Source organism: Elusimicrobiaceae bacterium (assembly GCA_017520185.1).
Taxonomy (GTDB): Bacteria; Elusimicrobiota; Elusimicrobia; order Elusimicrobiales; family Elusimicrobiaceae; genus Avelusimicrobium.
Map to the genome: position 1 here is coordinate 57,494 of JAFXGO010000029.1, position 57,671 is coordinate 115,164.

Here is a 57,671-nt window from a genome sequence, read left to right on the forward strand (position 1 = left end):
ACGTCTTGGCTTTCATCGTTTCTAAATCCGCCACGCTCACCATTTCCTGCATTAGCGGCTTTTCCGTTTTCTTATTTCTAATTATTTCCCTGTTTTTGGCCAAAATAAAGGTTCACTCATGAAAACCCCCAATGTAATTCAAACCGATATTTTGATCTTAGGCGGAGGTTTAACCGGCCTGAGTACGGCTTTTCATTTAGAGAAAGCGGGATTTACAGATTATCTGCTTGTAGAGAAAAATGATTTTTTCGGCGGTCTGGCAGCCGGCACACAACAACAGGGCTTCACCTTTGACTATTCAGGGCATCTTTTACATTTAAGAGACCCTTATACTCTTAAGTGGATGCGCTCTTTGCTAAAAGGTAATTTAAATAAAATAAAAAGACAGGCTTTTATTGATTTTGACGGGAAAAGGGTGCCTTTTCCTTTCCAAGCCAATTTATGGGCTTTGCCTGATTCTGTGCGGCAAGAATGCTTGCAAGGGGCATTACAAGCCCTACAAAACAAAAACAACAAACCAAAGACTTTTGAAGATTGGTGTTTACGTGCGTTCGGTCGGGGTATTTACTGCCATTTTATGCGGCCTTATAACCGTAAACTTTGGCAAACCGATCCCAAAGAAATGACGTGGGATTGGTGTGGCTCTTTTGTACCGGAGCCGGATATAGATCAAATCCAACGCGGAGCGCAAAAAAAACAAAAGCAATCTTTCGGGTATAACAGTTATTTTTATTACCCTAAACATGGCGGATGCGCGGCGGTACCGGATGCATTGGCAGAAAAAATACCCAACACATGGTTAAAAGCGAAAGTAAAAAAAATAGATTTCAAACGCCAAGAGGCCCACATTAACGGACAAATCATTTCTTTTAAGCGGTTAGTCAGCACGATACCTTTAAAAGAACTCATTAAAATAAGCACCGCGCCAGCCACCCTAAAAGCAGAAGCACGCAAACTCAAACACACCACCGTAAATGTGCTGAATTTTGCCGTTAACCGCGCCGTAGAGCCTTTTCATTGGTTGTATTTTCCACAAGAAAACGTGCCTTTTTACCGCGTAGGAATGCAGAGCAGTTTTTCTGTACACAATGCCCCTGCCGGCACCAGTTCTTTTTATGTAGAAACAGCTGAAAAAATACGCAATTACGAAGAAATGGAAAAAGCCATTTTTCAGGCCCTTATCCAAAAAGGTATAATAAATAGACAGGATAAAATCCTTCTTTCTTTCTGGCAGACTTTGCCCGTAGCATACAGTATATATGACAAAAACAGGGCTTCTGCCGTCAATAAAATTTTACATTGGCTATCCAAGCACCATTGTTTCTGCGGCGGACGGTATGGACTGTGGGAATATTCTTTTATGGAGCGTAGCCTTTTGCAAGGGCGGGAAATAGCCCAAAAACTGTTATAATAAAATGATGAAAATACTCGTTTTTGGGGGTAGTTTTGACCCCGTACATAAAGGACATATTGCCGTACTTAAAAAAGCACTACGAGTGGTCAAACCAGATGTGGCCCACGTCGTGCCGGCATATCATTCCCCTTTTAAAGACAAATCCCCCACTCCCTTTAAACTGCGCATGCAAATGGCTAAAGCAGCCTTTGGCCCATTGGCCGATAACATAGTCTTTGATGATTATGAACTTAAATGTGGCGGCAAAACCTATTCTTATCAGTTGGTAGAATATCTGCTGAAACGCTATAAAAACGCCGAAATATATTTATTGGTCGGTACTGATTGCTTAAACGATTTGCATAAATGGAAAAATGCACCCTATATTTTTCAAAATGCTACCGTTGTAGGCGGCAGACGGCGTGGTTTTAGCGAACACAAAGCCGATTTTAAACATATTTTTCTACCGGGAAGTTTCCCTAAAATGTCTTCTACGCGCGCCAGAGCCCATATTTTGGCCAGCGGCACTATACCGGAAGACAAGATCCCTCCTGCTGTCGGAAAAGTGATTTTAAAACATGATTTATACGGTTTGGCCGTACACCGCTGGTTAAAAGCCCACTTAAAGCCTAACCGCTATTTACATTCCGTCAACGTGGCAGAACTGTGTGCCATCTTAAGCGACATCTATGATGTACCTATAGAAAAAGCCATACAAGCAGGTATTTTGCACGATGCCGGGAAAGGATTTTCCGGTGAAGAACTGATTAAAATTTGCAAAACTCATAAATTAAAAGTGCCCTTTTTTGAGGATATTTGCCGCTTTGAGCCGCTTTTGTTGCACTCGTACGTATCGGCTTGGATTGCAAAAAAAGAATTTGGCGTCAAAGATAAAGAAGTTTTAGACGCCATCAAAGAACATACGTTGGGAAGATTGGAAATGACGACGCTAAGCAAAATGTTATTCGTGGCTGATATTTCCTCCAAAGACCGCAAATATAAAGATGCTTTTGTCATTCGTACTTTGGCGGCGCAAGATTTAGAGAAAGCCCTTCTGTATGCCGCTAACCGCAAACTATGGTTTACCATTGACAGTCAAAAATGGCTCTGTCCGCTTGGGATTGAATTATGGAATCACCTCGTAAAATGCGCCAACTAACCGGCAAAGTTTTACTTTTTGCCTTGCTGGCCCTGACGGGGTGGGCTTTTTATGTGCAGTTATCCTCCGCCACTGTTTCTGCTTTGGCAAACAAACAGGACACCACTTTACATATGGCTATTTTGACTCAACCGGGCATGACGCTTTCTTTCAATCCATCTTCTCGCAAAATAGTTTTAAATACCGTCAAACGTAAAAAATTACCTAAAGACATAAAAGACAATGCCAAAGATTTGCTGGAACAAGCCGGTATTAAAGCGGGGCCTTTGCGTTATTACATGCCGAAAACAGTTAAACGAGACGATTATTGGGAGCAATTTAAATATATCCTCTCCGCTTGGCATTATAACCCGATGTTAATAGGCCAATTTATAGGGAACTATTTAACAGCATTACACGATAAAAGAACCAATCTCACCCCTGCCGAATTTTTACTTTTTTCAATGGCGGCCACGCGTTTGGAAATTACCGATTTTACGGTCCGAGATGTAGCCGACAACAAGAAGAAAAAGAAAAAATCCGTCGCCAAAACACAAGCCCCCAAAGACTATATTCCGGAACCGGTGGAAGATTTGGCCCCATTGGCGGTCAAAGATAGGCCGTTGTTGGTAGAGGTGTTAAATGCATCCGGTGTCAAAGGGGCTGCGTTGGAACTCACCCAATACTTACGAGAAAAAAATCAAAAAGGACTTTTATTTGTAGATGTGTTAAATTATGAAAATTTTCCCGGTGGTGAACTAAAAGACAAAAGTTATATTGTAGATTACACAGGAAGATTGAGCCAGGTAAAGCAGCTCAGTACGGCTATCGGTTTAAATAATGAAATCATTGCTGAGAAGCAAGGTAATGCTATTTGCGATGTACGTATCATCATCGGAAAGGATTTCAGACAGCCAATTTAGCCAACAATCTATTTTAACCAATCTGCAAAAACCTCCGATTTTAAAAATCGGAGGTTTTTTATCACTAAAGATTATACCGATTACTACCATTAATCAAATTGGTAAAAGTTCCCCCATACTCAGACATAGTCTGTTTGCCAATTCATCATTTTTATCAGCCCAACATTGCCTGGTAGTAGCAGGCGGTTTAGCATAGTAAGACGCATTAGGTTTATTCATAGAGCAATAAACGGTGGGAACCAAATTTCCATCTCCGTCCGTCTGCGTATCATTTACAAAGCACGTAAAATCTTCACTCCAACACCAGCGCCCTCCTTCCAGAATAGAGCAACCGGTCGGCTCCAGTGCCAATTCATTTAAATCTACACTATATTTACCGTTTTCCAAAAAGTAAATTTCTTGTGCTTTGCGAATAGTTTCGGCAGAAATAACGGCTTGGGTAAAACGAGATTTAGCAACCGCCAAATTATATTGTGGCAGTGCCACAGCAGATAATATACCGATGATCAACACCACTACCAACAGTTCTATCAGTGTAAAGCCTTTATTATCTCGGATTTGTTTCATTTTCATTACCCATTTTGTTAAGTTTTCGCACAGATAAAGTTTAATAAAAAAAAAACTAAATCAAGGTTTTTCTTTTTCCATTGAAAAAATACATTTTATAATCAAACAAAACGATTAAAATCAAAATAATATCCAGAATAGACTTTATCAAAAATGAGGGTTAGTCTCTCCGACGAAAAAAGATAAAAATCTAATTAATTTTCCGGCTTGTTAGGGGCCAAAAACATCTTTTATAATAAGAGTATAGAAAGTAGGATATAGATTTACCAAAAGTCCCCGACGTATTACAGATTTTCGTTCCTGCAAGGGAACTGCCATGGGGGATAAATGGGGAAAACAGGGGAAATATGAGTTTCCGTGATGAGGAGAAACTGGTATTTTTCCCTGTTTTTTTATATCTAAAAATTCCAACAAAAAACCCCATCACAAAAGATGGGGTTTTGGTTTAAAACATTTTATTTCTTTTTAGCTGCTTTTTTGGCTGGTTTTTTGACGGCCGTTTTTTTAACGGCAGCTTTTTTTACAGTCACTTTTTTAGCAGCCGGTTTTTTGGCTACGGCTTTTTTAGCACAGGCCTTTTTAGCACAGGCCTTTTTGGCCACCGGTTTTTTAATAGCGGCTTTTTTTACAGTCACTTTTTTGGCCGGTTTTTTGGCTACAGCTTTTTTAGCGCAGGCTTTTTTGGCACAAACTTTTTTAGCGCAGGCTTTTTTCACAGCCGGTTTTTTAACGGCAGCTTTTTTTACGGTCACTTTTTTGGCAGCCGGTTTTTTAGCTACGGCTTTTTTTACGGTTTTTTTAACGGCCATTTTCTTCTCCTAAGATAATTAGTTTTAACCTCATAAAAATAATACCACAAAAACTTTTTAAAATGCAACTTTTTTCCGTCTGAAAAAATCTTTTTTAAAAATTCAAGTCCCCTTATTTTTTCATCGTTGTTATTTGTTTTTAAAATTATTTCGACGAGAAAAAAATTTTTTACACAAAAAAAATACTCACTATTTTTATTTTTCAATCAAACAAAAAAACGCGAAAATATTTTCGCGTTTTTTAAAGTTAGCTTAACCTAATTTTATCTTTTAAGCATCTTTTCTGCAGTAGCCACCTTAGATATTTGAGCTGCTTTTAAACCACTTTTTTTTGTTAGCAGAGAAATGATTTCCATAAAATCTTCCATTTTCCCCTCCTTCAGTTCCAACTCAATCTCTCGGCAGGGCAATGTGTCTGCTGCGGCATAAATACAGTAGCGGTCCAACGCGGCTTGGCATTGAGAAGATTTATAAGCAAATTCATAAATTTGGCGATCGTTTTTTATTTCAAATTTTACCCATAAATCCGTCAATTTTATGCCCTCCCATTCTTTTTTCTTTTTCAGTTCACTTAGGGCTTGATTCACATCTTGTACTGGTGGCAAAGGAAGCGTCAATTCCTTACGGCAAGCCAAGCCATCTGTCAAACAAGTACGCGTTTTAAGCGTTGCCTCCCAAGAGTTGTCCATCTGACGAATACGCAAGGCCACTTTTTCAGCAGACAAAGTGCCGGTTGAATTTTCTAGATAAGCATCAGAAATTTTCACTTCTTTAAGTGCAGGCACAACCCCTAACACAGATGTTAAAGCCGATAAAAAGCTTTCAAAATCTTGCTCCGTTTCTACGGTCCATTTAAATTCTCGTTCTATAGATCTCATGTAATTAGTGTAGCAAAATCAGGCGGGGCCTTTCTTTAAAAAAGTATAATATATTTTATGAAGAAACTCAGACAACCAACCTCTTTAAAATGTTTTGCCTGCGGACGGGAAAATCCGTTTGGGCTAAAAATGGAATGGTTTAATAATTACGACGAAAACCGCATTGAAGCCGATTTTACGTTGAGCGATAATTATTGCTCTTATCCAGGCGTCGTACATGGTGGCATCGTGGCCACTATTTTAGACGAAACAGCAGGTCGTGCGGTACTTTTATCCAACGACTTTAACCGCTTAATGGTGACCCTCAAATTAGAAGTAGTGTATAAAAAAGTGACTCCCACTAACACCCCCCTCAAGGCCATTGGACGCGTCATTAAAAACGGAACGGGGCGCGCGCAAGTAGAAGGAGAAATCTTGCTTCCCGATGGCAGTGTGAGTGCAAAATGCAGCGCACTTTTATACAAAATGCCGCAAGAAGTAATGGACAACTGGGGCAGCGAAGCCGAAGAATGGGCCCGCACCACTCCCAAAGTGGAAGAGGAAATTGCATCTGAAAAAGAATAAATCTTTGCACGCAATACATTTATTTGCTATAATAAATGTAGACGGATCGGTAGCTTAGTTGGTAGAGCGCCTGCTTTACACGCAGGAGGTCAGGGGTTCGAGTCCCTTCCGGTCCACCATTTGATAAGGCACTTCTTACGAAGTGCCTTTTTTGTTGCCTGCTTAATGGGTTCCCCGTCGGTGTTTAACCGATTTTCTTATCTATCCCCGTCTTGGAGAACTTTTTGGTAGGAAAGAAAAAGGCCCCTAACTGGCCTTTTTCTCTAACCGCCGAATTTGCAGGATCTAAATTCGACTCAAACTCCCCCCTTTTCTGTCGTTTAATTTCTGGCATCAAACCAAGCATTAAAAACAAAAAATCACTATTTCTTTTACCTCATATCGTCTATCAGTTTTAATAAATCATCCACTGTTTTACAATCATGCAAAGACCCTGAAAGGAATTTATCTAACAGTATTTTTTCTTTTTCCTCTGCAGAGAGATACGGATTATTTTGGATATTTTGAAAAACAGGATCTATACCATTTTTAAAACCTATACCTAACCCTAATACTACTCCTTGCCAAAAAGTTAATTTTTCAAGCATTTCCCCTCCTATTTTACCAACTCATCACTAATCAGTTCTGCTTGTTCCAGCACGCGGTCAATAGCGCCTTGTTGTTGGTCGGGCGGATAGTTATATTTGCGTAAAATCCGTTTCACCTGTAGCATAATACCGGCCTTCACACTTTCCCGTTTACTCCAATCCACCTTCACGGAAGAACGCAAATAATTGGTTAATTCTTGCGCAATTTGCTTCAGTACCGCATCGCCCAACTCCCGCACGGAGGACTCATTCTCTTCTAAAGCATTATAAAAAGCCAGTTCCTTCTCGCTCAGTCCCAAACTTTCCCCTTGGCGTGTGGCCGCATTTGTCTCTTTGGCCAAATCAATTAAAGCCTCTATAACTTGGTAGGTTTCCAGAGCGCCGTTATTATACTTATTTACAATTTCCTTTAATTTTTCGGAATATTTTTTCATTTGAGCCAAATTGAGTCTGAACTTACTACGGATTTCCCCCTCTATGAGCCGTTTCAATAACTCCGCCGCCAAATCCTTTTGTTTCATAGTACGGATTTTCGCCAAAAACTTTTCATCGACAAGGGATAAATTCGGCTTTTCCATGCCGATTTGCTCAAAAATATCCACAGGGTGATCCGTAGACACCGCCTGAGCCACCAAAGTTCCTATTAAACTGGCTAAATCCTTCTTGTTGGATTTATTTTCTCCTTCCGGCTTTTTATTCATGGCCGTTCTTATCAAGCAGAAAAAAGCCAATTCTTCCGTCAAGGCTGCCGCCTTGGGCAAACTTTGGCACAATCCATAGGCCTTTTGAGCAGCTAACACATTATCGGAAAAATCACTTTGAGCAGTTTCGCGATTTACGGCATGAGACAAAATAAAGTTCCACGCTTCGGGCAATAATTCATATGCCTTCGTTCTAAACTCGTTATAATCAAATCCGCTCAGGAACCCTCGGCACACGTCCATATAAGCCAGCAATTGCTCGTATGCCCGCTCAATATCTGCAGCCACCTCACCCCGCCCACCACCGCGGGTATAATCGCGTACGGCTTCTTCCAAACTACGCGCCATGCCAATATAGTCCACCACCAAGCCCGCTGGCTTATCCTTAAACACACGATTCACACGGCTGATGGCTTGTATCAAGTTATGCGCGCGGATTGGTTTATCTATATACATAGTATGCAGACTAGGCACATCAAACCCTGTCAGCCACATATCACACACGATTACCAATTTTAACGGGTCTTGCGGGTCTTTCATGCGGTTTTCTATGGCTTTTTCCACCTGTTCATTGTATAGATGCGGTTGAAAATTTTGCGGATCAGCAGCAGACCCCGTCATAATCACTTTGATAGCCCCCTTGGTTGGGTCGGCATTGTGCCAATTTGGGCGCACTTTTACGATTTCTTCATATAAGCGCACGGCAATATCGCGGCTCATACATACAATCATTGCTTTTCCGTCCAAAGATTCCAAGCGCTTTTCGAAGTGTTCCACTAAATCTAAAGCCAATACTCTCAATCTTTCGGGAAGCCCCGCTAATTTTTCCACCGTCAACCAACGCATCTGTGCCTTTTCCGCATCGGACAGATCTTCCGCCAATCGGTTCACTTCTTCATCAAAATGTTTTAGTAATACTTCGCGCGTGTTTAGCTGAATATGCCGCGCCTCATAGTATATCGGCACGGTGGCGCCGTCGCGGATAGCGTCTTGCATATCATACACATCTACATAGGGTCCAAAGACGGCTTGTGTATCTCGGTCCCCTTCGGATACAGGCGTCCCCGTAAAACCTACAAAGCACGCATTGGGCAGGCCATCACGCAAATATTTAGCATAGCCGTATTTTAATTTGCCGGAGCGGAAATTCGCCCCGAATCCGTACTGCGTTCGGTGGGCTTCGTCCGAAATTACCACAATGTTTTTTCTATCGGACAAAACAGGAAAAACATCTTCCCCATTTTCGGGCAGGAACTTTTGCATGGTGGTAAAAATCACACCACCGCTCGGGCGGTTTTTAAGGAGTTCCTGCATTTCTTCGCGGCTTTTGGCGGGCACAGGGGATAACTGCGGCGCACAACGTGCAAAAGTGCCCGAAAGTTGAGTGTCTAAATCGTTGCGGTCGGTTATCAGCACAATAGTTGGATTGTTCATTTCGGGCGAGCGCATAATTTTATGCGCCACACATACCATAGATAAACTCTTACCTGAGCCCGTCGTATGCCAGATAACTCCACCCTTATTACTGCCGCTTTGGACGGCTCGCAAAATGCTTTCCGCCGTTTTTCGTCCGGCGAAAAATTGATGATACCCCGCTATCTTTTTAATGGTCTGTGCTTCTTCTTTTTCAAACACAACGAAGAATTGCAAATAATCTAAGAGTTGCTCTTTATCAAAAAACCCTTTAATCAAAATTTCCGCTTCATGCTCGGTGGGGTTATCCCGCTTTTCCCCATGCAAGGTGCGCCACGGCATATAGCGCTCCTCTCGGGCGGACACGGAACCGATACGCGCCACGATTCCGTCAGAAATAATACATGCCAAATTATAGTCAAATAAGTCGGGAATATCCGTTTTGTAGGTTTGGATTTGGTTATAGGCGGCGGTAGTGTCCGTTTTTTCGTTGGCGGGGTTTTTGAGTTCCAATAGAGCTATGGGAAGCCCATTCAAAAATACCACGATATCGGGCCGACGGGTGTTCATGTTGCCTTGGATAGAAAATTGGTTGATAGCCAAAAACTCGTTATTTTCGGGATTAGTAAAATCTACTATTTTTACGTCGGTGGCGGTATCTTCCCCCGTGGCGGTTTTGTGGCAAACTTTTATTCCGTCTGTCAGATAATGGTAAATGGTTTCATTGCGGGCGATAAGGGTGGCTTCGGACGGATTAACCAAAAGTTGGTAGGCCTCGTCCAACACCGCTTGCGCTACACCCGGGTTTAAGCGAACAAGAGCATTTTTAATATTTTGCGGCAAGACAACTTGGCGCACGTCCTCCCGCAAAGGGCTTACACCTTCCGGCAGAATATCCGGCCCATAAGCGGTTTGATAGCCGATTTGCCTAAAATACTCCATACAATAATTTTCAAGGTCTTGTTCGTTGATTAGGTTCTTCATTTTTCATTATTTCCAACACAGCTTTGATTAAATCATGTGGAACTTCCTGCCAACTAGCTCTTTTAATGCTTCTCTGCAGGGTTAGCCAATTTTCTAATTTATATTCATTTACTGCTTTTTCTATATAATGTTTAATTTCCTTATTTGAAATGGCATGATAAGAAATTTTTACAATTCTGATACATTGTTTTTTATAAGAAAATGCAGAGACATTATGCAAATGCCAATTATACGTTATCTCGGCAACAAGTCTGCTTAATATTTCCAAGCCCAAGTATTTATCGGCTAGGTTTATATCTTCATCAGAAAATCCTACTTTTTTTAATCCTTTAACAATAACAGGTTCAAGAATTTTCGCTGTTAATAACAATTCATATTCATCTAATGTGAGTTGTACGGCCATATTTTTCCTTTACACTCTGATTTTTCCGGAGATGAGGGGTGGTAAAAGCGTGTCGCGTAACTCCGTCAATGTTTGTATTTGTTTTAAATTGCTTCTAATTTTTACAAAATATATCTCAATAATTCCTTGAAATTGTCTGACAAAATCTTCTGTTGCCATGCAGACAGGGATGCTGTTCATATTCTTTTGATTCAATTTGGCTTGTACCGCTCCTGTGACGTAGGGTTGTATTTGTACATCACTTAAAAACAGATACAAAAATTCTGTACCAACTGGAGCTTTTCCTTGTAACACATGTGCATGATTATTTACCCATATTTTTCCAAAAACATATTGCAGAAAGGGCGTCCCTTCGGGTTTGACAACAGAACCGTCCTCTCCTAACAACAAATATATTCCATCGAAGAGAAAATCATCGACATGATCCATTATCGATGTTGCACCATAGTAAGGATAATTTCCTTGCCGTTCAGCACGTTCTCTATTGGATAATGGAATACGTTTAGAATCATAACATGTTGAAATATCTCCCAATGTTTTTACTTGCCAGCCGAGAGGGATGAGGCCGAGAGAGGAGTTTTCAAAATCGGACGGGAATAAATCGTAAAGTTCGTCGGTTAAGTGATACTCACGTATGATATCGGCTTTGGGGAGGCCTTTTTGTTTGGCGTGGACGACGTCAAAATCCACAAACCAACTCTTAAAGATGGCCTTTGCCATATCTTCTAGCGTTTTATTTTGCTTTTGCAGCAGTTCAATCTTATCATCCAACGCCCCCAATATCCCCGCAATCCTCTTCTGTTCCTCCACCGGCGGCAATAAAATATCATAATTCAACACATTAGAAGATTGGATGCGTTGATGACTATTAGAAGTCCCCGTAGCACATCCAATCATTGCATCTGTAAAGAAGGGGCTTGTTAAAATATAAAATAGAAAAGCTTGTTCAATCTTGTTTGCATAAATGGGCAAAAATTCCGTAGAACAGATCGTATTTTCTTTTAAACTAGAACCTAATTTCCATACCCTTTTAAATTTTATATTTAATTTGTTGTATAAAATGGCATTCGGTTCCACCAATAATTTATTGCTTTTGATGTCTTCTCCTTTAACGTATTCAGGTGTTTTCTCCATATCAAAAGCGGGTAAACTATATAAAGTGTACCTCATTCCAACTTCAGGAGAAATGGAACGCTTTTTAATAGTACAAATATCCTCTAATTTACACTTTTTCCAATCACTTTTTTGCATTTTTCTTTTTTAACTTTTGATATACTTTCTTTGATAGTTCTTCATCTTCTTTAAATTCTTTAAATAACGGCCAATTCTCCCACTCATCTAATCTCAATTTAGCTTTTGAGATTAATTGACAGAACTTTCTCTTATCGTTTTTTAAGACAGCAAAAGCCAGTTGAAATATTGGTTGCAGATGCGAGGTCTTGATTTTATTTAATTCTTTTTCGTATTCTTTTTGCATTCCAGAATATTTCAACGCCAACAAATAATTAACTTGAGATTCTGTTTCTAATTCCCCATCAATAAAATCTATTTTTTTACAACTATTAAAATATTTTAATACTAAAGAATATTTTTCTTTTTTTAGCAATTCAAAAACATCTTCTTCCAAAATCCAATGAAGAGCTTTTACGTTTTTCATATTTACAGATAAATAAGTTAATAAGATCAACCCAAAAACATAAATTTCATTATACACTTCATCAAAGTATGAATCTGTTATTTTTAATTCTGTTCCTATGGGAATATTTTTGCCACTTTCTCGAATATATTTTTGATTTACTTTTCCTTCGTTGTGAATCAAAATATTTCTTCTCTTATCGGCTTCATTAATTAAGTCCAAATCAGACGACAGGTCTTGATCTTTTATTCCTAGTATTTTAAGGACTAGTTTTACCTGTTCTTGCCAATTTTTATAAATAAGGCCATCGACATATCCTTCCACTACCAATTTTTTAAGTTCTTCGATATCTGATGAAACATTTAGGTCGGTAATAGAAACTTTAACTTCTTTATCTTGTAAGGCTTCCCAATGTTGGTAATAATATACTTTTAAAACATCTTTCATCAGGAATTCCAAATAACTAATCAAAATCAAGAAACTACTTTTTTTCAAGAGCGATAGACTTGGTGATATTTTACGCAACGCAGCAAAATGTTCTTCTATGATTTGGATTTCTTCACTTGTTAATTTAGATTTTGCCAATATTTGTCTGCCTGCAACTTCTTTCCCTTTCTGATCAAATAGTTTATCTACAATTGGAGCCTGCTTTTTTATATCGTCAATCATTGGATTGAGAATTTGCATAAATTGTAAAATAGCCTTCATATTTCGGCTAAATCCAGTTACTATGTAAGGGACTTCTTTGATACATGAATTCTTTCCTTTTACTTTTTTCTCTGATTTTTGAGTCATATTTTTTATCTCCACCCTAATTTAGCCAAATTCTCTTTAATCTGGGTGTCTAACTCTGCACTTTGAGTCATTTGGTCTTGTAAATCTTTGGTCAGCCGTGCCATTTTGGCGGCAAAGGCCTCGTCATCTTCGGCAGTATCGGCTACGCCTACATAGCGGCCAGGGGTGAGTACATAGTCATTGGCTTTAATTTCGGCTAGTGTGGCGGACTTGCAAAAGCCCTTTACGTCCGCGTATTTCTTGCCTTTGGGGGCAAATTCATCACCGCGCCAGGAGTGATAAGTATCCGCAATTTGGGCAATATCCGCATCTGTAAATTCGCGCCGTGTTCTATCGGCCATGAAACCTAAGTTGCGCGCGTCAATAAACAGCACTTCGCCTTTGCGCTTTTTCTGCTTGCGCAAGAACCACAAACACACCGGAATTTGCGTATTAAAGAATAACTGCCCCGGCAAGGCCACCATACATTCCACCAAATCGTTTTCCAGCAGGCGCGCACGGATTTCTCCCTCGCCGCCTGTATTGGAACTCATAGAGCCGTTGGCAAGCACCGTCCCCATGACCCCTGTGGGCGCCAAGTGCGCGAGCATATGCTGAATCCACGCATAGTTGGCATTACCCGCAGGCGGAATACCATACTGCCAACGGGCATCTTTTTCCAACTTTTCACCGCCCCAATCGGAAATGTTGAACGGCGGGTTTGCCAAAATGTAATCGGCGCGTAAATTGGGGTGTTGGTCATTATGGAAGGTGTCGGCCGGCTCTTTGCCCAGGTCAAACTCTATCCCACGAATAGCCAAGTTCATCGCCGCCAAACGCCACGTGGTGGGGTTGCTTTCCTGTCCGTAAATAGACAGGTTGCCTGTACCTTGGTGGAGCTTTACAAAGCGGCCGCTCTGCACAAACATTCCCCCCGAACCACAACAGGGGTCATAAACTTTGGTATTTTCGCGCGGAGCCATAATGGCCACCATAGTTTTAACGACGGAGACCGCCGTGTAGAATTGGCCGCCGCGTTTGCCTTCGGCATCGGCAAACATACCTAAAAAATATTCGTACACTTCGCCCAACGTATCGGGCGCGGTTTGGCCGTCTTCAAAGCCAATGGTGGAAATAGTATTGATTAAATCTGCCAAGCGGCCTTGCGGCAAGGAAAGGCGCGCGTAGTTTTTATTCAAAATGTTTTTGAGTTTTGGGTTTTCTTTTTCAATGGATAACATGGCATCGTCAATGAGTTTGCCGATGTTGGGCTGTGGGGCATTGTTACGCAGAAACTCCCAGCGCGCTTCCTGCGGCACCCAAAAGGCATTGTGCTGGGCGGCATAGGCACGCATATCTTCTTCCATATATTGCGGGTTTTGGCGGTAGTATTCGTCTTCCTGCATGGTGGTGCGCAAGGTGGAGAAAGAATCGGAAATGTATTTTAAGAAAATAAGCCCGAGAACGACGTGTTTATATTCGGCAGCGTCCATGTTGGAGCGGAGTTGGTCGGCGGTTTTCCAAAGTTTTTGTTTTGTGGCGTTATCCATGATAAATTCCTATATAAAAAGGGGTATATTCCTACTATACAAAATAGGAAGTAGTGCTTCAATATTTGTTACACTTTGATTAGATATGGCGCCATTAGGGCCTTTGCGTATGTGCAAGTCATACCCATATCAACGGAACTTATGGGGTAGGCTTTGCCTTTCAATAGATATTATCTAGCCTGATAAGTTCCTTTTTCTTTATATCAGGCATATTTCTTCCCTGTTAATAGTTTTAGAGAATTTGCGCGATATTCCCAATATATCTGCGACGAGGGATTTTACGGTGCATATACTGCAAAATCCAAAAACTAACGAATTTTTATCTATAATTCCCTGCTAATTGCCTGATAAACAGGGAGTTTCTATGTACGCGTACGGGAGAGGTAATTTCATCACGCACCACAGCCCCACCATTTGATAAGGCACTTCTTACGAAGTGCCTTTTTTGTTGTGTGCTGAACGGGTCCCTCGTCAGGGTTTGAGCGGTTTTCTTATCTATCCCCATCTTGGAGATTTTTTTGGTAGAAAAGAAAAAGGCCACTAACTGGCCTTTTTCTCTAATGTGGAAAATGTGAGGATCGGAATTATTTGATCTTGTACCGCCAATAATACCCTCCAGCTAGAGCTCTCTGTCCTTTACAAACCATACAAATATTAGCATGATTAATCTTTAACTTTCTTGAGGCTTCAGAAAGAGAAATAAAAGTAGCTATTACTTTTTTTGTTTTTGGATCTAACATTTCTATAGCCTTTCGCTTAACAGCAGTAACTTTCTCAACGCCACATTTAGGGCATCCCGTTCCTCTTACTCTATGGTCGATAGTTGCTTCCCATTCCTGACTACATTTTTTACATTTCCACCAAACCTTTGCGGTTGAGCCTAAAGTAAACATATTGGGCATAAGGGTCTTATTCTTTGTTGGATGCCATTCTTCAACCAAATCCTGTCTTAAGTCATTTAAAGAGTCCTTCTTGAGAGATACCAAATACTTGCGGATTTCATATTTATCTCTTTCCGTGTTGACATCAATTTTGGCACAAAAAGTATGACTTTGTAATAAACTGCTATGTTTTAGATGATTAAGTAATATGAGAATAAGTTTATCTAATGCTTTTTTACTTTTATCTAGGTTGGGAACATGTAACAATAAATCATAAGAACATTTTTTTACTATATTCTCTTCTTTTTCTCCTTCTCTCAAGCGAACTAATTTAATACCGTGTTCTTGACAAATATGATATTTTCTTAATTCTCTCCTATTTTTCTCAGATTTATGATAATAAACCCCATCATATTCTATTCCAAGTTTTAATTGAGGAATATAAATATCTAATTCCATTCCATTCGTAAAAATATCTTTATATCTATTGATCGCATCTGGATAAATTTTTTTAAGATAAAAGAAAACTGCCTGTTCTGCAAAAGATGTTTGCCGTCCTTCATTGCAAACAGGACACCCTGTTCCATTACTTCTATGATTAATCGTTGCTTGATATTCATGACCTTTCGGGCAAATCCACCAAACCTTTTTAGACATACCATGGGAAACATTAGAAGGCTTTAAATTCCCATTTTTTTGGAAGTTCCATTCTTTTGCAAGGGCAGGATGAGTTGTAGCTAAATCATTTTTTCCAAATATTACTACTTGATTAGAACACAAAGGACATCCTCTTTTTAATAAATTACGGTTAGATATTTTAGCACGCCACTCATAACCACACTTATGACATATCCACCAAGCATACTTATTGCTAGACGGAGTAAAATCTTTAGGAGTAAAATTTCCATTTTTATGGGGATGCCATTCTTTAATCAATAAAGAATCTTTTATACATCCTTTTTTTTGAAGAAAAGTTTGTTGGCGAGCATTTTTTATTTTTTCTATTGCACAAATAGGGCAGCCCGTTCCTCCAAGTGTCCTATTGCGCACTTGTGTTTGCCAACTATGTCCACAAACAGAGCAGATCCACCAAACTTTCCTCGTAGAAGTTGCTACAACATCCACAGGAAGTAAAGATATATTCAGTTCTTTATTCCATTCTTCTGCTATATTTGGGAAATTAGACTGTAAATCATTAAACCCAACTAATACCTGATGATTTGAGCAAATAGAACAACCTAGACCTACAGACCTATTATATATCGTAGCCTGATATTTATGACCTTTAGGGCATTTCCACCACACTTTTTTATTGCTTCCTTGAGACAGGTCAGCAGGATTTAAAGTGTTTTTCTTATAATCCCATTCTTTCATTAATTTTGGATTATCGATTAGTTTCATAGGTAAAAATATTTTATCACATTCTTTCTATCTCCACTCCCTTTCCTGCCGTTCGAAATCAGTTTCCCCCTCGGCGAGATTCATGAGTTCCCGCAAGGTCATATTGCGCGGATTATTATATTCCAAAATATCGGCCACTATCTTGGGAGATAAATAACACAAATTCAAATACCTAGAAAACGTATGCTTTCGTATTGCTATTTTAATTTTGAAGTTTATTAAAAAGCTCTTTAATTTCCGCGATTCTTTCCTTGGCCATGTCTTGATCTTTAAAAGAATCCGTCACGCATTTTTCCAAATGGGTGGATAAAATATTTTTTTCCACAGACACAATAGCAGAACGCACCGCTTTTAATTGAATTAAAATTTCGGGGCAATATCTCTGCTCTTCTATCATTTTTTTAATACCTTCCAACTGACCGATAATTCTATTTAATCTAGGAAGTTCAGCTTTGTGACAAGGGTGTTGAGTGGGCATAAGATCCTCTTTTTTGTAAAATAGGTCCCCGAGCGTCATACTCGGGGACTTTTAGTTATATTATTTGCTATTTGTCGGCTTCGGACATTTGCAAGTAGTACCATCGCACTGGCAGTTATCGCCGCAGGTACAAGGGTCACAGGTGCATTTCGGATTTGAACATTTTGCCATATTTTCCTCCTTTATACCCCCTATGGGTATTTATTATATTATATACCCCTTGGGGGTATTTGTCAAGACCTTTTTAGCATCAACACACTTGACAAATATAACTATTTTATAGTATAATATAAAAATATAAAAGAAGTGCCTTCCTGTCGCAAAATTACATTTTTAATCACTATTTCTTTTTATGCCTGTGTCCCCTACCGCAGGCAATACTCTGCCGTACTCATTCTGCCGTATATTCTCATCTAAAAGGAGCTATTATGTTCAAACGCATCAGCACAAAACTTCCGCACCGCCAACACGGGCAAAATCGCCAAAAAAACTTCATCTATTACCCCTCAAAAGATGTTGAAATCAAAACCATGGAGTTGCCGCTTGATAAGCAGGAATCAGAAGAACTACACCCCCTACGCAGGCGATATTTAGAAAACCGTCTGCAACAAATTGCCCATCACGAAAGAAAACAAGCTATCCAAGACAAATTCACCACGCGCATGTATGGCAAACAAGATTATACCGAAGAAAAAAAGAATATTATGCAAGAGCTCTTACAAGCCAAGCAATCTCGCTCGAGCAATCATCAATATTTTGATGAAAGATTGGAAGATTTCACTGACGAGCAACAAGCCCAAGAAAAATATCCTCACACCCCTAAGGCAGTGGGGAAAGCAATCGCCCGTTATGAAAGGGAAAACCCCGAGGAATATCAAACATATATGGAAGAAATGGAAGAAAGAGAAAAAGCAAACAAAAAAACTTGGCAAACCGCCACTTTGGAAGAATGGAAGCGAAAAGATGCTGAATACCAACAAACTCAACCCTCTCATTGCAATACTGCATTGGGGAGTTTATTAAAAGAAAAGGGAATTGATTTACCCGCAAATAAATCTATGAATGATATAATAAACTTTATGGAAACTTCTGATGATTGGCAAAAGATTCCCCGTACGCAAAAAGGACTTTTGGATCATCAAACAGCCAACGATTTGGCTAAAAAAGGAGAAACAGTGGTCTTCGGATACAACAATCCCGAAGGACACGGGCATGGTGGAATGTTAACAGGAAATCCCACCATGTTTGAAAGTAAAAATTTCAAAGACAAGGAAGGTCATAAGATTGCTGTACCTGAGGTACAAGGAAGCATAGGCAAAGAAGAAATAACTACCAAACATTTGGGATATCATATTACATCAAACAAAGAACCTCACACGAACTATTATATTTACAAAGGAAACTATAGTAAAGATTCCCAAGAAACACAAAAAAATGAATAAAATTATTTGGACATTTATTTTTGTTTTCCTCTCCTGCATGCTTTTTGCGCAGGAGAGGGTAAATAGAGTTTCTGTAGGCAGTCAAACGGCAGTCTATTCACAAGGCCTGCCACAAACTGACGGCAGTTTGCTGATTGCCGAAGATTTCACTTATGCATCTGAGGGCATCTATTTTTATCCTGTGCCTAACGGAGATTTATATGTAGAAAACGGGGGTATTCTGCTTCGTTTTTCCCCCAAACAACCGGGGCTTGCTCTTATACAAGGCGTATGGAACGGATCTAACGAACAGTATATAGAAAAAGAATTAAAAGAATACGAATACCCTCATTTAGAGCATTACAATTTAACTTTGTACTGCAATACGGAAAAAACTCAATTTATCACCTTAAACAACAGTCACAAACCGGCTCCTTGTGAAGGGTGTGATTATGTGTCTCCTTATGCCGTAACATGGCATGACACGGTAAAAAAAGAAACAAAAATACTTCCGTTACCGGAAGATTTATCTCCTTATGCCTTTGGGCTGCCAAGGTATGCCTTGTGCAAAGATGATGTGTTTTATTACGAGCATACTGTTCGCAATGCAGATAAAAAAAGCAGTCAGTATTGGTGTAATGTCATCCGCGCCCATCATATTTCTACCGGGAAAGACGAGATTTTTGTTCCTTATCTTCCGGGACATTGTCAGGACGATTTACACGGTCCGATATCTATACCAGGTACAAATTATCTTCTCTATCAACGTTCCAACTCTGCACAAAAACAAACTCGTATTGAAATGAAAAAAGGATTAAAATGAAAAATATACTCATAGCCCTATTTGTTTTAAGTATCTTTCCATCCACTATATTCGCGGATCCTTTGCCTTTGAATCCATACGACAAAGATAATACAAAAATAAAGGCGCCTGTCTATTCACGTCTTCGTCCTTTTTACTATCCTCAAAAAGATAAAGACGGAGCTTATATATTAGCCGAAGCTACTACTTATAACGAAGGAACTGATTATTACATAATTGACGGATATTTGTATATGGAATTTATAAGTTTCTTTTTATATATTCCTTCAACAAAAACATTACCTAAACCGGAAATCATAGATTTTTGGGTGGATGGTGAAAAATATCTAGATTTTCGTAAACAAACATTAGATAAATTTCGCGTTCATCCGAATGATGGAGAAAACTATTCTATCTCTTGCGGAAAAGATAAATCTGTTAAATTTACTAAAAAAATTATCCCCTCAACATTAGGCGAGGAATCATCCTCATATTATCAAGTAACTTGGATTGATCATGATGTCGAATATCCGTTTACTTTAGAAGAATGTCCTGTTGATATTGATCATATGACCGAAAAATATTTTTCTTACTGCGATAACAATATACTTTATTACGACAGAAGTGAATTTTACAAGCAGGATGGAAAACCAAAATGGAAAGCTGGTATTTTCTTTTGCGATTTGAAAAACCGTACCCGTGGGATATATGCTTCTACCATAAACCACACATATCCTCATAATCCTATGGGAATTCCGGGGACGGATTGGATCATTTATGCTAAACAATTTGATGATGACGAGCATAAAGACCAAATCACTAATCAACTGGTCGTTAGAAAAAAGCTAACTCAAGAACAAGCTGACATAGCCGTCAAAGAATACCAAGAGTGGAAAAAAAGTTTACAACAAGAACAAACAAAAAAATGAAAAAAACATTCCTAGCTCTATTGTTTGTATTTTCTTTTGCAGCGACGTCTATTGCCAATGACACAGCCGGTACAATACTTCCCACCGGCGGGGTCGTGTTTGAAAAACAGGACGGGATAAAAATGAAAGTAGAAGCCCTTTATATCCGTCCGTACCAAATAGAAGTGAACTATCTTTTTGAAAATACAACGGATAAAGATATTAACACACAAATGTTTTTCCCTTTACCGCAAATGCCCGCCGTCAAAGAATATTTAGGTGATGAGGCACACGATTATAAATTTAAATTATGGGTTAACGGAAAGACGAAACCATATCAGACACATTGGACTGTCACCCAAAACGATAAAGATATTACAAACGACGTGTTTATCCTATTTTACCGTCCCGAAGAAGTTATTACGGATCAACAATTAGCCAAACGCATCCAAACCTTACAGGAAGAAACCCGTCAAAAATTACAGGATAAAAAAATTATTGAGTGGGGTTGGACATTGGATAGAGATAAAGGCGAAATACAAAATTGGAAAATACCGGACGATACAAATTGGAAAAAACAAATTTCCTATTCGTGGCAGCAAACTTTTCCGGCACACAAAACAGTATCTGTTCGGCATACCTATACTCCTACTGCCATTTATAATAATGTGGGCTTTCCCTTTTCCGAATGTATTAACAGGGAGAGTGAGCTGTATAAATCATTTGCCTATATACCGGAAAATGAAAATACATACTCCCTAGAGCATCTGCAGGCTCGTAATTACTTAGAATATATTCTTACAACCGCTAATAATTGGCAAGGGCCGATTGAAAGTTTCAATTTAATCGTGCAAAGTCCGTTCAAATCGGTCGGCTGTTTTGACGGAGAGGCATTTTACGGTGAGGAATATTATGCCGTTAATCGGCAAGACTATACCCCAGAGTGGGATTTATCTGCAGAATTTCTGGTAAATGGAGTATTACCCTTTAACCGTACACAAAAAAATATTCCTGTACTTTACCGCATAGACGGCCCTGCCAATTTGCGCGATAACCCCAATGGGAAAGTAATCGGCCAATTAGCAAACGACACCTATGTATGGGTTTGGCCTGAGGAGAAAAAAGGCAAATGGTACCCCGTCATGCAAAACCAAATAAAGGGCTACACGCACAAACAAAATTTGATAAAAGTGTTTTAATGGTATGTTTTTAACTATTGATAAGGCACTTCTTACAAAATGCCTTTTTATTGCTTAATTAACACGCTTTTTTATATATAATAATGCTATGAACAACTCACTTAAAAACCCATATTTTCAAGCAGTAGAAAACTTACTGCAAAAAATAGAACAAACCCAGAGCGACACTCTGGAAAAAGCCGCCCAAGCCATTGCCCTTTCTTTGGAAAAAAATGGTATTTTGCATACCTTTGGTTGCGGCCATAGTGGCAGTGTGACGGTAGATGCTTTTCACCGTAGTGGCTGTTTTGCAGCGGTGGATGCCATTTTGGATCCGGGCCTTATGTTTCAAAGCGGTGCTCATACAGGAACGGCTTTTGAGAGACTAGAAGGCTATAGCAAAGCGGTTTTGGCCAAGCATACGTTCCAACCGCAAGACATATTGCTCACCGTATCCAATTCAGGCAAAAATCCTGCCGGTATTGATGCGGTATTGTATGCCAAAGAACGCGGTGTCACCACCATTGTCATTACCGCAGCAGGCTCTCACCAAAAAAGTGCTTCCCGTCATTCCAGCGGAAAAATGCTGAAAGACGTAGGTGATATTGTGATAGACAATTGTTGCTCTGCCAATGAAACCTCCTTAGAAGTGGCCGGAGTAGATGTGGCACCTATTTCTACAGTGGCAGGGGTCAGCATTTTTCAGGCAATCCTTTTCCGCGCGGCTCAAATCATGGCGGAAAAAGGGTTGGAAATCCCCGTCTATCGCAGTAGTAATGCCGGCGGAGACGAGCATAACACCCGTTTGGCTGCTAAGTATGAAGGACGCATTAAATATTTAGATTAAAAATGTTTCCGAAAATCAAAACCCCCGAAGAACTCGGGGGTTTTTTAACCCCAAAAAATACCCCGCCTTTGGGGCGGGGTAAAATCCTAAGAATCAGCAATTAAGAACCAGTGGTACCACCACCGCTGGTCGGTTAATCAGTACATGCAGCTTCTGTACCATCGTTGCAGCAAGCACCAGTATTAGAAACGGTATCCGTACCGCAATAGTCGGCACATAAGGCTTTGTCTTCTTCTGTTGTTCCTGTGCAGGTGGTATGCGTACTTTGATACTTGCGAGTCAACACATAAGAGTATTGGCTGTTGCCCACGCGGGTAGCGGTGGCAGAACCACTACCATATGCATTAGTGGTTGAACCTAATGTAATTTCAAAACCGTTATTACAAGTGGTCGTAGCGCTCGCGCCCTCTCCAGAAGTGGTGCCACCTTTCGTACAGAAAGTAGCAGAAGCAGCATTGGTGGGGGATACGTCTAAGCCGGAGAACAATGCAGAATAAGAATTGTTCTTCATCCAGCGGCGTTGTTGAGCTTGAGCAACAGAACCCAAAATGGTATCAGCTTCTGCAATGCGAGCCCGTTCAACGGACTTGAAGTAGGCCGGCATGGCCATAGCGGCTAAAATACCGATGATAAGCACTACCACCAATAATTCAACCAAGGTAAAACCTTTGTTATTTTTCATCATTTTAATCTCCTCGGGCACATGAACCCTGTGTACGGGCCGTTTTTGGGAAACTGTAGGAGGTTTTTTAAACCCATCTGCGGCCCGTACCCAAATCGTATCAAAAAAAAAAAAATAGTCAAGAGTTTTTTATTTCTCGACGATAAACCCTTTTTAATTTTTTCAATAAACAAATCTATTTCTTTTCCGACAATCAATAAACTTATAAAATCTATACACAAAAAAATCCCCCACCTTTTGGTGCGGGATTTTGGATAAGATAAACTTTTACGGCAGGTCTTTTTGTATTTCTTGCAAGAGCATTTCTAAGGCTTTGGCAGATGCTTTGGCGATATTACGCTCACGTGTGGCAGAAAAATGAAACTCTTGCGCATAGGCCCTATTCGGCCCTGCCACCCCAATCCATACCGTACCTACGGGCTTCTGCGGTGTTCCGCCTGACGGCCCCGCCACCCCTGTGGTAGAGACAGCATAATCTGCACCCGTTGCGCGCCGCACACCGCAGGCCATTTGTATGGCCACCGGCTCACTCACCGCCCCATATTTTTGTAAATCCTGTGCAGACACGCCCAACACATTTATTTTTACCTCGTTGGCATAGGATACAACCCCACCCCAAAAATACGCCGAAGACCCTGCCACCTCCGTAATCAAGTGGGCCACATTTCCCCCTGTACAACTTTCCGCAGTGGCTACTTTTACTTGGCGTTTTTTTAGTTCTTCTGCAAAAACATGTTGTATCTCAGATTCAGCGGCCATACTAACTTTTTTGCCCTTTAAAGCCTGTTGTAAACGTGCCCAAAAATGCTCCAGATCTCTCTGAGATGTTCCTTTCGCCGTCAGGCGCAAACGCACAAAACCCGGTGAAGGTAAATATGCCAATGTCAGCCCTTTGGGCAAAGAGTCTTCATACGTTTTCAAATCCAAAGCCAAACAGGATTCCACCACATCATACACCGTAAGCATTTTATACTTTAACAGATCTGTTTTCAGTCTTTTTTCCAAACGGGGCAAAACTTCCGCCGTCATCAAATACTCGGCTTCAAAAGGAACTCCCGGCAAAGATATCAAAACTTTCCCCCCTGCCTCAAACCACATACCGCTGGCCGTACCCTTTAAATTACGCAAAACAGTACAATCTTTCGGCAAATAGGCTTGGTTCTTATTATATTGGTTCATCGTACCCTGAGGGTAATGCGAAACAAATTGTTTTACCCATTCATAAGCCTGCTCATGAAAAATCAGTTCCATACCAAAATATTCGGCTAAAGTTTTTTTGGTAATATCATCTTTGGTCGGGCCTAATCCGCCCGTAATAATAACCACATCACTTTCTTGTAAAGCCGAGTCCAGACAGCGGGTAATCTCTGCAGCATTATCTGAAATAGAGTACATCCTCACCGTCTCCATGCCGATATGAGCCAAAGCATTGGCTATATAACGGGAATTTGTATCCAAAATTTGCCCCAACAAAATTTCATCACCGATGGTAATAATGGTTGATTTCATCATTTATACACCCAAATTTACAGTAATTTCCTTCTCTTTTTCATAAATTATATAATAAAAACATGACGAAAAAAGAAAAAGCAACTGCTTTATTTAAAGAAGGGTATAACTGCTCTCAAGCGGTACTCTTAGCCTTTGCAGAAGACTTGGGCTTAGATCCAAACACCGCACAGAAAATAGCCACCCCGTTTGGCGGCGGCATGGGCCGCATGCGTGAGGTATGCGGTGCTTTTAGCGGATTATTAATGGTACTAGGGGTTAAATATGCCTCTAATGACCCCAAAGACCAAAAAGCCAAAGCCGAACATTATGCTTTGGTACAAAAAATGGCAGAAGAATTTAAAAAGCAAAACGGCTCCATCATCTGCCGCGAACTGCTGGGATTAAGCGGTCCTCAAGAGCCCACTCCTCAACCGCGCACCCCACAGTATTACCAAAAGCGCCCCTGCGCCGATATGGTAGGCAGTGCGGCAGAAATATTGGAAAATTTATTTAACTCCTCTGAAAAATAACCCAAAAATCCATTAGTCGCGCCGCGCCGTTTTTGATAAAAAAAGATATGAAACAAAAGTTTAAACGCGGCGCGTGGATTTATGTGCATGATAAAATGCAAACCGATTACCGTTATAGACTCAGTGCAGAATCGGGGCAAGGGTTCGCGCCGAATTTTACACCACAACTTACACCACAAGAAATGCTTCAACGCGGCGTTTTTGAGGGGCACTATTTAAACGATTGTCAAAACGAATTTCCGACGGAATGGTTTAAAGAGGCTAAAATCTCTTTTAAACAAGCAGATATTTCTTGCAACCAGTTTGGGGTGAAATCCCGTTTAGGGCTGAGCATTTGGCGTCAAAAGGGGTGGATTTTAGGACCTGATGTACGGGGTTGGTTTCAATGGTACTGCCGTTATTATTTGGGGCGCAGATTACCGGCTATAGATACGATCCAAATCGCGCGTTGGCGCGCATTTTACCGCCACAAAGCCCAAATCCTCAAAAATTGCCCACCCGGACATACGCAATGTAGAGCACGCCAAAGACAAGCCCTGCTACAATGGGCCTATTTACCAGATTTTTAATTACCACATGGCAGAAGTGTCGAAAACCACATCCGCATGAGCACGAACTTCACAAGCGGCAAAATATTTTTCTTCTGCCGGAATCCAACGACTTAAGAATAACGAGGTTTTTTCCGCGCCTTCTCTTTTCAGCAGACGCTCTTGTTGAATGGCTGAGGAAACGGTTAGAAAAATTTTATAATGATAAAAACCTGCTAACTCCGGCAACTGACTGTAAGAGCCTTCTACGATGTAAATGCTATGCGGTGCTATTTTTTGGCTTTCTTCCCAAAAATCATGATGTGGACGATACGGACGATATAAAATCTCTTTTCCTTGCGCAATCGGGGTCAACACCTCATGGCTAAAACGTTGCCAATCTATATGCCCCCCCACACACTCCATACGCAAAGCACTACGACGGGAAAAGGGTAAATAAAAATCGTCTATATGCAAAACAGGAGCGCTAAGTTTCTCCCCCAAAAAGGCTGCCAACGTGCTTTTACCGCTGCTGCATCGACCGTCTATCGCCACCAAAAATGGCGCAGGCCCTTGTTCGAGCCGCGCCATAATGGTTTGCAAAATATCGTCTTGAAACATTATTTGATTTCTACCAACTCATACTCAGTAGAGCCTAAGCCCATTTCTTGGGCATATTCTACGCACACACGCCAATTGGTGACGGGCGTTAAATTGGTAAAGTGGTCCCCATGACAGTGTTCGCGCTCAGCCAACAAACTGCCCGGCATAACGGGTTGACGATTAGCAGCATCGCCACAGGCCGTATCTAAAGCCACCGGATCAAAAGAGGCAAACATACCGATATCCGGCACAATGGGGGCATCATTTTCACTATGGCAATCACAATACGGAGAAATATCGATGGCCAAACTAATATGAAAATGCGGTCTACCCGACAAAACGGCCCAAGAATATTCCACAATTTTTTTATTTAAAATATCATTGGATTCATCATTAGCTGCCGTCACGGCATCCGTCGGACAAACGCCTATACAACGGCCACAACCCACACACTTGGTCTGATCAATGGCGGCTTTTGCGTTGGTCACTTTCGGGGCATCATGCGCGCAAATGCGCAGGCAGGCCCCACAGCCTACACATTTTTCGGTATGAACAAAAGGCTTGCCTGCGCTATGCATTTCCATCTTGCCGGCACGAGAGCCACACCCCATACCTAAATTTTTAAGTGCACCGCCGGTACCGGTACATTCATGACCTTTAAAATGATTGAGAGAAATCACGATATCGGCATCCATCACTGCATGACCGATTTTGGCCTCTTTTACATATTTTCCTTGCGGTACGGGCACCAATGTTTCATCCGTTCCCTTTAGGCCGTCTGCAATAATAATCTGGCAGCCCGTAGTCTGCGCAGTGTAGCCGTTATAAGCGGCAGAGGCTAAGTGGTCTAAGGCATTTTTTCGCCCACCTACATATAAAGTATTACAATCGGTTAAAAAGGGCTTTCCTCCTAATTCTCTCACCACTTCTGCAACGGCAGTGGCATAATTGGGACGCAGAAAAGCCAAATTGCCCGGTTCTCCAAAATGAATTTTAATAGCTACAAATTTATTTTTAAAGTCAATTTGATCAATGCCCGCCTGTTTGATCAAACGTTTTAATTTCTTAGGTAAGCCCTCACCTAATTTGGTGCGCATGTTGGTAAAATATACTTTTGATTTAGCCATAAAAAGTCTCCTCTACTTATTCTACTTTTATTACTTCCCATGCACAATTTAGGGTTGTACAGAATTAGGGAAAGAATAAGGAATATTGCTGGGCGGAACCTGATTAAACAGTTCTTCCGCTACGCCGGATACATAGTTAACCCATGCTTCATCTAAGATAATAAAAGGAAATTCAAAATTTTCATAATCTTGATAATCCCTTTCGTCTATGCCCCAAGCAAAAGAGGCAAAGCCGTTTTCTTTACAGTTTCCAAACCACATAACGCGCCCGAAAAATTCTTTCTCAATTTGATAAACTGTTTTCGTCACTTCATCTTCGCTAGTGGCATTAGCCAACTGTAAAAGTAATTCTAACGCATTTAACATTTTCTTCTTTTCACGATTGGGGAAAAGGCCTTTTGTTTCCTCTTGCAAGCGTTTTACACTTTCAGCCAATGGATATATTTCTTTTCCGTCTATCATAACTCTGGCGGCCAAGCCGTCTCCATTAAAGCGCATACGTTGCAAAACTTTACCCAATAATTTTTTGCGGGTATCGCCCTGTTCCCATTGGGCAGGTAAATCTTCCGGCATGCTTCGCTGATTTTTAGAAGCAGTGACGAAGATATCTGTCGTCATCAGCAAGTCGGCATATCTGGCTTGGGCAAACATTTCTTGCATATCGTTTAAAAAATGTCCGGAGAAACAAGCATTTAGGTAAATAGACGTATGGGCAGAAGGAGTCTCTGCGAGCAATTGTGCTATTTTCACAGCACTGACACTATGCTCCGGATGCAATTGCTCCTCCGGCCAAACTAAAGGTGCTTTCCATGTATTGAGTCTGTTTACACCGCCATGTCCATGAATAAGAAGTACGTTTTCTTTTCCTTCGACAAAATGATCAAAGGCTTCTTCCAAAGGAGCTTCTCTGACTAAAATCGGCTGAGAAAAGCCCAATAATGTTTTTCTATCCCACACATTGGAAGGCACAAAATCATGCCCCACCACAAAGATGGTATTGGGAGTAGGAGCTTCCCATTTAGAAAACATTAATAATCTGTTCTGCAACAAAATAGCCTCATAAGGATCAAAGGAAATTTTGGCATAAAGATCTGTTTTTAACTGCTCATATTCTTGCATTTGCATTTCGGAAAAAGCAGATTCCAAGCCTTCAAATTTTCTCAAGAATTTTCTCAAAGCAGGCGCCGGACTTAATGCGTGATTATCCGGATATCCCACCCATTTGTTCACTACCTCATCATGCCAATCTACCACACTTTGTCTGTTTTCTTCTAAACGGGCTTTTTCGGAAGAATTTGTTTCTTGCGCAATTTTAGTGACCAATAAATCATGAAAAGCTTCTATGATTTTTCCTTTATAGGCATCGGCAAAAATACTGCTTTCTTTATTGCTGACTTTATGCACGATCCGTCTCTTGGGGGTATTGTTGGACAAGGCAGCCTCTTCCTCCGGATAAGCCTTTGGCATGTATAGCATATGAAATTCTTTCATAAATCTTTGTTTTCCGTCGGAAAAATCCTTTTCCAAGCGATAATACGTTGCCAAATCTTCTGCAGCAGCCGCCAATAACTGCTCATCTGCCAAAATTTGTTCTATGCTTCTATCAGCAAGTTGCCATTTATCAATCAAATCTTGTCTTTGCACACCGTTATCTTCCATTTGACGGCGCAAAACTCTTTGTTCTTCAGGTTCTTCCGGTTGGGACGGCGCAGTGGGCTTTTTTAACGGTGTGACAGGCCAACCCAAAGCGGTAAAAACCTGCACCTGATATTGAGCAAATTTGCTTGATTTGAGCATTTGGGAAACCACTTCTTCCTTAAACTTATTTTCCAAAAGTTCAAGATCAGAATTCCCTACCGCCAACAAAGCCTGCCAATAAGCATCCAACACCATATCCGTAATTTCTTGACTTATTTGCAAGTTATTAGCTCTTTCCACAAATTGAGCCACAAATCCATTAGCCCCTAAAACCAGCCCCCCTTTGTTGAGAAGTCTTACCAAATTTTCCTGAAACATATCAACGTTTAAAATAGAAGGTTCTGGGCGAGGCTCCGACACTAATACTCCTTCTTGTCCGCGAACAGCAAATAAATCATCGGCAGCCACCGGATCTTTTTGATAAGCGGCCGCTACCACCTGATCATCAAATTGTCCTTTAAAAGCAGATACTCCGGCAGGAAACAACAAGCGGGGGCCTAATTGTTGCAAGGAAAAATAGGAACCGCTGCTAAAAGGAGAAAGCAAACTTTTGCTAGACATTGGCACAGATACCTGTGCCATTCCTAAAGTTCTGGGTGCATTTAAGCCGGGTACGGTAAATGTCCTTAACGTATTAAACTTGCTTCCCATACCACCGGCATAATCGGCTATCATCACCAGCGGAGCCGTCGTGCGTGAGGCGGCCACAGGAGTGGTGGCGGTAATGGTAAAGGCAGGGTTGCCTACTCCGGTCATAGCAGATAAACCGGCAAACCCTTGCGGAGTAGTCAAAGATCCTTTCAACCCGATTCTTAGATTATCCCACAACATAGAGAGTCCCACCTGAAAACGTACACTCCACGGAATGTGGCGAATTACGCGGTTGGTTTTTGCAGCGGTAGAAGTATAGGCTAAAGCCAATTCGTCTAACTGAGCCAAGTGCATGGCTTCACGTTGAGCTTGAAATACATTTTGAAAAGCCAGGTAATAGGCTTCTTCTCTTTGAGCCATCGTAAGGGGTCTGCCCAATTGTCGAGCAATTTGATATTGATTGGCCAAATTAAAGCGATACTTACTTAAGAATGTTTGTTTATCGGCTAAACTAAAACCTTTCACCTGTTGTTGCATTTTGGCAATGCTGGCAGCAGCCTTTTCTTCCGTTAATCCCACTCTGACAGCAGCTTCACCGGTAGCAGTGATTTGAGGGGCGGAAAACGTCACCGGTTTTAAAGAGGTATTAACAACAGGAGTAGCTGCGGAAGTTGCCTTTGCTCCGGCAGAGGCCGTTCTGGCCGTAGTGGCTGAAGAAGCAGTTTTGCCCGCAGAAGATGCCACTCTGACAGAAGATGCAGGATGAATTCTTCTCAGAACACGCGTCATTTTGCTAGCCATTGTTTCTATTTTACGAATGTGGCGTATTTTGCCAAAAGCCGCCAATCCCTTTGCACCCAACGTACCCAAAGAAACCACTAAACGAGGCAACAAAATAACTGCTACTGCCAAATCAATAAAACCAAATACATTTCTTTCTCTCTGTTGTCGGGCATAACGATCAAACTTTGCCTGATCGCGAACCGTATAGTCGGATAAGGAAACGTTTTCCCCTCTCTTTTTCAAAGACTCCGCTGCCGCTATTTTAAGGCGACGCTGAGAACCTTCATTCAAATCAGAAAAATCAATACTGAGAATGCCAAATAACAATTTTTTGGCTTCAGTTCCCCCTTTTTCATAGGTCCATTTTCCGTCAGCACCCGTTAACAAGCCCATAATCAATGGTACAGGCAGGCTTGCTCTATTGCTCCAAATCCAACCGGCCAAAGCACCAGTTTGAGCGTTCGCACTGTCTTGCGCAATAGCCATGCCCAAATCTTCTAACAAATTACCGTAGGGGCACTGAAACATATTCTTAACGGAGGAAATGGCATTTTCACGGTTAGCACAGGTACCTCTGCCAAACCATTTATCTCCTAAATCCGTATCTAAATACGTGTATTTACCCGTATAAGAATCTAAATACTCTCCTTGTGTAAAGGACCGATTTTCATGAACAATTCGGGCAATGCCTTCGAAAGAAAAATAACTTATTTTGTCCAACACGCTGTCAAAACCCGTTGGTTGCGCTTCACTGCTTAAAAAGGATTTTAATTTCTCTTGTTCGTTTAAAGCCAACAATAACAAAGCCCCTTGATAAATAGCCCCCTGCCCCATTTTAGAGCGGTTTTTATTAACCATAAATTGATATATGTCAGCAGCGGCTCTTTTTTTATAAGAGGGATGCTGCATACCTAAGACAGCCAACCCTTCCAATGCTTCGGCAGCTAATCCGCACTGGAATTGCTGCGGCTGACGAACCATATCCGTATCTGCTTTATTGCATAAATTTTCAATGCTTAAAAGGCCTTTTAGATACCGATATGCTCGATCAACACCTTTTTCACTGGCTCCTACATCAAGAATCGTATTTACTACGAGGCGATTTTGCCCCTCATCATATATTTTATTTTGGGCATCGCCTATTACTGAATTACCGTTCCAACCCTTTTGCAAAGTTAAATCCAAACAACTTTGCAAATACTGTCCGGCATTGGCCTTCCATTTATATACCTCTATTTCTCCTTCCCACAAGTCTTTGTTTTTAGAAGCGGCAAAGGCATTTTTCTGACAGTTTTTCAACACCCTATTCATGATATAACGGGCATCTTGCGGATATGAGTGAAGACGAGCAAAAAGTTCGGCCTGTTGATAATGGATAAAAACTTCTACTTGAGAGGAGGTGGTGGCATATTCCGTTTCAGGGGATTGCGCGGCAGAGGCTTCTTGAAAAGCGGCCTCAAACATATCCTCCAACTCAGAAGATGACGGAGCAACGATGCCTCCAGCCATCGGAGCAGTAGAGGAAAAAAGCAAACAAAAAGACAATAATAAGGATAACCATTTTTTCATAAGATACCTGTTATACTATATATTTTGCATTTTTATTCTCATGAAAAAAAGGGCCAAAGGACCTATTTCTATTTACCTAAAAGACCTATCTGTCTAATTACTTTTACCGCTGGTCAAAGGGCACAATTTATTCCAAACTTTTAAAGAGGTTTTTATGGCAGAAATACACGTATTAATTATTTTATTTATAGTAGGGTTTACATCGGCCGGACTTTTGCCCTCTCAGGCTGAAGTGGTGCTTTTTGCCATCTTGGCAACGGGCGACTATCGGGCCTGGCTATTAGTCTTGGTGACTACGGCAGGAAATGTGACGGGAAGTGTGGGTAATTACTATTTAGGCAAATATATTCGTCGGTTTGAAAATAAAAAGTGGTTTCCGGTAAAAGAAAAATACCTACTTAGCGCGCAACATCTTTTTGAGCAAAAAGGCCCTCTGACTTTGTTGTTAGCCGGAATCCCTTTTATAGGAGACCCCATTACTATCGCCGCCGGAATGAATCAAGTAAAAATGTGGCTTTTTCTGCCATTGGTAAGCCTATCCAAAGGATGCCGCTATGCTTTTGTATGGCTTTTATTTACAGGTATTTTCTAATATATTTTATTTACTCTTTTTGGAAGATATTTTCTTATCATTCGAACAAATGCGTTGACAGCATTTAGTATTGGGAAAAAAAGATATAATTTTCCAATTTTTATCTTTGAAATATTGGGCTAAACTAGAGGCGGCTATGGTGGCGGAATCTTCTTGGCTTAGATCTTTATTTTTTTCTATCTTTTTACTTTTCATTTCAATCCCCAAACAAAATATTAATAATTATTTAACATTATTTTTATGATTTAAAAACATTATATATTAATTAGCAAGAAAAAAATATATTTTTGAAATGATTTCATTTTTGATACTATTAAAAAATAGGAGAAAAGTATGGAATTTGAAAAGGTTATTTTAGATAGACGCAGCATCCGCAAATATGCAGACAAACCCGTTGAACGCGAAAAAATAAATGCTTGTTTACAGGCTGCACTGCTAGCACCTTCGGCTTGCAATTCACAACCTTGGCATTATATTGTTATAGATGATCCAAAGGTAAAAGAGGATTTCTGCAAAGAAGTTTTTACCGGAGTTTACGGCATGAGCAAATGGGCCGAAAAAGCCCCCGTTTTAGTAGCGGTGGTATCGGATCGCGGCAATTTTACCAGCCGCATTGGCAACTTTTTCCGCCGTACGGAATTTTACTTGGTAGATCAAGGCATCTCTGGCGAACATTTTGTATTGCGTGCTCATGATTTGGGGTTAGGCACTTGTTGGATTGGCTGGCTTAACTCTGACAAAGCCGAAAAATTCTTTAAACTTCCGAAAGGAAAAAAGATAGAGCATTTGATTTCTGTAGGATACCCGGCCGAGTCTCCCTCCCCGCGCCCCAGAAAAGATTTTCAAGAAAGTGTCAGTTATAACAAGTATAAATAATTAACCCCCCAAACTTTTTTGGGGGGTTAAATCAGATACTCTAATCCATGTAATAGCAACTGCCGTTTCCACCAGTGACAATACAGTTCGTAGTTCCCGACAAAACTTTAGTAAATCCAAGTTCTGTACAAGAAGTTCCATCGCATATACGCTGTCCGTTCCTGTTAATACCCAACCTGAAATTATGATTTCCACCACCACGATACGTAGCATAAAGATCGTGCGCACCTGACGCAGCAGAACAGGCTATCACACCCCGATAAGTAAAATATTCAGAATCCTGTACTTCAATGGATAATAGATCATAATTCCCTTCAGAAAAGAAAACGGTTCCGTCCGGATTTTCCAAACAAGCTGCTTTTACTGCTTTATTCAAAGTCCCCAAATTTGCCCATACTTCTGCGGTGCGGCTTCTAAGCACCGTTTTTTGATACTGCGGCAAAGCCATCGCAGATAAAATACCGATAATTAGAACCACTACCAATAATTCTATCAATGTAAATCCTTTACAGTCTTTAATTTTGATTTTTTTCATCTCTAAAACTCATTTTTTCAATTTTGCTTTAACAAAATATTAATTTTTAAAAAAAAATAAGTCAAGGCTTTTTTTATTTCGTTTAAACAAATTTGCGCACTCCACCGGAAAATTATACAATGTTAGTGTAGTTTACAACCGTTAACGCGTATATAATAAAGTATGCGCGCGCGGAATCATTTTTTATATTACAACAAGGAGATTTACTCATGGCAAAATTAGTCGCTATGGACGGCAACGCGGCAGTATCCCACGTCGCGCATGCCACCAACGAAGTCATCGCCATTTACCCCATTACTCCGTCTTCTACGATGGGTGAAATCTGCGATGCCAAAAGCGCCAAAGGCGAAACCAACATCTGGGGCAATGTACCCGTAGTCACGGAAATGCAATCCGAAGGCGGTGCCTCCGGTGCCGTACACGGTGCTTTGACTGCCGGTGCTTTGACCACCACTTTCACCGCTTCTCAGGGTCTTTTACTCATGATCCCGAACATGTACAAAATCGCCGGCGAATTAACCCCGACGGTTTTCCACGTTTCTGCTCGCGCTTTGGCCACTACCGCTTTGTCTATTTTCGGAGACCATTCCGACGTAATGTCTGTACGCAATACCGGTTGGGCCATGTTGTGCTCCGATAATCCGCAAGAAGCAATGGACTTGGCCTTAGTCGCTCAAGCCGCCACCTTGAAAGCTCGCGTACCGTTCTTGCACTTCTTTGACGGTTTCCGCACCAGCCACGAACTTAACATGGTTGAACCCTTGACCAAAGAACAAATGGCCAGCATGATTGATGAAAAAGCCATCAGCGAACACAAAGGACGCGGTTTAAACCCCGAACACCCGACTGTACGCGGTACCGCTGCCAATCCGGACGTATACTTCCAATCTCGCGAAGCTGTAAATAAATTCTACAATGCCGTTCCCGCCATCGTAAAAGAAGAAATGGCCGCCTTTGAAAAAATGACCGGTCGCAAGTACGATTTATTCCAATACTTCGGTGATGCCGATGCCGAAAAACTCATTGTAGTCATGGGTTCCGGTGCTGACGTTGCTCAGTTGGCCGTAGAATCTATGAAAGGTGAAAAAGTGGGTGTACTCAAAATCAAATTGTTCCGCCCCTTCTCCATTGCTGACTTTATTCGCGTTATCCCCAACACCGTTAAAAAAGTGGCCGTTTTGGATCGCACCAAAGAACCGGGTTCTTTGGGAGAACCGTTGTTCCAAGATGTTTGCGCCGCTTTCTTGACCGATGAAGCCAAAGCCAAATTTGCTGCCACTCCGCTCATTATCGGAGGCCGCTATGGTATCGGTTCTAAAGACTTTACTCCCGCCGACGTCAAAGCCGTATTTGAAAACTTGGCTTTGCCCGAACCCAAAAAGAATTTCACCGTCGGTATCAATGATGATTTGACTTTCACTTCCTTGCCCGCTGCCAAAATGACGGGTTCTTCCAACGATGTGTTTGAAGCAATGTTCTATGGTTTGGGCTCTGACGGTACGGTCGGTGCCAACAAAAACACCATGAAAATCATCAGCGCCAATGGTTTCTTTGCTCAAGGCTATTTCGTTTACGACTCTAAGAAGTCTGGTTCTATGACCACTTCTCACATTCGCTTTGGCAAAAACTATATCCGCGCTCCGTATCTCATTCAAGAAGCTGATTTTATCGGCGTGCACATGTTTGACTTCTTGGCTCAGTACGATGTACTCGGCAAAGCCAAAAAAGGTGCTACCGTACTTATCAATGCCCCGTATTCTGCCGAAGAAGTGTGGAACCACTTAACCGCCGAAGTACAAAAACAAATCATTGATAAACAACTCAAAGTATACACGATTGATGCTTCTGAAATTGCTTTAAAAACCGGTATGGGCAGCCGCACCAACACCATCATGCAAACCGCTTTCTTCGGTATTGCCGGTGTAATCCCGTCTGAAAAAGCCATCGCCGATATTAAAGAAGCTATTAAGAAAACCTATTCCAAAAAAGGTGAAGAAATCGTCAATAAAAACTATGTGGCTGTAGATGCTGCCTTAGCCGGCTTGCACGAAGTAAAATATCCGGCTGAAGTGACTTCTGAACTTCATACCAAAGCTGCCGTACCGGCCGATGCTCCTGCGTTTGTAAAAGACGTCTTGGGTGAAATGATTGCCGGACGCGGTGACACCTTGCCTACTTCTGCCATGCCCGAAGGCGGCGTGTTCCCCACCGGTACCACTCAATATGAAAAACGCAATATCGCCGTTATGGTACCCCAATGGGATCCCAGCGTTTGTATCCAATGCGGTTTCTGCTCTTTGGTATGTCCGCATGCTGCAATTCGCATCAAAGCCTATGATGAAGCAGCCTTGAAAGACGCTCCGAAAACCTTTAAATCTGCCGACGGCAAAGGCGACATCGCCGGTAAAAAATTCACTGTCCAAGTGGCGGTGGAAGATTGTACCGGTTGTGGTGCCTGTATTTACAACTGCCCGGCTAAAAACAAAGAAAATCCGGAAAAGAAAGCCATCAACATGGTGCACCAACTCGACGTACGCGAAAATGAAATTGACAACTTTGCCTTCTTCTTGGGCTTAAAACAAGCCGATGTCACCACCAAGAAAGAATCTGTCAAAGGATCTCAATTCAAACAACCGTTGTTTGAGTTCTCCGGTGCCTGTGCCGGTTGTGGTGAAACTCCGTATGTAAAACTTTTAACGCAACTCTTTGGTGATCGCTTAGCCGTAGCCAACGCGACTGGTTGTTCCTCCATCTACGGCGGCAACTTACCCACCACCCCGTACTGCAAACGCGACGACGGAAAAGGACCCGCTTGGGCCAACTCCTTGTTCGAAGATAATGCTGAATTCGGTTTGGGTATCCGCGTAGCTTATGACCAACTTTACAGCGATGCTGTAGCCTTGCTCAAACAAGCCAAAGAAAACTGCCAAAAAGATCACGCCGCTTTGATTGACGCCCTTTTGAATAATCCTCAAAAGACCGATGCCGAAGTGGAAGAACAACGCAAAAATGTGGCTGCCTTAAAAGAAATCTTGGCCGGCAGACCCGAATGCGAAAAATGCAAACGCCTCTTGAGCTTTGCCGATTACTTAATCCGCAAATCCGTATGGATTTTGGGCGGTGACGGCTGGGCCTATGATATCGGCTACGGCGGTTTGGACCACGTATTAGCCTCCGGCAAAAACGTGAAAATCTTGGTCTTGGATACCGAAGTGTACTCCAATACCGGTGGTCAAATGTCCAAAGCCACCCCGCTCGGTGCCAAAGCCTTGTTTGCTGCCGGTGGTAAAACCATGCCGAAAAAAGACTTGGGTATGATTGCCATGACCTATGGCAATATCTACGTAGCCCAAGTGGCTATGGGTGCCAACATGAACCAAGCCATTCAAGCCTTAGCTGAAGCTGATGCTTACGATGGTCCGGCGTTGGTCATTGCCTACTCTCACTGTATCGCTCACGGTATTGATATGTCCAAAGGTATGGGTGAAGCCAAACGTGCCGTACAAGCCGGCCGCTGGATCCTCTACCGCTTCAATCCGGAAATGCGCTACGAAGGCAAAAACCCGCTCAAAGTGGACAGCCCTTTAGGCGCTCCGACCTTGCCGTTAGCCGACTACATGAGTGGTGAAAACCGCTTCAAAGGCTTAATGCGCGACAATCCGGAACTCGCACAAGAACTCATCAAACGTGCCGAATCCGAATATGCTTGGAGACGCGATTTGTATAAACAACTCGCTGCTATCGAGCCGACTGAAAAAGTGATCAAATAGTATTTCTTTTTCAAGCATTGAAAGACCCCTGTGTTGCCCAAAGCAAGACAGGGGTTTTCTTATATCCGTATGAGGTGACTTGTACAAACAACTCGCTGCTACCCAAGCCACTGAAAAAGTGATCAAATAGTATTTCTTTTTCAAGCATTGAAATACCCCTGTGTTGCCCAAAGCAAGACAGGGGTTTTCTTATATCCGTATGAGGTGACTTGTACAAACAACTCGCTGCTACCCAAGCCACTGAAAAAATAATATTTGTATTCTAAGCCACCCTATGTTAATTGAAAACATAGGGTGGCTTGTTTCGACAACTACTTAAAAGTCTATAAAATTCCTGTTATTTTGCGTAATAACAACCTGAATCACTCTCATCGACTCCACCGCAATGGCACTTCCAACCCAAATTTGTGTAAGAAGAAAAACCTAAATCCTTGCATACTTTTCCTCCTTTGCACAAACGCCCTTCTTGCAGAGCAAATCCTAACGTGAACTTTTCTTTTCCTAAATAATTAGCTGAAACTGAAATTCCATTGGGGCAAGTAATAGACACTTCATAATTAAAATATTTACTATTTTGTACCTCAATAGATAAATCCGAAAGTGATAAATTGTCTGATGAATCCGGATTTTCCAAACAATATAATTTTGCAGCTGTATGTAATGCGCTCAAATTCGCCCACGCTTCTGTGGTACGGCTTTTGAGCACTGTTTTCTGATATTGCGGAAGCGCTACTGCAGATAAAATACCAATAATTAACACAACTACCAATAATTCTATCAGCGTAAAACCGCTGACTTTGCTTTTAGATGCTTTTTTCATCTCTAAAACTCCTTTTTTCAATTTTGCTTTAACAAAATATTAACAAAAAAAAAAAATAAGTCAACCGGTATCACTTTCCTGATAAAACCCACCCCACAAAGTAAAGATATACACAAACAAGGAGAAGATAAGAAAATTAAATATAAGAAATTCTTTCTTCATAATGACAAACAACTAAAAAACCGTTGTTTATCTAAGTTTTTATATAATAGAAGCATGAAAAAAACAATTATTCTTTTGATTTCTTTTATCTCTCTTGCTTTTTTTGTGGCTTACGAAGAAAACTTCAAGGAGCGACAAGCAGAGGCTCTCATTTGGGCCGCTTATGAAGGAGATTTAATCGGCGTAAAAAATTTGATGGAAGATGGGGCTGAAACAAACTACGGCATATACATCACAGACCCAAAGCGCCACTATCAACAAGCATTATTTACATTACCTCTTGCAGCTGCTTCAGGCGGAAATGAAAAAATACTCCGCTACCTCATTAAAAATAAAGTCGCCAATCATGCCCCTAATGACAAAAATTGGACTCCTTTGCTGATTGCCGTACGAGACGGGCATGCCGAATATGCAGCCCAACTGATTGAAAACGGGGCCGATATTAACGCACAAACAGACAGTGGTGCTACTGCGTTAATTTTGGCCTTTGTGACTGATTTTCCCGAAGAAAAACAACGCTTATCCATCATTGAATATATGCTTAAAAAAGAGGCAGACCCCAACAAACAAACCCTTTTGCAAAGCGATGCACTGTTCTATGCTGTCACAGAACTAAACCGCTTAGAGGGAGTAAAACTACTGCTGGAATATGGGGCAGATGTATGTAGGCTTTACGAAGGAAAAAATATTGTAGAAATCAGTAAGGATAATGAAATACGCTCCCTATTAAAAGAAGCGTATGAAAAGCAGTGCCGACATCAATAGTGGTGGTCTTGGAAAAGATACTCCTCTTGATGCATCCAATAATACCACAAACTGTATATAGCGATTATCAAACAAAAAACACCGCCAAAAATTAAAATTTTACCGATAATCAAATCATACTCCAAAAGGCCCAAAGGCTCTAAAATATAGTGCCAATCTCCTTTTACTTCGCCGGGGGCAAAGTTGGTCATCATGTCAGAAGATGTCAGCGGCAGTTGGCAGGCGCGCGCATCGCTGGCGTAAATTCCCGCCCCGTATAAAGTAGTGCCCAGCCAATAGGTCAGTATCGGCAAGAGATACCGTCCCCCGCGCAAACGCAAAGCCCCAAAACACAAGGCCAAAGGAATCAATGTTTCCATACCATTACCGCTGGCATAGCACCACCATTGCCAACGCAAGGTACACCAAAAACGGTGAGAAAACTCATGCGTTAAATAATTGGGCAAATACACAAAGACATTATCCAAAGCACCTTTTACCAAGCCACCCTGCGCGTGAGCACATAGCCATAGCAGCGCACCCACACAAAATAAAATACTCCAAAAGCCCCACTTAAAATACAGGAAACTCTGGCGGTAAGGATCTATAAAGTGCAAAATTCTTTTCATGTAATTATTGTATCAAAAAAAACACCTCTGCTTACACAGAGGTGTTTGGTTAAAAAATATTTTTTCAACTAATTTGGGCTAGTTTATTAAACAACTCTTTCTGCTCTTTACTCAATGTGCGAGGCACATCTATCGTCAATGTGGCATACAAGTTGCCTTTTGAATTTAAGCCTTTTCCGCTGAGTTTTAATTTCTTGCCATTATGCGTACCGGCAGGTACTTTCACTTTTACGGGGCCGTCCAACGTAGGCACAAAAATCGTACCGCCTAAGGCAGCTGTCCAAGGCATGAGCGTCACCGGTACGTACAAATCATCACCCTCTAAACGATAGGTTAAGTGTGGGCGAATTTTAATCAAAAGATACAAATCCCCTGTTCCTCGTCCGGTAGGATTGCCGTAGCCTTTGAGTTTAATGCGTTTTCCTTCCCCCACTCCGGCAGGAATTTTGACTGTCACATTCCTTCCGCCGGGCAGTGTAAGTTGCATAGGTCCACCGCGATGGGCATCTTCTAAGTTTAGGGCAAGTTCGGCCTCTACATCACCGTTTCTGTGTCCGGAGCCACCGGCACGAGCTCCGCCAAAACCGCTAAAACCTCCTGCACTTCCCATGCCTCCAAAGCCTCCCATCCCGCCAAAAATACTTTGGAAAAAATCACTAAAATCCGCTCCGCCAAAAGATCCCCCTCCGTTGGAACTAAAATTATAATAGGCATTACCGTTTCCGCCACCGTATTGTTGATAACCACCGGCAAACGGATTTCCCCGTCCCTGTGCATTTTGGCCTCCGCCTCGTGCATAATTTTGATATCCTTCTTGGCCTACTTGGTCATAAATAGTGCGTTTTTGTTTGTCGGAAAGTACGGCATAGGCTTCATTGACGTCTTTAAACTTTTCGGTCATTTCGGCCTTTTTTCCTTCGGGATGCAAATCCGGATGATATTTACGCGCCGCAGATTTGAATGCCTTTTTAATTTCGGCCTCTGTGGCATTTTTACTTACACCTAAAATCTTGTAATAATCTTTATAATCACTCATAATCCCCCCTTTTTACAATTTCATTTTATATAATTTTTCCAAGGAGGCAACATGTTATTATGGACTAGATGGGCCAACCACAAGACCCCCCTGACCTTACTTTGGACGGCGGAAGGGACGTCTTCCTTAGTCAATCAATTTATGCAGCTTCTGTTGCCATGGTATGTGCTAAGCACCACAGGCAGCTTGCTGTGGACGGGGTTTATTGGTTTTTGTTCTTTGCTTCCAAATATTTTTTCCTCTTTATACGGAGGAAAAATCATTGATAAGTTGGGCCGTTCTAAGATGATGCTCAGTTGTGAAGTTATTCAATTTGTGTTGTTGGGTGCCATTCCTATTTTGATTGCTTGCCGCGTGGCCTACCCATATCTCATAGGCCTACTTATTTTCTTAAGTTCTTTTTTTGACGCACCCGGACAATTGGCACGTACGGCATTGGCCCCTACTTTTTCACGATATGCAGAGGTCTCTTTGCCCCGTGCTACCGGAGTTGTGGAGGCTTTGGATGGTATTATGTCTGTATTTGGCCCCATTTTAGGCGGTATTTTTATTGCTTTTTTAGGGCTATATGCCTCTTGGGTAGCGGTGGTAATAATGTGTGCATTTATCGTATTGATTAGTTTGACGATTTATAGCCAGCGAAATCGTCGGCTAATATCCAACAACACCACTTTTGCTCATGCTTGGCAACTGCTCAAATCCGATCATGTGCTTAAAGACAGCATTTTATTTACCATGCCCTTTTTTATACTAGGACAATCTTGGGAATTGTTGCTCTTGCCCGGTTATATTTATCAATATCATTATGACCCTGTTTATTTAGGGCTTTTGGGAGCGGCTTTTGGTCTGGGGGCTTTTATAGGTGCGCTTTATTTCGCACGAGCCGCAAAAAAATTTAAGTTTTTTACATTGCTTACGGCCAACTATGCTGCTTATACCCTCTCAGTACTAGTGCTATATTACAATTTTCATAAAATCATTGTGTTGGGAGCCACCTTGTTATGCGGCATTCCTTTTGGGGCGTTCTCTGCGATGATTTCCACACTTATTTTATTACGCGCACCCGAAAATTTACGTGGAAAAATATTGGGGCTTTTTGCCACCGCCTCTTATACGGTAGAAAGTTTATGTGTATTAAGTATTGCCATTTTTATGCATTTTGCAGGACTACAAAAAACATTGGCCTTTATGGCTTATATATTTAGCGGATTAATTTTGCTAAGTATTATCGGTAGAAAAAAGAATGATTTTTGGGCAGAAACTTCTGGCAAAACACCTCTGCCGGAATGGCAAAAAACGAAAAAAAAGAAAGTGCTTTTGCTGGAGTATAAACCGGGTATGCCACCGCGCCGCACAGAACATATTTGGACACATAAGTAAATTTCTCGTCGAGAAAAATAAATTATTTACAAATTATTTTTTTTTATGTACAATAAATAGGTAGTCAGAAAAACGGATTTATTCCCCGATAGCTCAATGGTGGAGCGACCGGCTGTTAACCGGTAGGTTGTAGGTTCGAGTCCTACTCGGGGAGCCATTTAAAAACCAGACGAAGGTCTGGTTTTTTTGTCTTAAAATCAGCAAAACTCTCCCTTGCATCGTGATAGAAAATACCCTGACACATCTTATTAAAGCAATATTTATAAATTTTACACTTAGCATTCTTCTTCAAAAAGCAGTTAAAATGACAAGTGTGGTAGCAGTTTCAATAAAAAAACCTCAGTTAACACTGAGGTTTTTAGTTTTTATCTTTTCCCCCCTTTAGAATTTCCTTTTTTGGCAGGATCTTTGGGTTTGTCAGCCGGTTTATGATTGGGATGATTAGCCGGTTTCCACGCTTTGGGCGGTGTGGGCTTGTGCTCTTTTTTCAACAATTGTTTATGAGGTTTATGCACCACGTGTTTATTAAAAATCTGTCTAGGCTCCACACGAGGTGGCGGCGGGGGCGCTTTGTGCCCATAATTTATAGATACTATGGGAGGCACGTAATAAGACGTTGTTATATCCCCATTGGAAGACACGGTCACCATTCCCCCCATTCCTACCGTGCTCATTAAAGCTAATGCAAGTGCTCCTTTAATCATAAGTACACCTCCTAATTGGTATATCTATATAACCCAAAAGAAGTTCTTTTTATTGCAAATCTAATCTTTTTTCTGGGTTTACCGACGAAAAATAAAATAGTAAACTATAATTGACAGGAGGATTTTATGACTAAAATTTTATCTACTTACCTAGCAGACGGACAAACAGAACTGCTACATGAACCTACCGGCAGTAAAATTTATACAGATTTACCCCCTGATAATGGCGGAAAGGGGCGGCTTTTCTCACCTACAGATCTTTTAGCATCGGCTTTTGCTTCTTGCATATTAACTATTATGGGGAAAATGGCTGAAAGAAATAAAGAAAACTTAAAGGGAGCCAAAATAGAAATAGATAAAATAATGGCTGAAAATCCGCGCAGAGTAGGAGAATTTGTATTAAACATCAGTTTTCCGGCAGATTTTACACAAGAACAAAAGCAACGTTATATCGGAGCCGTAAAAGCCTGCCCCGTTCATCATACTTTAAGAGAAGACATCAAAATTAGCATAAACATTCAATAAGGGGGTTCTATGACAGACAAAATACACTGTATATATACGGGCAATAGCCACGTAGAAATCAAGACTGAGCAAGTAAAAGATATTTTGCATACTGCTCATGACGGTAAAAAAGAATGGGTGACGCCGGGAGATATGTTGGTTGGAGCCTTGGGCGCGTGTACATTGACGATGATGAGTGTCATCGCACAAAAAGCCGGAGAAAAATTGGACGGAACCAACATAGAAATATCTTCCGTTTTTGGGCCGAATTTAAGCGGCCTGCAGGAAGTGGCACTTCACGTGATATTTCCAAAAGAACTTAGCGAAGATACAAGAAAAAAATGCTTGGCGGCGGCAGAGGCTTGCCCTGTGCATAAAAGCCTAAACCCAGCCATCAAATTTTCTTTGACTGCCCAATAATCTAAAACCCCGCTTCATGAGCGGGGTTTATTACACCCTCTTATAAAATTGATACAATAAAAGTATATGCTAAAAAACCTTTCCATAAAAGAAGCCTTTCTCTCTACGGCTCAATTTATTCGCAAAGCACTCAAAAAATATACTTTATTTGTGCTTCATCTTTCTCCACATCAAAATATGTTGCAAGGAATTTTGATGTACATGATACTTGGGTGGGTGGTATTGTGTTTGCCTTTTATGGATAAAGGCGGCGTAAGCATGATAGATAATTTATTTACGGCAGCGGCGGCGGCTTCTACTTCAGGACTGACAACCGTTAATTTTGCCGAATCTTATACTTTCCTTGGCAAATTGGTAGTGCTTATTATTATCCAAACGGCTGGTATTGGATATATGACGATATCATCTTTTCTCTATTTATCTTTTTCTCATCGCCTTCGCCACAGACATACCGAAGTGTTAAATACTGAGTTTGCCCTCCCGCGTACGGTACGCTTGCAAGACTTTTTAAGAGCCGTTATTATCTTTACTTTTGTGGCGGAAATGATTGGTGCAGGATTTTTATACAATTATTTTATCCGACATAATTACACTGCCTTTGATGCTACGTGGTATGCTGTTTTTCATAGTGTATCTGCCTTTTGTACGGCTGGATTTAGCCTATTTCCGGATAGTTTAATGTCTTTTGCAGATAGCAAAACGATTAATATCGTCATATCCCTTTTATCTTTGGCAGGAGCTATGGGTTTTATCGTTGTGACGGATATTTTCAACCGTATTGTGGGAAGAACAAGAGCCATCTCTTACACCACCAAAATTATTGTTTTCTCTACTTTGATGGCCTTGCTTTTATGTTCTTTCTTCATTTTACTCACTAATCCGAATTTGGCCCCCAGCGCCGTTTTGTTTCAGGCAATTGCAGCTATGACAACCGCCGGATTTAATACGATTCCCATTTCCTCTTTGGCAATATCTTCTTATCTGGTGATTATGGCACTAATGTCTATCGGTGGTTCTCCGTCCGGTACCGGCGGCGGCTTGAAAACAACCACCGTCACTTGTTTGGTGGCCACCGTCTCCAGCCATTTATTTGGCAGAAAACATATCACTTTTTTAGGAAGACAAATTCCATTACATCGCTTATATATAGCAAACTCTACTTTTATCTTCTATATATTTATGTTATTTGTCACCATGTTCTTACTTACATGGGTAGAAGATTTGCCTTTTTTGGACCTCTTGTTTGAGGCGATTGCTGCTTTAAGTACTGCCGGCATTAGTTTAGGAACCACTGCCAAGTTGAGTTTCTTGGGTAAATTGATTATTATTGCCACAATGATTATTGGGCGCGTAGGAGTTATCACCTTTGGTATGGCTTTACTCAAACGAGATGAAGACGAACTTGAGGAAGAAGAAGAACATCTGAAAAGAGAGGATTTGGCGGTTTAGCCACTTTAAAGATTATGAAATTTTCCGTCATCAGTTTAGGTTGCCCCAAAAACCTAACCAATACCGAAGAATTTTCTGCCCGTTTGCTGGGCAAAGGGCATGAACTTATGCTAGATCCGCAAGGGGCGGATATACTCATCATTAATACGTGCGGATTTATTGCTTCCGCCGTTAAAGAAGCAGAAGACACCATCTGCTATGCTTTGGAACTAAAAAGGACAGGACAAGTAAAAAAAGTGGCCGTCACCGGTTGCATGGTAGAGAGATATAAAGATAAAATTTTGGCTGATTTTCCGCAACTGGATTTAATTTTTTCCATTGGGAAACAAGAACAAGTGGAAAGAATACTCAACAAAACAGGTTTTATAAGCAGTCCTCTGCCCAAACAACTCTATCTTCCCAAGTATAAAATGAGCCTTACCGCACCGCATACGGCATATTTAAAAGTAGCCGACGGTTGCAATAACCGTTGCGCGTACTGTACTATTCCTTTTTTGCGTGGCCCTTATCGCTCCAAACCGATGGAAGATATCGTTAGAGAGGCGGCTCTCATGGCTGAAAACGGGGTAAAAGAGATTTCTTTAATTGCACAGGACACCACCTCTTACGGACAAGATTTGTATGGTCAGCCACAACTGGTCAAACTACTTAAAAAACTTCTAGAAAACCGCCAAATCAAACGTTTACGCATTATGTACGGTTATCCGCACCGTGTCACGGAGGAATTGGCTGAGTTAATGGCCTCTACGCCGCGCATTTTCCATTACATAGATATTCCGTTGCAGCACATCGCAGACCCTGTTTTAAAACGTATGAATCGTCATTGTGACGGGTCTCAAATCAGACGTACGCTGGACATGCTTAAAAAGAAGGTGAAAGACATTTCATTACGCACGAATTTCATCGTCGGCTTTCCGGGAGAAACAGAAGCGGATTTTAAAGAATTGCAACAATTTGTACAAGACTATGAATTTGATAATATGGGTGTGTTTGAATATTTCCGCGAAAAAGGAACCGCTGCTCATGATTTAGACTTGCAAATTGAACAAACACTTAAACAAGAACGCCGCTTACGCCTAGAGCAAACGCAAAGCCGAGTCATTGATCGTATAAATAAAAAAATTAAAGCAAGTATAGTAGAGGCTATTGCAGACGGGCCCACCTTTGGCCGCACGTATAAAGATGCTCCAGATATTGACGGACAAGTGACATTTACCACCCCCGTTAAGACTGGACATATTTTTAAGGCTAAAATTGTCAAAGCCGAAGGATACAAACGCACATTAGAACCGATTAAATAAAATAAAAGACTCGGGATTTACCCGAGTTTTTTATTAAAGTTGATTGGTCAATGCCCCAACGATAAAAGAGTTCCAACCCACTTTTCGTTCTTCCGTCATTTCTTCGGAATTGGCAAAATCCTTTTCAAATAAACGCTCCTCTAATTCTTTGACAAAGACAGGATCAGAAATACCCAAACTCATTTCCTGATTAATAAATAGGCTCATTTTGTCAAAATTAGCCGATCCTACTACCGCCCAACCATCATAAATAGCTGCTTTTACATGACTCATGGCTTTGTAAAAATATACTCGCACTCCATTGCGCCAAAGTTTATTGGCCATAATTTGATTATTGCTATGCATAATCGTCACGTCATTTTCACTGGGTAAAATGACGCGCACATCTACCCCACGCCCGCGTGCCTTGATGATTTCCCCCACAATGCGATCATCAGAAAAATAAGCATTTTGAATATAAATACGTTTTTTGGCTCGTTTAATGGCTTCCAACTGTGCCGAAAAGATTTCTGCTTGAGTAGGTTTAGTATAAAGCAGGCGCACATCAATCATATCCGGAGTTTCTTTGTTTACAGAACGGTATTTTTTGCTAAAAAGTTGGCGGTAAATAGCGGCAAAGTCTCCCCCCCAACCATTAAAAGACCATGCTTCATAAAAATTTTTGACCAGCTGCCCCACCACCGGTCCGCGCAATGCAACCATCATATCATGCCATGTATAGCGATACTCCTCCCCAATATTCATACCTCCTGTATAGGCTAACTCTCGGTCTATCAGATATACTTTGGTGTGGTCAAAGGTGGCCCATGTATTTAAATGGGTTCGTGCTTTGGCATGCGAATCTTTACGCAAATATTTTTTTATGCTTTTAGGCATAACAAAATCTTCTTTATATGCCAACTCCGGTTGACGGGTAGAATTGACAATATTGTTTAACTCATCGGTTAATACACGCACGTCTATTCCATCGGCAGAGCGAGCCTTCAGCATATCGGCAATTTTGATGCCATAGGGATCTGTACCAAAAATATACACTCTAGTAAAAATGGAATGTTGGGCTTGTTGGGCAGCTAACATAAAATGCGGAAAAAATTCTTCTCCGTCAATTAAGAGTTCCACTGAGGCTTTATAATTTTGTTTGCTGATATTTTTATCCAACCATTGATTAAAGTCTTGAAGGTCCATCTCTTGGTCATCAACAGACAAAGCGGGAACTTCCTCTAAATCTTTGTATCTGGGCGGGAAAGCCGTATAAATACTAGAAACCGTCAAAGAACCCAACCTTGTGGCCGAAGTGACAGGTGATTTGATAATTCCTAAAAAATGACTTTTAACAAAAAAGGACCACAAAAAATTGGCAGAAAACCCCAAGCGGGTCATCTCTTTTTCCAGTTCGTAGTAAGCGGGCAATTGCAACGGAGTGATGATACCCTGCTCTACATCCACATACAAAAAAGGTGTTAAAGGGACGTTTTTTAACTTCAGCAGGAAACGAGTGTAAGCAACACCGGCATCATTGACCATCTCTTTCAATTTTTCAAAAACCAGAAGATCAAATTCTTTGGATTGCACTTTTCCTATAACTTGAATATTAGACGGAGAATGGCTCAAATCTACCAAATCTAATTTACCGCTTAAATCCCTGTACAAGAGTGTTTCAAAATTTTCAATAAAAACCACTTTTCCTTCTTGCGCATTTTGTGGAGCAATGGAAATCAGCACTTCCTTTAACACTTCTGTCCACTCCTGTCCAACCACCACCACTTCCTGCTCATTTTTGTGATCTGCAAGGTCAAAAAATCTCTTAGGTTCCATTAAAGCATACGGATTTCCCTTCTCCATATCGGGTTTAGCAGAAGCAACAAAATAAAATTTTTCTCCTTCATAATTATAAAGCAGATAAAGTTTTTCCTTCCACAAAGATACTTTGGCAGGAGATAAAGAATGTTCTTCAATGGAAGAAAACACCTGATATTTTTGGGATTGTGTAGAAGCACAAGCACTGAGCAAACAAGAGGCCAAAACGGCATAAAAAATATAAAGAAAAGAAAATTTTTTCATATATCTATTGTATCAAAAACCAGCATCGTTAAAATTTTCTGTTGAAAATTTAATTAAAATAGATATACTAATAATGAGTTGTATCTTTTTCCGTCGTTATTTAATCTATAAGGAGCCGTCAATGAAAATCACCTTTGAAGGAAATAAAAAGGTACGGGTGCGTGTCAAAAATTTTGATGTATGGACAGATCAACCCAAAGAACAAGGCGGTGATGCCTCCGCCCCTACTCCGATTGACCTGTTTTTAGCATCATTGGGCAGTTGTTGCGGAGTGTTTGTTTTAAACTTCTTAAAACAACATGATTTGCCGGAAAATGTTTATTTAACCTTAGATCCTGTGTGGAACATCAGTGATTACGTAATTGAAAAAATAAAAGTATCTATCCATACCCCGTCAGGATTTCCGTCAAAATACGAAAATGCCTTGATTGAAGTGGCCAAACGTTGCCTGGTGGCAAGACACGTCAAAATAGAACATGATATTTCTTTGGTAAAAGAACCTTAAAAAAACCCCGCTTTATGCGGGGTTTTAAATTATTAGAGCAATGCCTTTTTAATCGTAGTGGCTAAGCGTTTTACGCCTTCTTCTATTTGCTGTGGTGAAGAATAAGAAAAGTTTAAGCGCAAATCATTCTTTTTAGCATCACGCGGTGGGTAAAAATCTACCCCAGCCACATAAGCCACATTTTCTTGTAAAGAAAGTTTTAACATTTCTTGAGCATCAATACGCTCCGGCAAAGTGACCCAAAGGAACAATCCTCCCTCCGGTTTGGTCCACTTTACTTCTTTGGGCATATATTTTTCCAGCATTTCTAACATTAAATTTCTTTTTCGACGGTACACTTCCACCACTGTTTGAATGTGTTGCAGTAAACGTCCGCTTCTCAAATAAGCCGCTGCGGCCAATTGAATAATGGGTGTGGTGCACAAATCCATTGCCTGCTTTAAAATAACGTATTTCTGTATCACTTCAGCAGGAGCCACCACATAACCTAAGCGAAAGCCCGGCACAAAGACTTTTGAGAATGTAAATAAGGTAATTACATTTCCGCGTCCGCCGTCCAACTCATAAAATGTTTTCGGAGAGACCCCTTCAAAACGCACTTGACGATAAGGAGAATCTTCCACAATTAAAGTATTGTATTTTTCGGCTAATCTTAAAATTTCTATACGACGTTCTTGCGGAATGGTTAATCCGTTTGGATTTTGAAAATCAGGTACCAAGTAAATAAATTTACAGGCTTTTCCGGTATCTTTTAACAATTGAAGTCTTTTCTCTATAGCAGCCGGGATAACACCAAAATCGTCGCTCTCTGCTCCATATACATCGGCACCGGAGGCTTCAAAAGCCTGCAAAGCACCTAAATAAGTGGGAGAAGATGTGACAATGCAATCGCCTCTGTTTAAAAAAATACGAGAGGTCATATCCAAGCCCTGTTGAGAAGCGGAAACTACCAAAAGTTGCTCTGCCGTAGCATCAATGTTTTCTGTCTCTTTCAACAACTTAATCAGTTCTTTCTTCAAAACGGCTTGGCCTTCTGTAGTACCGTACTGCAAGGATTCTTTGGGAGAAAGAGTCAATGCTTGCTGTATACTTTTGCTTACATCTTCTACAGGAAACAAATTAGGATCGGGTAAACCGCCGGCTAAAGAAATGACTTCCGGACGAGCAATTACCTTTAAAAGTTCGCGTATGGCAGAAGCCTTAATACTAAGAGCCGTATCTGAATATAATTTTGAGTAGTCCATCATTTACTCCTTTTTCATCTGCTGAAATAACGAGTTATTTAATATACTCGGTAATTTTAAGACTTAAATCTTTACTGGGTACGGAGTGGGTTAAAGCTCCGCTAGAAATAACATCTGGCTTGGCCTGACAATAAGCGGCCAAGTTTTCCTTATTAATTCCGCCGGAAATCTCCACCAAAGCGCGCCCGGCAATCCATTTTACCGCTTCTGCTGCCTGAGCAGGGGTCATATTGTCAAGCATAATAATATCAGCACCGGCTTCTAAAGCCTCATTGATTTGCGCCATATTAGTCACTTCTACTTCCACTTTAGGAGTATGTCCGATGGATTCTTTGATACGTTTAACAGCAGCGGTAATAGAGCCTGCCGCTGCGATATGATTATCCTTAATCATTACACTGTCGGCCAAAGACATACGATGGTTGCGCGCGCCACCGCAACGAACGGCATATTTATCCAACTTGCGCATGCCCGGCTGGCTTTTGCGTGTATCCACCATCATCACTCCGTAAGGCTTAGTAATTTCGGCATATTCGCGGCTGGCAGTAGCAATACCGCTCATACGTTGCATGAAATTTAATGCAGTCCGCTCCCCCTTTAAAATACTTAAAGTCGGTCCTTCCAATTCTAAAACTTTTTCACCTTTTTTAACAAAATCTCCATCTTTTTTTAAGGGAGTAAAAACGACATTTTCATCGACATACCAAAAAGTCTGACGGGCTATATCCATACCGCACAACACCAAATCTTCTTTAGCCACAATAACGGCACGAGCGCTATCTTGCTCCGTAAAAATATTATCAGAGGTAATATCCCCCAGTCCCAAATCTTCTTCAATGGCCAATTGTATAATTTTTTCAATAATCATTTGCTTAACTCAAACATTTTTTGTAAAGATTTTTGTGCACGGGCTATCACGTCACTCGATAGAGAAACTATTTGCTCCGGCTGAGGCTCTAACAAAGCCTGAAAAGTATTTTCCAACGTGTTTTGCTTCATATATTGGCACGTACCGAACGGCCAAACAAATTGCTTATCTGTAAAGGCGGCTTCCAAACGATTCACCAACCCTTGCTCCGTCAACATGCCAAAAATCTTGGCAGGGCTTTTGCTTACGTAGTCTTGCATCGCTTTGGTGCTGCCCACATAGTCGCACGCGGCACAAACTTGCGGCTGACACTCAGGGTGACAAATAACCACAATATCAGGATATTGCGCACGTAATTTTTGCACGTCTTCTACGCTATAGCGATCATGCACGCAGCAACTTCCGCCTGCGGCAATAATTTTTTTAGGATTTCCGCGTCGTTTCAACTCTTGCTCTATGTTTTGAGCCATTAACAAATCCGGCACGAAAATCAATTCTTTTTGGGGCAATCTTTCCGCAATATCAAAGACATTGCCGGAGGTGACACAAACATCACATTCTGCTTTTACCTCTGCAGTACTATTAACGTAGCAGAGTACCGCAACATCAGGATATTCTCTTTTTAGTCGGCGCACTTCTTCAGCAGTAATAGCATCGGCCAAACTACAGCCAGCTTTTCCCGCCGGAATAATAACGTGCTTACAAGGATTTAAAATTTTAGCCGTTTCTGCCATAAACCAAACACCGGCGAAAATAATTTTTTCTTCGCGCACTTCTTTTGCTTTCAAACTTAATGCATAAGAGTCTCCGCTAAAATCAGCCACACCCAACACTAATTCCGGCACTGTATAAGAGTGGGCTAAAATAACGGCATTTTGCTCTTTTTTAATTTGGTTAATGGAAAGGGTGTAAGGAGCAATTTGAAGACAGTCGGCATAGGTCCATTTTCGCCCTTCTAAATGCGAAACAGAACCCAAAAGCCCATAGAGTCTATGGGCTTCTTGTGTTAAAAGTTCTTCTTTGTTTGGAAGTTCAAAAGACATCTTATAAATCAGCCTCTTCATCCGGCAAGGCTTCCTGGTCCGTCACCGGAGCAGTGACATCAGCTGAAAGCTGATTTCCTTCTCCGTCTACTACTGTCTTTTTAACAGACATCGTGCGGTTGGGTCTTTGATTTTTTTGATGTGTAGTACTTTGAATATAAGAAACGCCACTGACCTGTTCTTCATAAGCGCTGACGCGTTCATAACTATCATTAGGCACGATAAGGTTATCAAATTCTTGGTCTACAATCTGATACTTGGCATACTGGTCGGACAATCCTTCAGATTGGGTCGAGGTGGTGGAACAACCCACCGCAAAAGCACCTATTACTGCCAAAAGAAAAATTTTTTTCATAAGAATCTCTCCTTAATTGCTACAACATATCATTGCTAAATACATTGTATAAATTATTTTCCCCTCCATGTTAATATTTTTTACAAGCAAGGCTAAGGTTTTTGTAAAATAGAATATATCTTTCCTAATTTTTCATTATTAAGCTGGAGTTCTATATGGAAACATTATTAAATTGTGTCAATGCCCTAAATTCATTTATTTGGGGCCCACCCATGATTATTTTAATTTTTAGCATGGGTATTTATTTTACGTTCAAGTTGGGTTTTATCCAAAAACATGTATTTAAAGCGATTTCTCTTTCTTTGAGCAGTGATGAAGGAAGCGGCACCGTCAGCAGTTTTGCTTATTTAGCCATGATGATTGGCGCTACTGTAGGAACGGGCAGTATTTTGGGTGTCACCACTGCAGTGTCTGAGGGTGGACCCGGAGCTGTTTTTTGGATGATTGTAGCTGGATTTTTTAACTTCGTAATTAAATACTGCGAGTGTACGGCCACCGTCAAATATCGCCTGCATAAAGAGGGCGAATATGTGGGCGGACCGATGTATGTAATGGCGCGCGTACTTAAAATGAAATGGCTGGCTTTTATTTTTTCTATCGGCACTATTTTTATGGCCATTGTAGCAGGGGCCGCCTTACAATCAAACTCTATTGCTGATGTTTTAAGAGAAGGCTATAGTTTGAACCCTTGGATAATTGGTACTATCGTAGCCGCCTTAGCAGCGGTTATTACCATTGGCGGGGTAAAAAGAATCGCTGCCTATTCTGAATGGTTAGTACCTATCATGGGATCGGCTTATATTTCTATTGTTCTTATCATTATGTGTATGAATTTCACCAAAATTCCGCAAGCGATTGAGCTTATCATCACTTCTGCTTTCACCGGAAAAGCCGCCGTCGGAGGAGCGGCCGGCGTCACCGTTATGGCACTCTTTCAATCGGCTTTAAGTGCTATTGGTATCGGCGTGTCCAGAAGTGTGTTAAGCACAGAAGCCGGACTAGGCAGTGCTTCTATCGCCGCTTCTGCTGCGCAAACCAAGAGTGCCGTAAAAATGGGTATTATATCTGCAACATCTGTTTTCTGGACGGTACTCATTTGTACTTTTTCCGGTTTGGTCATTGTGTTGGCCGGAGATTGGCAAAACCCCAACGTTTTTGCAGCCAATCTCTGTAATAGCGCATTCAAAACAGTTCCTTATTTAGGAACGCCCGTATTAATATTTTCACTTATTATTTTTTCGTTCACCACCTTAATTGGTTGGTCCTACTACGGAGAAAAAGCCTTGCAATTTTTAGGTGGCGGAAAGTGGGCCATAGCATGGCGCGTATTTTATGTTATTATCTGCGTCATAGGCGGCGGTTTAGGCACCACATTTTCTTTAAGTTGGACAATTTCCCCCGATGCCTTTGAAGTAGGTCTCAGCACCCGCTTGGCATGGGGATTGACGGTACTGATGATGACATTGATGACCTTACCCAATGTTTATATGTTATGGAAAATCCGTCATAAACTACAAAAAGAAACTCAAAAAAACTTACATAAAGTCTTATAATAAAACCCCGCTTTTGAAGCGGGGTTTGTATTTATTTTTCTATTTGATTTAATCCTTGATTTCTCTCTGAAAATATCATCTTAGTTGCTTGGTTGAAATTTCTGCCGGCAGGTTGTTGATACGGCAACAAATCAAACTCTGGCATCACAGAATATAAATGATCAAAAACATCCGACTGTATTGCCTCATATTTTACCCATTCTGTCGTAGCGGTAAAACAATAAATTTCCAGTGGCAGTCCCGCCGTAGTGGGAGCCAATTGACGCACCATGCAGGTTTCTTTATGATCAATGGTGGATAAACTGTTTAAGTAAGCCACCGCATATTGACGGAAAGTACCTATATTGGTTAAATGACGTCCGTTCAAAACACTTTCTTTGTTGCCATGTTTTTCATTAAAATCACGAATTTCTGTTTCTTTATTTTCCAAGTAATCCGAAATCAGTTTGATTTTTTTCAAGCGATTTAACAAATTTTGATCCAAAAACTTAATCGTTTCCACGTCTATATTAATAGAACGTTTAATACGTCTTGCACCACTTTGGAACATACCGCTCCAATTCTGAAAAGGACGAGAAACTAAATCATACGCAGGAATATTTACGATAGTATTATCAAAGTTTTGCACGCGCACCGTAGTCAATGTAATATCAATTACCGTACCGTCTGCCCCATGAGATTCCATAGTAATCCAGTCTCCAATTTTTAGCAGATTATTACTGGCCAGCTGGATACCGGCAGCAAAACCCAAAATAGGATCTTTAAAAATCAACATAAACACAGCCGCTGCCGCAGACAAACCCGTAATGACGTACATCGGCTTCTTGCTGATTAAAATAGAAATGATGACTAATGCCCCCAACAAATAGATGACAATTTTGCCCGCCTGAAATACACCCCGCAACGGGACATTGGGGTTTCTGCCATACATATAATCCAATATATTCATTGCACATACAAACAGGTGCATAAAGCAAGATACTACATAAATCCCCACCACCTTTTGCATGACGGAAACCCAAAATAGCCCTTCCACCGGAATAAACAAAGAATATAACTGTATCACCGCTACAGCAGAAACAGCATAGCCGGTAGCTGCTAAAATATGAGAATGTTTGACTGCTTGAAAGAAATGAGGAAACTTCGACCCAAAAAAGGAACGATCAAAAATAAAAAGAAGCAGTCTTTTGCAAATTTTGGCAATCAAAAAAACGGCCAAAACCAATAATAAAATCCCTAAAATTTCCGCAGATAAAGAACTTGCTCTTTCAGATACCAATGCCCAAGAAGAAAACAATTTTCCCAACCAAGCACTTAACATATACCCTCCTTCGTTTTTTTCTTTAAAAAAGTTATTATAATTAAGTGTATGAAAAAAGTTTTCCCATTGGCAATATTCTCTTTATTCATAACGGATTGTTATGCACCTCTTAATAATTCCGGTACAGCCACCAACAAGGCGTGGTTGGATATTCCTGCCAAAAAAACTGATTTTGACGGAAAACAGTTTGACTCTTGCTATCAGTTCCGTCTCACCTTTTCCCCCTCTGAGGCCAAAGAAAATTTAATGAAGCAACAAACTTGCATAAACTCTTGCTGTTGGCGAAGTGAACACAAAGAAGTAGTGTTGGACTTTAATAAAAACTTTGAGAAAAATCTAAAATATTACGGACGTGCTTATAAATACACACCGGAAAAAATTACCCTTTCCGTCAGCCATTCCAATTTCGTCAACACTACTTCCGTTCAAGTTTCCCCGAAAGGAAGTATTAATAACAACGGATTGGTGAAGTTAAAAAGAGAGTTGGTAGAAGACCTTGTCCGCTTAGCTCAAATAGAAAGCCAAGCCCGTTTTCTACAAGTTCGTCGAAATGCCTATTTGGCTGACCAAGCCGCTCTGCAAGAGGATAGCATCGATACTGCCCAAGACCCTGCCGCCCGACAACGGGCACAAGATTTGTTGCAACGGTTGGAAGGATCAAAAGTAGATCGCTATTTTTATAGTTTAAATAAGAATTATAAAAAGAAAGGTTATATTTTCTTGCTGAGTCAACGAATCTATACGGCCCAGCACCGTGATGAAAATATTTATACCGTTTATTGCAAGGCAAAAGTACAAATGGGCAAACAAGCCGAAAATTTACAAAACCGTACTGTCAGTTGCGGAATATGGAAAGTGGATCTAGAACACTCTATCGCTAGTCCTTTAGATAGCGTAGCACGAAAAATCAAAACGCAAAACTAATATTTTCAATACAAAAGCCCTAATTTTATAATAAATAACCCTCCGAAAATAGGAGGGTTTTTAAATATTTCTATTTTTTGCCGGCTGATTTAGCCGCTTCATGATTACGTTGTTTAAGTTTTCCCATGATTTCAGGAGGAACAATATTCTTAAAAGTCCCCTCATCTAATGCTTTTTGAATATCAAAAGTACGCGCATCGGCCTCCTTTTGAGCCGCCATCGGATCTTTCATACCCAATCCGTTGTTTTTCGCTTCCGGATTTTGATTTGTTTGTTTAGGAACAGCAGTAGACGAAGATTTAAAATCTTTCGCCTTTTTATAACTCGGTTCATAACTGGATTTGGCGCTGGTTTTTGTACCGACAACCGGTGTTGCAGCGGGGGCTGCCCCTGCCGGCTGATCTTCTTTGGTACCAAGCATAAAGGCCTGCGTAGTCCCGCCCGGAGTCAATGGTTGGGCTACTCTTGACGTTGTTGTAGGACGAGCCACCACCGCATTACTGCGTGGCCTGACCAACGGAACAACGTCTGTTTTCGGATGCGTCACAACGGCTGTTGTCTTTGGATGAGCAAACAAGGCAACTGCCGCAAACATAAAACAAACAATTAAAAACAAATGTTTCATATATATCTCCTTTTTTATAGTATAGCAAAGCGATATGTTTTTTCAAGGTATACTACCGGCGAAAAATTTCCGTCACTCGGCTAAAAATCCCCGTACACCACGCAATTGTCAACCCATAATTACTCACCGGCACGCCGGATTGGCTCAAATGGGCCAAACGATTTAAAATTTGTTGTCTTGTCACCATACATCCGCCACATTGCAGTGCCAACTTATAAACCGATAAATCCGAAGGCAACGGATCTAAATTGGTGACATAATCAAAATATAATTTTTTACCTGTCTTTTTCTGCAATAGGGCCGGCAGTTTTACCCTGCCGATATCGTCACACACATTTACACTATGTGTGCAAGACTCCAACACCAATACTTTATCCCCCTCTTGCAAAGAATCTATTTTTTCCGTTCCTGTC

The 57,671-nt window shown here is 41.0% G+C and carries 52 protein-coding genes, 2 tRNA genes and 2 pseudogenes (2 of these 56 running past the window's edge); 26 read left to right on the plus strand and 30 right to left on the minus strand.

Going from position 1 to position 57,671, the window contains the following annotated elements; genetic code table 11:
• The 4 genes in view from IKL48_04325 to IKL48_04340 are tightly spaced (at most 4 nt apart) and all read left to right on the plus strand, a layout consistent with a single transcriptional unit that may run on beyond the window.
• Window positions 1-122: the 3' portion of an undecaprenyl/decaprenyl-phosphate alpha-N-acetylglucosaminyl 1-phosphate transferase gene (locus IKL48_04325; protein ID MBR3603888.1), read on the plus strand. 907 nt of this gene lie to the left of the window's left edge; the window shows 122 of its 1,029 coding nt (coding positions 908-1,029); the start codon falls outside the window, past its left edge; its stop codon occupies window positions 120-122.
• A complete protein-coding gene (locus IKL48_04330; protein MBR3603889.1) occupies window positions 119-1,411 on the plus strand; it encodes an FAD-dependent oxidoreductase in 1,293 nt (430 codons plus the stop codon). Before IKL48_04325 ends, IKL48_04330 begins: the two co-directional genes overlap by 4 nt.
• A gap of 4 nt (window positions 1,412-1,415) precedes the next feature.
• Window positions 1,416-2,552 carry a bis(5'-nucleosyl)-tetraphosphatase (symmetrical) YqeK gene (gene yqeK, locus IKL48_04335; GenBank protein ID MBR3603890.1) on the plus strand — a complete coding sequence of 379 codons (1,137 nt, stop codon included), beginning with the start codon at window positions 1,416-1,418 and terminating at the stop codon, window positions 2,550-2,552.
• Window positions 2,522-3,454, plus strand: a complete 933-nt coding sequence (locus IKL48_04340; GenBank protein MBR3603891.1) for a LytR C-terminal domain-containing protein — start codon at window positions 2,522-2,524, stop codon at window positions 3,452-3,454. The genes yqeK and IKL48_04340 overlap by 31 nt, the downstream gene beginning before the upstream one ends.
• A 93-nt stretch (window positions 3,455-3,547) precedes the next feature.
• Here the strand turns inward: IKL48_04340 and IKL48_04345 are convergent, their stop codons facing one another.
• From IKL48_04345 to IKL48_04355, 3 genes are all read right to left on the minus strand, one after another.
• Entirely contained in the window at window positions 3,548-4,012 is a 465-nt protein-coding gene (locus IKL48_04345) for a type II secretion system protein (GenBank protein MBR3603892.1), read from the minus strand.
• Between the two features lie 464 nt (window positions 4,013-4,476).
• Entirely contained in the window at window positions 4,477-4,830 is a 354-nt protein-coding gene (locus IKL48_04350; protein ID MBR3603893.1) for a hypothetical protein, read from the minus strand.
• A gap of 263 nt (window positions 4,831-5,093) precedes the next feature.
• A complete protein-coding gene (locus IKL48_04355) occupies window positions 5,094-5,708 on the minus strand; it encodes a CYTH domain-containing protein (protein ID MBR3603894.1) in 615 nt (204 codons plus the stop codon).
• A gap of 57 nt (window positions 5,709-5,765) precedes the next feature.
• Between IKL48_04355 and IKL48_04360 the strand changes: the two genes are divergently transcribed.
• The gene (locus IKL48_04360) at window positions 5,766-6,272 is read left to right on the plus strand and encodes a PaaI family thioesterase (GenBank protein MBR3603895.1); all 507 of its coding nucleotides are present in this window, start codon (window positions 5,766-5,768) and stop codon (window positions 6,270-6,272) included.
• Between the two features lie 43 nt (window positions 6,273-6,315).
• Window positions 6,316-6,391 (plus strand) — tRNA-Val (locus IKL48_04365).
• Window positions 6,392-6,643: 252 nt separating this feature from the next.
• Here the strand turns inward: IKL48_04365 and IKL48_04370 are convergent.
• The 8 genes from IKL48_04370 to IKL48_04405 form a co-directional block, all read right to left on the minus strand.
• Window positions 6,644-6,859, minus strand: coding sequence for a hypothetical protein (locus IKL48_04370; GenBank protein ID MBR3603896.1), 216 nt, complete (start codon window positions 6,857-6,859; stop codon window positions 6,644-6,646).
• An 8-nt stretch (window positions 6,860-6,867) separates the two neighbouring features.
• Complete coding sequence (locus IKL48_04375; GenBank protein ID MBR3603897.1) at window positions 6,868-9,957, minus strand: type I restriction endonuclease subunit R; 3,090 nt, start codon at window positions 9,955-9,957, stop codon at window positions 6,868-6,870.
• The gene (locus IKL48_04380) at window positions 9,926-10,360 is read right to left on the minus strand and encodes a hypothetical protein (protein MBR3603898.1); all 435 of its coding nucleotides are present in this window, start codon (window positions 10,358-10,360) and stop codon (window positions 9,926-9,928) included. Before IKL48_04380 ends, IKL48_04375 begins: the two co-directional genes overlap by 32 nt.
• Window positions 10,361-10,369: 9 nt before the next feature.
• The gene (locus IKL48_04385) at window positions 10,370-11,611 is read right to left on the minus strand and encodes a restriction endonuclease subunit S (GenBank protein ID MBR3603899.1); all 1,242 of its coding nucleotides are present in this window, start codon (window positions 11,609-11,611) and stop codon (window positions 10,370-10,372) included.
• Window positions 11,598-12,791, minus strand: coding sequence for a hypothetical protein (locus IKL48_04390; protein ID MBR3603900.1), 1,194 nt, complete (start codon window positions 12,789-12,791; stop codon window positions 11,598-11,600). Before IKL48_04390 ends, IKL48_04385 begins: the two co-directional genes overlap by 14 nt.
• 5 nt (window positions 12,792-12,796) lie before the next feature.
• Window positions 12,797-14,320, minus strand: a complete 1,524-nt coding sequence (locus IKL48_04395; protein MBR3603901.1) for an SAM-dependent DNA methyltransferase — start codon at window positions 14,318-14,320, stop codon at window positions 12,797-12,799.
• A gap of 584 nt (window positions 14,321-14,904) precedes the next feature.
• Entirely contained in the window at window positions 14,905-16,602 is a 1,698-nt protein-coding gene (locus IKL48_04400) for a hypothetical protein (protein MBR3603902.1), read from the minus strand.
• A 202-nt stretch (window positions 16,603-16,804) separates the two neighbouring features.
• Window positions 16,805-17,080, minus strand: a complete 276-nt coding sequence (locus IKL48_04405; GenBank protein MBR3603903.1) for a metal-sensitive transcriptional regulator — start codon at window positions 17,078-17,080, stop codon at window positions 16,805-16,807.
• Window positions 17,081-17,508: 428 nt separating this feature from the next.
• Here IKL48_04405 and IKL48_04410 point away from each other — a divergent pair, with 428 nt between their 5' ends.
• The 5 genes from IKL48_04410 (at window position 17,509) to IKL48_04430 (ending at window position 22,236) form a co-directional block, all read left to right on the plus strand.
• On the plus strand, window positions 17,509-18,522 hold the full coding sequence (locus tag IKL48_04410; protein MBR3603904.1) for a hypothetical protein: 1,014 nt from the start codon (window positions 17,509-17,511) through the stop codon (window positions 18,520-18,522).
• A complete protein-coding gene (locus IKL48_04415) occupies window positions 18,515-19,324 on the plus strand; it encodes a hypothetical protein (GenBank protein MBR3603905.1) in 810 nt (269 codons plus the stop codon). The genes IKL48_04410 and IKL48_04415 overlap by 8 nt, the downstream gene beginning before the upstream one ends.
• Window positions 19,321-20,232 carry a hypothetical protein gene (locus tag IKL48_04420; GenBank protein MBR3603906.1) on the plus strand — a complete coding sequence of 304 codons (912 nt, stop codon included), beginning with the start codon at window positions 19,321-19,323 and terminating at the stop codon, window positions 20,230-20,232. Before IKL48_04415 ends, IKL48_04420 begins: the two co-directional genes overlap by 4 nt.
• Entirely contained in the window at window positions 20,229-21,410 is a 1,182-nt protein-coding gene (locus IKL48_04425) for a DUF4424 family protein (GenBank protein ID MBR3603907.1), read from the plus strand. Before IKL48_04420 ends, IKL48_04425 begins: the two co-directional genes overlap by 4 nt.
• Window positions 21,411-21,498: 88 nt before the next feature.
• Window positions 21,499-22,236, plus strand: coding sequence for an SIS domain-containing protein (locus IKL48_04430; GenBank protein MBR3603908.1), 738 nt, complete (start codon window positions 21,499-21,501; stop codon window positions 22,234-22,236).
• A gap of 133 nt (window positions 22,237-22,369) precedes the next feature.
• On the opposite strand, the gene IKL48_04435 is transcribed toward IKL48_04430, so the two are convergent.
• Window positions 22,370-22,918 carry a prepilin-type N-terminal cleavage/methylation domain-containing protein gene (locus IKL48_04435; protein ID MBR3603909.1) on the minus strand — a complete coding sequence of 183 codons (549 nt, stop codon included), beginning with the start codon at window positions 22,916-22,918 and terminating at the stop codon, window positions 22,370-22,372.
• Window positions 22,919-23,185: 267 nt separating this feature from the next.
• Window positions 23,186-24,430: a competence/damage-inducible protein A gene (locus IKL48_04440; GenBank protein ID MBR3603910.1), complete on the minus strand. Its 1,245-nt coding sequence runs from the start codon at window positions 24,428-24,430 to the stop codon at window positions 23,186-23,188.
• Window positions 24,431-24,489: 59 nt separating this feature from the next.
• On the opposite strand from IKL48_04440, the gene IKL48_04445 reads away from it, so the two are divergent.
• Together IKL48_04445 and IKL48_04450 are read left to right on the plus strand one after the other, a co-directional pair.
• On the plus strand, window positions 24,490-24,939 hold the full coding sequence (locus tag IKL48_04445; GenBank protein ID MBR3603911.1) for a C_GCAxxG_C_C family protein: 450 nt from the start codon (window positions 24,490-24,492) through the stop codon (window positions 24,937-24,939).
• Window positions 24,940-24,986: 47 nt separating this feature from the next.
• Window positions 24,987-25,508 (plus strand): hypothetical protein, encoded by a 522-nt coding sequence (locus IKL48_04450; GenBank protein ID MBR3603912.1) that lies wholly within the window; start codon window positions 24,987-24,989, stop codon window positions 25,506-25,508.
• On the opposite strand, the gene IKL48_04455 is transcribed toward IKL48_04450, so the two are convergent.
• Genes IKL48_04455 through IKL48_04465 form a run of 3 tightly spaced genes read right to left on the minus strand, consistent with a single transcriptional unit; the run spans window position 25,509 to window position 31,837 of the window.
• Window positions 25,509-26,087 (minus strand): hypothetical protein, encoded by a 579-nt coding sequence (locus IKL48_04455; GenBank protein ID MBR3603913.1) that lies wholly within the window; start codon window positions 26,085-26,087, stop codon window positions 25,509-25,511. It abuts the gene before it with no gap.
• A complete protein-coding gene (locus IKL48_04460; protein MBR3603914.1) occupies window positions 26,087-27,196 on the minus strand; it encodes a DUF362 domain-containing protein in 1,110 nt (369 codons plus the stop codon). Before IKL48_04460 ends, IKL48_04455 begins: the two co-directional genes overlap by 1 nt.
• A 48-nt stretch (window positions 27,197-27,244) precedes the next feature.
• Window positions 27,245-31,837 carry a hypothetical protein gene (locus IKL48_04465; protein MBR3603915.1) on the minus strand — a complete coding sequence of 1,531 codons (4,593 nt, stop codon included), beginning with the start codon at window positions 31,835-31,837 and terminating at the stop codon, window positions 27,245-27,247.
• 154 nt (window positions 31,838-31,991) lie between these two features.
• Between IKL48_04465 and IKL48_04470 the strand changes: the two genes are divergently transcribed.
• The gene (locus IKL48_04470) at window positions 31,992-32,429 is read left to right on the plus strand and encodes a DedA family protein (GenBank protein MBR3603916.1); all 438 of its coding nucleotides are present in this window, start codon (window positions 31,992-31,994) and stop codon (window positions 32,427-32,429) included.
• 6 nt (window positions 32,430-32,435) lie between these two features.
• On the opposite strand, the gene IKL48_04475 is transcribed toward IKL48_04470, so the two are convergent.
• A complete protein-coding gene (locus tag IKL48_04475; protein MBR3603917.1) occupies window positions 32,436-32,624 on the minus strand; it encodes a hypothetical protein in 189 nt (62 codons plus the stop codon).
• 138 nt (window positions 32,625-32,762) lie between these two features.
• Here IKL48_04475 and IKL48_04480 point away from each other — a divergent pair, with 138 nt between their 5' ends.
• Entirely contained in the window at window positions 32,763-33,305 is a 543-nt protein-coding gene (locus IKL48_04480) for a nitroreductase family protein (protein ID MBR3603918.1), read from the plus strand.
• Between the two features lie 409 nt (window positions 33,306-33,714).
• Here the strand turns inward: IKL48_04480 and IKL48_04485 are convergent.
• A pseudogene (locus IKL48_04485) lies at window positions 33,715-33,825 on the minus strand (prepilin-type N-terminal cleavage/methylation domain-containing protein).
• Between the two features lie 224 nt (window positions 33,826-34,049).
• Here IKL48_04485 and nifJ point away from each other — a divergent pair.
• Window positions 34,050-37,610 (plus strand): pyruvate:ferredoxin (flavodoxin) oxidoreductase, encoded by a 3,561-nt coding sequence (gene nifJ / locus IKL48_04490; GenBank protein MBR3603919.1) that lies wholly within the window; start codon window positions 34,050-34,052, stop codon window positions 37,608-37,610.
• A gap of 679 nt (window positions 37,611-38,289) precedes the next feature.
• On the opposite strand, the pseudogene IKL48_04495 reads toward nifJ, so the two are convergent.
• Window positions 38,290-38,430: pseudogene (locus tag IKL48_04495) on the minus strand (prepilin-type N-terminal cleavage/methylation domain-containing protein).
• A 216-nt stretch (window positions 38,431-38,646) separates the two neighbouring features.
• Between IKL48_04495 and IKL48_04500 the strand changes: the two are divergent.
• Window positions 38,647-39,357 (plus strand): ankyrin repeat domain-containing protein, encoded by a 711-nt coding sequence (locus tag IKL48_04500; GenBank protein ID MBR3603920.1) that lies wholly within the window; start codon window positions 38,647-38,649, stop codon window positions 39,355-39,357.
• Here the strand turns inward: IKL48_04500 and IKL48_04505 are convergent.
• Window positions 39,351-39,965, minus strand: a complete 615-nt coding sequence (locus IKL48_04505) for a hypothetical protein (protein MBR3603921.1) — start codon at window positions 39,963-39,965, stop codon at window positions 39,351-39,353. The two genes, IKL48_04500 and IKL48_04505, sit on opposite strands and share 7 nt — an antisense overlap.
• Before the next feature lie 64 nt (window positions 39,966-40,029).
• Window positions 40,030-41,001: a DnaJ domain-containing protein gene (locus IKL48_04510; protein MBR3603922.1), complete on the minus strand. Its 972-nt coding sequence runs from the start codon at window positions 40,999-41,001 to the stop codon at window positions 40,030-40,032.
• Between the two features lie 51 nt (window positions 41,002-41,052).
• Here IKL48_04510 and IKL48_04515 point away from each other — a divergent pair, with 51 nt between their 5' ends.
• Together IKL48_04515 and IKL48_04520 are read left to right on the plus strand one after the other, a co-directional pair.
• Window positions 41,053-42,381, plus strand: coding sequence for an MFS transporter (locus IKL48_04515; protein ID MBR3603923.1), 1,329 nt, complete (start codon window positions 41,053-41,055; stop codon window positions 42,379-42,381).
• Between the two features lie 82 nt (window positions 42,382-42,463).
• A tRNA-Asn gene (locus IKL48_04520) sits at window positions 42,464-42,538 on the plus strand.
• A 208-nt stretch (window positions 42,539-42,746) separates the two neighbouring features.
• On the opposite strand, the gene IKL48_04525 is transcribed toward IKL48_04520, so the two are convergent.
• The gene (locus IKL48_04525) at window positions 42,747-43,085 is read right to left on the minus strand and encodes a hypothetical protein (GenBank protein MBR3603924.1); all 339 of its coding nucleotides are present in this window, start codon (window positions 43,083-43,085) and stop codon (window positions 42,747-42,749) included.
• 126 nt (window positions 43,086-43,211) lie between these two features.
• On the opposite strand from IKL48_04525, the gene IKL48_04530 reads away from it, so the two are divergent.
• From IKL48_04530 to rimO, 4 genes are all read left to right on the plus strand, one after another.
• Window positions 43,212-43,610 (plus strand): OsmC family protein, encoded by a 399-nt coding sequence (locus IKL48_04530; GenBank protein ID MBR3603925.1) that lies wholly within the window; start codon window positions 43,212-43,214, stop codon window positions 43,608-43,610.
• A gap of 9 nt (window positions 43,611-43,619) precedes the next feature.
• Window positions 43,620-44,009 (plus strand): OsmC family protein, encoded by a 390-nt coding sequence (locus IKL48_04535; GenBank protein ID MBR3603926.1) that lies wholly within the window; start codon window positions 43,620-43,622, stop codon window positions 44,007-44,009.
• Window positions 44,010-44,075: 66 nt separating this feature from the next.
• Window positions 44,076-45,458, plus strand: coding sequence for a hypothetical protein (locus IKL48_04540; protein ID MBR3603927.1), 1,383 nt, complete (start codon window positions 44,076-44,078; stop codon window positions 45,456-45,458).
• 14 nt (window positions 45,459-45,472) lie between these two features.
• Window positions 45,473-46,759 (plus strand): 30S ribosomal protein S12 methylthiotransferase RimO, encoded by a 1,287-nt coding sequence (rimO, locus tag IKL48_04545; GenBank protein MBR3603928.1) that lies wholly within the window; start codon window positions 45,473-45,475, stop codon window positions 46,757-46,759.
• Between the two features lie 33 nt (window positions 46,760-46,792).
• Here rimO and IKL48_04550 read toward each other — a convergent pair whose 3' ends face one another.
• A complete protein-coding gene (locus IKL48_04550; protein MBR3603929.1) occupies window positions 46,793-48,820 on the minus strand; it encodes a phosphatidylserine/phosphatidylglycerophosphate/cardiolipin synthase family protein in 2,028 nt (675 codons plus the stop codon).
• A gap of 121 nt (window positions 48,821-48,941) precedes the next feature.
• On the opposite strand from IKL48_04550, the gene IKL48_04555 reads away from it, so the two are divergent.
• Window positions 48,942-49,325: an OsmC family protein gene (locus IKL48_04555; protein MBR3603930.1), complete on the plus strand. Its 384-nt coding sequence runs from the start codon at window positions 48,942-48,944 to the stop codon at window positions 49,323-49,325.
• 32 nt (window positions 49,326-49,357) lie between these two features.
• On the opposite strand, the gene IKL48_04560 is transcribed toward IKL48_04555, so the two are convergent.
• Genes IKL48_04560 through IKL48_04575 form a run of 4 tightly spaced genes read right to left on the minus strand, consistent with a single transcriptional unit; the run spans window position 49,358 to window position 52,835 of the window.
• The gene (locus tag IKL48_04560) at window positions 49,358-50,569 is read right to left on the minus strand and encodes a PLP-dependent aminotransferase family protein (protein ID MBR3603931.1); all 1,212 of its coding nucleotides are present in this window, start codon (window positions 50,567-50,569) and stop codon (window positions 49,358-49,360) included.
• Window positions 50,570-50,603: 34 nt separating this feature from the next.
• A complete protein-coding gene (gene nadC / locus IKL48_04565; protein ID MBR3603932.1) occupies window positions 50,604-51,434 on the minus strand; it encodes a carboxylating nicotinate-nucleotide diphosphorylase in 831 nt (276 codons plus the stop codon).
• A complete protein-coding gene (gene nadA, locus IKL48_04570; GenBank protein MBR3603933.1) occupies window positions 51,434-52,501 on the minus strand; it encodes a quinolinate synthase NadA in 1,068 nt (355 codons plus the stop codon). The genes nadC and nadA overlap by 1 nt, the downstream gene beginning before the upstream one ends.
• Entirely contained in the window at window positions 52,482-52,835 is a 354-nt protein-coding gene (locus IKL48_04575; protein MBR3603934.1) for a hypothetical protein, read from the minus strand. Before IKL48_04575 ends, nadA begins: the two co-directional genes overlap by 20 nt.
• A 155-nt stretch (window positions 52,836-52,990) precedes the next feature.
• On the opposite strand from IKL48_04575, the gene IKL48_04580 reads away from it, so the two are divergent.
• The gene (locus IKL48_04580; protein MBR3603935.1) at window positions 52,991-54,388 is read left to right on the plus strand and encodes a sodium:alanine symporter family protein; all 1,398 of its coding nucleotides are present in this window, start codon (window positions 52,991-52,993) and stop codon (window positions 54,386-54,388) included.
• A gap of 31 nt (window positions 54,389-54,419) precedes the next feature.
• On the opposite strand, the gene IKL48_04585 is transcribed toward IKL48_04580, so the two are convergent.
• Window positions 54,420-55,709 (minus strand): mechanosensitive ion channel, encoded by a 1,290-nt coding sequence (locus IKL48_04585; protein ID MBR3603936.1) that lies wholly within the window; start codon window positions 55,707-55,709, stop codon window positions 54,420-54,422.
• A gap of 48 nt (window positions 55,710-55,757) precedes the next feature.
• Here IKL48_04585 and IKL48_04590 point away from each other — a divergent pair, with 48 nt between their 5' ends.
• Complete coding sequence (locus tag IKL48_04590; GenBank protein MBR3603937.1) at window positions 55,758-56,633, plus strand: hypothetical protein; 876 nt, start codon at window positions 55,758-55,760, stop codon at window positions 56,631-56,633.
• A gap of 70 nt (window positions 56,634-56,703) precedes the next feature.
• On the opposite strand, the gene IKL48_04595 is transcribed toward IKL48_04590, so the two are convergent.
• Both IKL48_04595 and hydF read right to left on the minus strand, forming a co-directional pair.
• Entirely contained in the window at window positions 56,704-57,258 is a 555-nt protein-coding gene (locus IKL48_04595; protein ID MBR3603938.1) for a hypothetical protein, read from the minus strand.
• Window positions 57,259-57,310: 52 nt separating this feature from the next.
• Window positions 57,311-57,671, minus strand: partial view of a [FeFe] hydrogenase H-cluster maturation GTPase HydF gene (gene hydF / locus IKL48_04600; protein MBR3603939.1) — the 3' portion only. Its footprint extends 809 nt past the window's final position; the window shows 361 of its 1,170 coding nt (coding positions 810-1,170); its start codon lies beyond the right edge, outside the window; its stop codon occupies window positions 57,311-57,313.

Excerpts from the sequence above, each read along its gene's own strand:
- IKL48_04510 (MBR3603922.1), bottom strand. The coding sequence starts at position 41,001 with ATGAGTGATTATAAAGATTATTACAAGATTTTAGGTGTAAGTAAAAAT.
- IKL48_04350 (MBR3603893.1), bottom strand. The coding sequence starts at position 4,830 with ATGGCCGTTAAAAAAACCGTAAAAAAAGCCGTAGCTAAAAAACCGGCT.
- IKL48_04385 (MBR3603899.1), bottom strand. The coding sequence starts at position 11,611 with ATGCAAAAAAGTGATTGGAAAAAGTGTAAATTAGAGGATATTTGTACT.
- IKL48_04480 (MBR3603918.1), top strand. The coding sequence starts at position 32,763 with ATGGAATTTGAAAAGGTTATTTTAGATAGACGCAGCATCCGCAAATAT.
- IKL48_04435 (MBR3603909.1), bottom strand. The coding sequence starts at position 22,918 with ATGAAAAATAACAAAGGTTTTACCTTGGTTGAATTATTGGTGGTAGTG.
- IKL48_04400 (MBR3603902.1), bottom strand. The coding sequence starts at position 16,602 with ATGAAACTAATCGATAATCCAAAATTAATGAAAGAATGGGATTATAAG.
- IKL48_04530 (MBR3603925.1), top strand. The coding sequence starts at position 43,212 with ATGACTAAAATTTTATCTACTTACCTAGCAGACGGACAAACAGAACTG.
- IKL48_04470 (MBR3603916.1), top strand. The coding sequence starts at position 31,992 with ATGGCAGAAATACACGTATTAATTATTTTATTTATAGTAGGGTTTACA.
- IKL48_04590 (MBR3603937.1), top strand. The coding sequence starts at position 55,758 with ATGAAAAAAGTTTTCCCATTGGCAATATTCTCTTTATTCATAACGGAT.
- IKL48_04525 (MBR3603924.1), bottom strand. The coding sequence starts at position 43,085 with ATGATTAAAGGAGCACTTGCATTAGCTTTAATGAGCACGGTAGGAATG.
- IKL48_04555 (MBR3603930.1), top strand. The coding sequence starts at position 48,942 with ATGAAAATCACCTTTGAAGGAAATAAAAAGGTACGGGTGCGTGTCAAA.
- IKL48_04540 (MBR3603927.1), top strand. The coding sequence starts at position 44,076 with ATGCTAAAAAACCTTTCCATAAAAGAAGCCTTTCTCTCTACGGCTCAA.
- IKL48_04465 (MBR3603915.1), bottom strand. The coding sequence starts at position 31,837 with ATGAAAAAATGGTTATCCTTATTATTGTCTTTTTGTTTGCTTTTTTCC.
- IKL48_04360 (MBR3603895.1), top strand. The coding sequence starts at position 5,766 with ATGAAGAAACTCAGACAACCAACCTCTTTAAAATGTTTTGCCTGCGGA.
- IKL48_04580 (MBR3603935.1), top strand. The coding sequence starts at position 52,991 with ATGGAAACATTATTAAATTGTGTCAATGCCCTAAATTCATTTATTTGG.
- IKL48_04550 (MBR3603929.1), bottom strand. The coding sequence starts at position 48,820 with ATGAAAAAATTTTCTTTTCTTTATATTTTTTATGCCGTTTTGGCCTCT.
- IKL48_04415 (MBR3603905.1), top strand. The coding sequence starts at position 18,515 with ATGAATAAAATTATTTGGACATTTATTTTTGTTTTCCTCTCCTGCATG.
- IKL48_04420 (MBR3603906.1), top strand. The coding sequence starts at position 19,321 with ATGAAAAATATACTCATAGCCCTATTTGTTTTAAGTATCTTTCCATCC.
- nifJ (MBR3603919.1), top strand. The coding sequence starts at position 34,050 with ATGGCAAAATTAGTCGCTATGGACGGCAACGCGGCAGTATCCCACGTC.
- nadA (MBR3603933.1), bottom strand. The coding sequence starts at position 52,501 with ATGAAGAGGCTGATTTATAAGATGTCTTTTGAACTTCCAAACAAAGAA.
- IKL48_04380 (MBR3603898.1), bottom strand. The coding sequence starts at position 10,360 with ATGGCCGTACAACTCACATTAGATGAATATGAATTGTTATTAACAGCG.
- IKL48_04515 (MBR3603923.1), top strand. The coding sequence starts at position 41,053 with ATGTTATTATGGACTAGATGGGCCAACCACAAGACCCCCCTGACCTTA.
- IKL48_04575 (MBR3603934.1), bottom strand. The coding sequence starts at position 52,835 with ATGAAAAAAATTTTTCTTTTGGCAGTAATAGGTGCTTTTGCGGTGGGT.
- IKL48_04425 (MBR3603907.1), top strand. The coding sequence starts at position 20,229 with ATGAAAAAAACATTCCTAGCTCTATTGTTTGTATTTTCTTTTGCAGCG.
- IKL48_04475 (MBR3603917.1), bottom strand. The coding sequence starts at position 32,624 with ATGAAAAGTAAAAAGATAGAAAAAAATAAAGATCTAAGCCAAGAAGAT.
- IKL48_04535 (MBR3603926.1), top strand. The coding sequence starts at position 43,620 with ATGACAGACAAAATACACTGTATATATACGGGCAATAGCCACGTAGAA.
- IKL48_04430 (MBR3603908.1), top strand. The coding sequence starts at position 21,499 with ATGAACAACTCACTTAAAAACCCATATTTTCAAGCAGTAGAAAACTTA.
- IKL48_04405 (MBR3603903.1), bottom strand. The coding sequence starts at position 17,080 with ATGCCCACTCAACACCCTTGTCACAAAGCTGAACTTCCTAGATTAAAT.
- IKL48_04410 (MBR3603904.1), top strand. The coding sequence starts at position 17,509 with ATGTTCAAACGCATCAGCACAAAACTTCCGCACCGCCAACACGGGCAA.
- IKL48_04340 (MBR3603891.1), top strand. The coding sequence starts at position 2,522 with ATGGAATCACCTCGTAAAATGCGCCAACTAACCGGCAAAGTTTTACTT.
- IKL48_04595 (MBR3603938.1), bottom strand. The coding sequence starts at position 57,258 with ATGAAACATTTGTTTTTAATTGTTTGTTTTATGTTTGCGGCAGTTGCC.
- IKL48_04455 (MBR3603913.1), bottom strand. The coding sequence starts at position 26,087 with ATGTTTCAAGACGATATTTTGCAAACCATTATGGCGCGGCTCGAACAA.
- IKL48_04505 (MBR3603921.1), bottom strand. The coding sequence starts at position 39,965 with ATGAAAAGAATTTTGCACTTTATAGATCCTTACCGCCAGAGTTTCCTG.
- IKL48_04330 (MBR3603889.1), top strand. The coding sequence starts at position 119 with ATGAAAACCCCCAATGTAATTCAAACCGATATTTTGATCTTAGGCGGA.
- IKL48_04390 (MBR3603900.1), bottom strand. The coding sequence starts at position 12,791 with ATGACTCAAAAATCAGAGAAAAAAGTAAAAGGAAAGAATTCATGTATC.
- yqeK (MBR3603890.1), top strand. The coding sequence starts at position 1,416 with ATGATGAAAATACTCGTTTTTGGGGGTAGTTTTGACCCCGTACATAAA.
- IKL48_04500 (MBR3603920.1), top strand. The coding sequence starts at position 38,647 with ATGAAAAAAACAATTATTCTTTTGATTTCTTTTATCTCTCTTGCTTTT.
- IKL48_04560 (MBR3603931.1), bottom strand. The coding sequence starts at position 50,569 with ATGGACTACTCAAAATTATATTCAGATACGGCTCTTAGTATTAAGGCT.
- IKL48_04395 (MBR3603901.1), bottom strand. The coding sequence starts at position 14,320 with ATGGATAACGCCACAAAACAAAAACTTTGGAAAACCGCCGACCAACTC.
- rimO (MBR3603928.1), top strand. The coding sequence starts at position 45,473 with ATGAAATTTTCCGTCATCAGTTTAGGTTGCCCCAAAAACCTAACCAAT.
- IKL48_04375 (MBR3603897.1), bottom strand. The coding sequence starts at position 9,957 with ATGAAGAACCTAATCAACGAACAAGACCTTGAAAATTATTGTATGGAG.
- IKL48_04585 (MBR3603936.1), bottom strand. The coding sequence starts at position 55,709 with ATGTTAAGTGCTTGGTTGGGAAAATTGTTTTCTTCTTGGGCATTGGTA.
- IKL48_04440 (MBR3603910.1), bottom strand. The coding sequence starts at position 24,430 with ATGATGAAATCAACCATTATTACCATCGGTGATGAAATTTTGTTGGGG.
- IKL48_04370 (MBR3603896.1), bottom strand. The coding sequence starts at position 6,859 with ATGCTTGAAAAATTAACTTTTTGGCAAGGAGTAGTATTAGGGTTAGGT.
- IKL48_04460 (MBR3603914.1), bottom strand. The coding sequence starts at position 27,196 with ATGGCTAAATCAAAAGTATATTTTACCAACATGCGCACCAAATTAGGT.
- IKL48_04450 (MBR3603912.1), top strand. The coding sequence starts at position 24,987 with ATGAAACAAAAGTTTAAACGCGGCGCGTGGATTTATGTGCATGATAAA.
- IKL48_04355 (MBR3603894.1), bottom strand. The coding sequence starts at position 5,708 with ATGAGATCTATAGAACGAGAATTTAAATGGACCGTAGAAACGGAGCAA.
- IKL48_04445 (MBR3603911.1), top strand. The coding sequence starts at position 24,490 with ATGACGAAAAAAGAAAAAGCAACTGCTTTATTTAAAGAAGGGTATAAC.